Annotated in this window: 55 protein-coding genes and 1 tRNA gene (1 of these 56 running past the window's edge); 20 read left to right on the forward strand and 36 right to left on the reverse strand. The window is 73.3% G+C overall.

Annotation, left to right across the window (positions count from 1 at the left end; all coding sequences use genetic code 11):
- From CLV52_RS17860 to CLV52_RS17870, 3 genes are all read left to right on the forward strand, one after another.
- Nucleotides 1-1,866 (forward strand): DUF4118 domain-containing protein (locus tag CLV52_RS17860; protein WP_133767768.1); only part of this gene is annotated, 1,866 nt, incomplete at its 5' end.
- A complete protein-coding gene (locus CLV52_RS17865; RefSeq protein ID WP_133767769.1) occupies nucleotides 1,863-2,540 on the forward strand; it encodes a response regulator in 678 nt (225 codons plus the stop codon). The genes CLV52_RS17860 and CLV52_RS17865, both read left to right, overlap by 4 nt.
- A gap of 128 nt (nucleotides 2,541-2,668) precedes the next feature.
- The gene (locus CLV52_RS17870) at nucleotides 2,669-3,427 is read left to right on the forward strand and encodes an IclR family transcriptional regulator (RefSeq protein WP_133767770.1); all 759 of its coding nucleotides are present in this window, start codon (nucleotides 2,669-2,671) and stop codon (nucleotides 3,425-3,427) included.
- Between the two features lie 14 nt (nucleotides 3,428-3,441).
- Here CLV52_RS17870 and CLV52_RS17875 read toward each other — a convergent pair whose 3' ends face one another.
- The 18 genes from CLV52_RS17875 to CLV52_RS17960 form a co-directional block, all read right to left on the reverse strand.
- Nucleotides 3,442-4,656 (reverse strand): acetyl-CoA C-acetyltransferase, encoded by a 1,215-nt coding sequence (locus tag CLV52_RS17875; protein ID WP_246018215.1) that lies wholly within the window; start codon nucleotides 4,654-4,656, stop codon nucleotides 3,442-3,444.
- Complete coding sequence (locus tag CLV52_RS17880; RefSeq protein ID WP_133767771.1) at nucleotides 4,653-5,306, reverse strand: CoA transferase subunit B; 654 nt, start codon at nucleotides 5,304-5,306, stop codon at nucleotides 4,653-4,655. The genes CLV52_RS17875 and CLV52_RS17880 overlap by 4 nt, the downstream gene beginning before the upstream one ends.
- 3 nt (nucleotides 5,307-5,309) lie before the next feature.
- A complete protein-coding gene (locus CLV52_RS17885; RefSeq protein WP_133767772.1) occupies nucleotides 5,310-6,089 on the reverse strand; it encodes a CoA transferase subunit A in 780 nt (259 codons plus the stop codon).
- Between the two features lie 15 nt (nucleotides 6,090-6,104).
- Nucleotides 6,105-7,286, reverse strand: coding sequence for a bifunctional 3-oxoadipate enol-lactonase/4-carboxymuconolactone decarboxylase PcaDC (pcaDC, locus tag CLV52_RS17890; RefSeq protein WP_246018216.1), 1,182 nt, complete (start codon nucleotides 7,284-7,286; stop codon nucleotides 6,105-6,107).
- Entirely contained in the window at nucleotides 7,283-8,608 is a 1,326-nt protein-coding gene (locus CLV52_RS17895; protein ID WP_133767773.1) for a lyase family protein, read from the reverse strand. The genes pcaDC and CLV52_RS17895 overlap by 4 nt, the downstream gene beginning before the upstream one ends.
- The gene (pcaG, locus tag CLV52_RS17900) at nucleotides 8,605-9,171 is read right to left on the reverse strand and encodes a protocatechuate 3,4-dioxygenase subunit alpha (RefSeq protein WP_133767774.1); all 567 of its coding nucleotides are present in this window, start codon (nucleotides 9,169-9,171) and stop codon (nucleotides 8,605-8,607) included. The genes CLV52_RS17895 and pcaG overlap by 4 nt, the downstream gene beginning before the upstream one ends.
- Entirely contained in the window at nucleotides 9,161-9,958 is a 798-nt protein-coding gene (gene pcaH / locus CLV52_RS17905; protein ID WP_133767775.1) for a protocatechuate 3,4-dioxygenase subunit beta, read from the reverse strand. Before pcaH ends, pcaG begins: the two co-directional genes overlap by 11 nt.
- Entirely contained in the window at nucleotides 9,955-11,133 is a 1,179-nt protein-coding gene (locus CLV52_RS17910; protein ID WP_133767776.1) for a 4-hydroxybenzoate 3-monooxygenase, read from the reverse strand. The genes pcaH and CLV52_RS17910 overlap by 4 nt, the downstream gene beginning before the upstream one ends.
- A gap of 206 nt (nucleotides 11,134-11,339) precedes the next feature.
- Nucleotides 11,340-11,816 (reverse strand): MarR family winged helix-turn-helix transcriptional regulator, encoded by a 477-nt coding sequence (locus tag CLV52_RS17915; protein WP_133767859.1) that lies wholly within the window; start codon nucleotides 11,814-11,816, stop codon nucleotides 11,340-11,342.
- Between the two features lie 2 nt (nucleotides 11,817-11,818).
- Entirely contained in the window at nucleotides 11,819-13,081 is a 1,263-nt protein-coding gene (locus CLV52_RS17920) for a 2-hydroxyacyl-CoA dehydratase family protein (RefSeq protein ID WP_133767777.1), read from the reverse strand.
- Complete coding sequence (locus CLV52_RS17925; RefSeq protein WP_133767778.1) at nucleotides 13,078-14,157, reverse strand: 2-hydroxyacyl-CoA dehydratase family protein; 1,080 nt, start codon at nucleotides 14,155-14,157, stop codon at nucleotides 13,078-13,080. The genes CLV52_RS17920 and CLV52_RS17925 overlap by 4 nt, the downstream gene beginning before the upstream one ends.
- Nucleotides 14,154-15,401 carry a CaiB/BaiF CoA transferase family protein gene (locus CLV52_RS17930; protein ID WP_133767779.1) on the reverse strand — a complete coding sequence of 416 codons (1,248 nt, stop codon included), beginning with the start codon at nucleotides 15,399-15,401 and terminating at the stop codon, nucleotides 14,154-14,156. The genes CLV52_RS17925 and CLV52_RS17930 overlap by 4 nt, the downstream gene beginning before the upstream one ends.
- Nucleotides 15,398-16,552, reverse strand: a complete 1,155-nt coding sequence (locus CLV52_RS17935) for a CapA family protein (protein ID WP_133767780.1) — start codon at nucleotides 16,550-16,552, stop codon at nucleotides 15,398-15,400. The genes CLV52_RS17930 and CLV52_RS17935 overlap by 4 nt, the downstream gene beginning before the upstream one ends.
- On the reverse strand, nucleotides 16,549-17,400 hold the full coding sequence (locus CLV52_RS17940) for an alpha/beta fold hydrolase (protein WP_133767781.1): 852 nt from the start codon (nucleotides 17,398-17,400) through the stop codon (nucleotides 16,549-16,551). Before CLV52_RS17940 ends, CLV52_RS17935 begins: the two co-directional genes overlap by 4 nt.
- 3 nt (nucleotides 17,401-17,403) lie before the next feature.
- Entirely contained in the window at nucleotides 17,404-18,252 is an 849-nt protein-coding gene (locus CLV52_RS17945) for an ATP-binding cassette domain-containing protein (RefSeq protein ID WP_133767782.1), read from the reverse strand.
- A complete protein-coding gene (locus tag CLV52_RS17950) occupies nucleotides 18,249-20,168 on the reverse strand; it encodes a dipeptide/oligopeptide/nickel ABC transporter permease/ATP-binding protein (protein ID WP_133767783.1) in 1,920 nt (639 codons plus the stop codon). Before CLV52_RS17950 ends, CLV52_RS17945 begins: the two co-directional genes overlap by 4 nt.
- Complete coding sequence (locus CLV52_RS17955) at nucleotides 20,165-21,106, reverse strand: ABC transporter permease (RefSeq protein WP_133767784.1); 942 nt, start codon at nucleotides 21,104-21,106, stop codon at nucleotides 20,165-20,167. Before CLV52_RS17955 ends, CLV52_RS17950 begins: the two co-directional genes overlap by 4 nt.
- A gap of 61 nt (nucleotides 21,107-21,167) precedes the next feature.
- Nucleotides 21,168-22,748, reverse strand: coding sequence for an ABC transporter substrate-binding protein (locus tag CLV52_RS17960; protein WP_133767785.1), 1,581 nt, complete (start codon nucleotides 22,746-22,748; stop codon nucleotides 21,168-21,170).
- 110 nt (nucleotides 22,749-22,858) lie between these two features.
- Between CLV52_RS17960 and CLV52_RS17965 the strand changes: the two genes are divergently transcribed.
- The 5 genes from CLV52_RS17965 to CLV52_RS17985 all read left to right on the forward strand — a co-directional run bounded on the left by CLV52_RS17965 (nucleotide 22,859) and on the right by CLV52_RS17985 (nucleotide 28,184).
- Complete coding sequence (locus tag CLV52_RS17965; protein ID WP_133767786.1) at nucleotides 22,859-24,259, forward strand: alpha/beta hydrolase domain-containing protein; 1,401 nt, start codon at nucleotides 22,859-22,861, stop codon at nucleotides 24,257-24,259.
- A 75-nt stretch (nucleotides 24,260-24,334) separates the two neighbouring features.
- Nucleotides 24,335-25,267 (forward strand): SDR family NAD(P)-dependent oxidoreductase, encoded by a 933-nt coding sequence (locus tag CLV52_RS17970; protein ID WP_133767787.1) that lies wholly within the window; start codon nucleotides 24,335-24,337, stop codon nucleotides 25,265-25,267.
- Nucleotides 25,264-26,166: an amidohydrolase family protein gene (locus tag CLV52_RS17975; RefSeq protein ID WP_425455730.1), complete on the forward strand. Its 903-nt coding sequence runs from the start codon at nucleotides 25,264-25,266 to the stop codon at nucleotides 26,164-26,166. The genes CLV52_RS17970 and CLV52_RS17975 overlap by 4 nt, the downstream gene beginning before the upstream one ends.
- The gene (locus CLV52_RS17980) at nucleotides 26,163-26,618 is read left to right on the forward strand and encodes a MaoC family dehydratase (protein WP_133767789.1); all 456 of its coding nucleotides are present in this window, start codon (nucleotides 26,163-26,165) and stop codon (nucleotides 26,616-26,618) included. Before CLV52_RS17975 ends, CLV52_RS17980 begins: the two co-directional genes overlap by 4 nt.
- A gap of 27 nt (nucleotides 26,619-26,645) precedes the next feature.
- On the forward strand, nucleotides 26,646-28,184 hold the full coding sequence (locus tag CLV52_RS17985) for an acyl-CoA synthetase (protein WP_133767790.1): 1,539 nt from the start codon (nucleotides 26,646-26,648) through the stop codon (nucleotides 28,182-28,184).
- 201 nt (nucleotides 28,185-28,385) lie between these two features.
- On the opposite strand, the gene CLV52_RS17990 is transcribed toward CLV52_RS17985, so the two are convergent.
- The 4 genes from CLV52_RS17990 to CLV52_RS18005 form a co-directional block, all read right to left on the reverse strand.
- Nucleotides 28,386-28,967, reverse strand: a complete 582-nt coding sequence (locus CLV52_RS17990) for a PadR family transcriptional regulator (RefSeq protein ID WP_133767791.1) — start codon at nucleotides 28,965-28,967, stop codon at nucleotides 28,386-28,388.
- 61 nt (nucleotides 28,968-29,028) lie between these two features.
- Nucleotides 29,029-30,444, reverse strand: coding sequence for a vanillate/3-O-methylgallate O-demethylase (gene ligM / locus CLV52_RS17995; RefSeq protein ID WP_133767792.1), 1,416 nt, complete (start codon nucleotides 30,442-30,444; stop codon nucleotides 29,029-29,031).
- Between the two features lie 25 nt (nucleotides 30,445-30,469).
- On the reverse strand, nucleotides 30,470-31,330 hold the full coding sequence (purU, locus tag CLV52_RS18000; RefSeq protein WP_133767793.1) for a formyltetrahydrofolate deformylase: 861 nt from the start codon (nucleotides 31,328-31,330) through the stop codon (nucleotides 30,470-30,472).
- Nucleotides 31,327-32,208, reverse strand: coding sequence for a methylenetetrahydrofolate reductase (locus CLV52_RS18005; protein ID WP_246018217.1), 882 nt, complete (start codon nucleotides 32,206-32,208; stop codon nucleotides 31,327-31,329). The genes purU and CLV52_RS18005 overlap by 4 nt, the downstream gene beginning before the upstream one ends.
- A 120-nt stretch (nucleotides 32,209-32,328) precedes the next feature.
- On the opposite strand from CLV52_RS18005, the gene CLV52_RS18010 reads away from it, so the two are divergent.
- Together CLV52_RS18010 and CLV52_RS18015 are read left to right on the forward strand one after the other, a co-directional pair.
- Nucleotides 32,329-32,910, forward strand: a complete 582-nt coding sequence (locus CLV52_RS18010) for a MarR family winged helix-turn-helix transcriptional regulator (RefSeq protein WP_133767794.1) — start codon at nucleotides 32,329-32,331, stop codon at nucleotides 32,908-32,910.
- A gap of 117 nt (nucleotides 32,911-33,027) precedes the next feature.
- Nucleotides 33,028-34,557 (forward strand): CoA-acylating methylmalonate-semialdehyde dehydrogenase, encoded by a 1,530-nt coding sequence (locus CLV52_RS18015; protein WP_133767795.1) that lies wholly within the window; start codon nucleotides 33,028-33,030, stop codon nucleotides 34,555-34,557.
- Between the two features lie 9 nt (nucleotides 34,558-34,566).
- Here the strand turns inward: CLV52_RS18015 and CLV52_RS18020 are convergent, their stop codons facing one another.
- On the reverse strand, nucleotides 34,567-36,057 hold the full coding sequence (locus CLV52_RS18020) for a PucR family transcriptional regulator ligand-binding domain-containing protein (RefSeq protein WP_133767796.1): 1,491 nt from the start codon (nucleotides 36,055-36,057) through the stop codon (nucleotides 34,567-34,569).
- Between the two features lie 98 nt (nucleotides 36,058-36,155).
- Here CLV52_RS18020 and CLV52_RS18025 point away from each other — a divergent pair, with 98 nt between their 5' ends.
- A complete protein-coding gene (locus CLV52_RS18025; protein ID WP_425455729.1) occupies nucleotides 36,156-37,484 on the forward strand; it encodes an aspartate aminotransferase family protein in 1,329 nt (442 codons plus the stop codon).
- An 18-nt stretch (nucleotides 37,485-37,502) separates the two neighbouring features.
- Here the strand turns inward: CLV52_RS18025 and CLV52_RS18030 are convergent, their stop codons facing one another.
- The 6 genes from CLV52_RS18030 to CLV52_RS18055 form a co-directional block, all read right to left on the reverse strand.
- Complete coding sequence (locus CLV52_RS18030) at nucleotides 37,503-38,579, reverse strand: magnesium transporter CorA family protein (RefSeq protein ID WP_133767798.1); 1,077 nt, start codon at nucleotides 38,577-38,579, stop codon at nucleotides 37,503-37,505.
- A gap of 154 nt (nucleotides 38,580-38,733) precedes the next feature.
- Complete coding sequence (locus CLV52_RS18035) at nucleotides 38,734-39,735, reverse strand: helix-turn-helix domain-containing protein (RefSeq protein WP_133767800.1); 1,002 nt, start codon at nucleotides 39,733-39,735, stop codon at nucleotides 38,734-38,736.
- Nucleotides 39,736-39,822: 87 nt separating this feature from the next.
- Nucleotides 39,823-40,737: a dioxygenase family protein gene (locus CLV52_RS18040; protein ID WP_133767802.1), complete on the reverse strand. Its 915-nt coding sequence runs from the start codon at nucleotides 40,735-40,737 to the stop codon at nucleotides 39,823-39,825.
- Between the two features lie 5 nt (nucleotides 40,738-40,742).
- Complete coding sequence (locus CLV52_RS18045; RefSeq protein ID WP_133767804.1) at nucleotides 40,743-41,813, reverse strand: maleylacetate reductase; 1,071 nt, start codon at nucleotides 41,811-41,813, stop codon at nucleotides 40,743-40,745.
- Nucleotides 41,814-43,604, reverse strand: a complete 1,791-nt coding sequence (locus CLV52_RS18050; RefSeq protein ID WP_133767806.1) for an FAD-dependent oxidoreductase — start codon at nucleotides 43,602-43,604, stop codon at nucleotides 41,814-41,816. It abuts the gene before it with no gap.
- Between the two features lie 182 nt (nucleotides 43,605-43,786).
- Nucleotides 43,787-43,859, reverse strand: a tRNA-Lys gene (locus CLV52_RS18055).
- Nucleotides 43,860-43,915: 56 nt separating this feature from the next.
- On the opposite strand from CLV52_RS18055, the gene bcp reads away from it, so the two are divergent.
- Complete coding sequence (gene bcp / locus CLV52_RS18060; RefSeq protein WP_133767808.1) at nucleotides 43,916-44,395, forward strand: thioredoxin-dependent thiol peroxidase; 480 nt, start codon at nucleotides 43,916-43,918, stop codon at nucleotides 44,393-44,395.
- Nucleotides 44,396-44,398: 3 nt separating this feature from the next.
- On the opposite strand, the gene CLV52_RS18065 is transcribed toward bcp, so the two are convergent.
- Nucleotides 44,399-44,752: a hypothetical protein gene (locus CLV52_RS18065; RefSeq protein WP_133767810.1), complete on the reverse strand. Its 354-nt coding sequence runs from the start codon at nucleotides 44,750-44,752 to the stop codon at nucleotides 44,399-44,401.
- A gap of 302 nt (nucleotides 44,753-45,054) precedes the next feature.
- Here CLV52_RS18065 and CLV52_RS18070 point away from each other — a divergent pair, with 302 nt between their 5' ends.
- Nucleotides 45,055-45,303, forward strand: coding sequence for a WhiB family transcriptional regulator (locus CLV52_RS18070; RefSeq protein WP_119483048.1), 249 nt, complete (start codon nucleotides 45,055-45,057; stop codon nucleotides 45,301-45,303).
- 117 nt (nucleotides 45,304-45,420) lie between these two features.
- Here the strand turns inward: CLV52_RS18070 and CLV52_RS18075 are convergent, their stop codons facing one another.
- Genes CLV52_RS18075 through CLV52_RS18085 form a run of 3 tightly spaced genes read right to left on the reverse strand, consistent with a single transcriptional unit; the run spans nucleotide 45,421 to nucleotide 48,046 of the window.
- On the reverse strand, nucleotides 45,421-46,917 hold the full coding sequence (locus CLV52_RS18075) for a sensor histidine kinase (RefSeq protein ID WP_133767812.1): 1,497 nt from the start codon (nucleotides 46,915-46,917) through the stop codon (nucleotides 45,421-45,423).
- A 38-nt stretch (nucleotides 46,918-46,955) separates the two neighbouring features.
- Nucleotides 46,956-47,165, reverse strand: coding sequence for a hypothetical protein (locus CLV52_RS18080; protein ID WP_133767814.1), 210 nt, complete (start codon nucleotides 47,163-47,165; stop codon nucleotides 46,956-46,958).
- 2 nt (nucleotides 47,166-47,167) lie between these two features.
- Nucleotides 47,168-48,046, reverse strand: a complete 879-nt coding sequence (locus CLV52_RS18085) for an aminodeoxychorismate lyase (RefSeq protein WP_133767816.1) — start codon at nucleotides 48,044-48,046, stop codon at nucleotides 47,168-47,170.
- A 382-nt stretch (nucleotides 48,047-48,428) separates the two neighbouring features.
- On the opposite strand from CLV52_RS18085, the gene CLV52_RS18090 reads away from it, so the two are divergent.
- On the forward strand, nucleotides 48,429-48,986 hold the full coding sequence (locus CLV52_RS18090; RefSeq protein WP_133767818.1) for a hypothetical protein: 558 nt from the start codon (nucleotides 48,429-48,431) through the stop codon (nucleotides 48,984-48,986).
- 12 nt (nucleotides 48,987-48,998) lie between these two features.
- Here CLV52_RS18090 and CLV52_RS18095 read toward each other — a convergent pair whose 3' ends face one another.
- Together CLV52_RS18095 and CLV52_RS18100 are read right to left on the reverse strand one after the other, a co-directional pair.
- Nucleotides 48,999-50,252 (reverse strand): nucleotide-binding protein, encoded by a 1,254-nt coding sequence (locus CLV52_RS18095; protein WP_133767820.1) that lies wholly within the window; start codon nucleotides 50,250-50,252, stop codon nucleotides 48,999-49,001.
- A complete protein-coding gene (locus CLV52_RS18100; RefSeq protein WP_133767822.1) occupies nucleotides 50,249-50,881 on the reverse strand; it encodes a hypothetical protein in 633 nt (210 codons plus the stop codon). The genes CLV52_RS18095 and CLV52_RS18100 overlap by 4 nt, the downstream gene beginning before the upstream one ends.
- 123 nt (nucleotides 50,882-51,004) lie before the next feature.
- Between CLV52_RS18100 and CLV52_RS18105 the strand changes: the two genes are divergently transcribed.
- The gene (locus CLV52_RS18105; RefSeq protein WP_133767824.1) at nucleotides 51,005-51,277 is read left to right on the forward strand and encodes a helix-turn-helix domain-containing protein; all 273 of its coding nucleotides are present in this window, start codon (nucleotides 51,005-51,007) and stop codon (nucleotides 51,275-51,277) included.
- Nucleotides 51,278-51,331: 54 nt separating this feature from the next.
- Here CLV52_RS18105 and CLV52_RS18110 read toward each other — a convergent pair whose 3' ends face one another.
- Nucleotides 51,332-51,775: a hypothetical protein gene (locus CLV52_RS18110; RefSeq protein ID WP_133767826.1), complete on the reverse strand. Its 444-nt coding sequence runs from the start codon at nucleotides 51,773-51,775 to the stop codon at nucleotides 51,332-51,334.
- 176 nt (nucleotides 51,776-51,951) lie between these two features.
- Between CLV52_RS18110 and CLV52_RS18115 the strand changes: the two genes are divergently transcribed.
- From CLV52_RS18115 to CLV52_RS18590, 5 genes are all read left to right on the forward strand, one after another.
- Nucleotides 51,952-53,496, forward strand: coding sequence for a recombinase family protein (locus CLV52_RS18115; RefSeq protein ID WP_133767828.1), 1,545 nt, complete (start codon nucleotides 51,952-51,954; stop codon nucleotides 53,494-53,496).
- Nucleotides 53,497-53,749: 253 nt separating this feature from the next.
- Complete coding sequence (locus CLV52_RS18120; protein ID WP_162850938.1) at nucleotides 53,750-54,727, forward strand: recombinase family protein; 978 nt, start codon at nucleotides 53,750-53,752, stop codon at nucleotides 54,725-54,727.
- Nucleotides 54,724-55,245: a hypothetical protein gene (locus CLV52_RS18125; protein ID WP_133767832.1), complete on the forward strand. Its 522-nt coding sequence runs from the start codon at nucleotides 54,724-54,726 to the stop codon at nucleotides 55,243-55,245. The genes CLV52_RS18120 and CLV52_RS18125 overlap by 4 nt, the downstream gene beginning before the upstream one ends.
- On the forward strand, nucleotides 55,202-55,846 hold the full coding sequence (locus tag CLV52_RS18130) for a hypothetical protein (RefSeq protein WP_133767835.1): 645 nt from the start codon (nucleotides 55,202-55,204) through the stop codon (nucleotides 55,844-55,846). Before CLV52_RS18125 ends, CLV52_RS18130 begins: the two co-directional genes overlap by 44 nt.
- Nucleotides 55,843-55,904: the beginning of a hypothetical protein gene (locus CLV52_RS18590; RefSeq protein ID WP_162850939.1), read on the forward strand. The gene runs 112 nt beyond the window's last position; the window shows 62 of its 174 coding nt (coding positions 1-62); it begins with the start codon at nucleotides 55,843-55,845; its stop codon lies off the right edge, out of view. The genes CLV52_RS18130 and CLV52_RS18590 overlap by 4 nt, the downstream gene beginning before the upstream one ends.

Here is a 55,904-nt window from a genome sequence, read left to right on the forward strand (position 1 = left end):
GAGGTCGACTCCGCGCTGCAGCGGTACCGCACCGAGCACGGCATCGACACCGCCTGGGAGGCCCGCGAACGCGTCGTCGTCGCCCTCACCGGCGGCCCCGAGGGCGAGACCCTCCTCCGCCGCGGCGCCCGCATCGCCGCCCGCTCCGGCGGCGGGGAGCTGCTCGCAGTGCACGTGGCGAGCGACGACGGCCTCGCGGCCGCGGACCCGGCGGCGCTCGCGGCGCAACGCGTGCTCGTCGAGCAGCTCGGCGGCACCTTCCATCAGATCGTCGGCGACCGGATCGCCACCGCCCTCATCGGCTTCGCCCGTGCGGTGCACGCGACCCAGCTCGTCATCGGCGTCTCGCGGCGCTCGCGGGTCGTCGCGCTCCTGACCGGCCCCGGCACCTCGTCCCGCGTGATCCGCGCGGCCGGCGACATCGACGTGCACATGGTCACCCACGGCGCGGTCGGGCGTCGGTCGCGCCTCCTCCCCGCGGGCCGGGGGAACCTCTCCCGCCGACGCCGGATCGCCGGCTTCGCGCTCGCGCTGATCGGCGGCCCGCTGCTCACCCTCCTGCTGAGCGCGACGCGCACGGCGGACGGGCTGACCGCCGAGGCGCTCGCCTACCAGCTGCTCGTGATCCTCGTCGCCCTCGTCGGCGGCGCCTGGCCCGCCGCGTTCGCGGCGGTGCTCTCGGGGCTCACCCTCGACTTCCTCTTCGCCGAGCCCTTCTACACGTTCACGATCGACCGCCCGGAGCACTGGATCGCGGTGCTCCTCTACCTCGCGAGCGCGCTCCTCGTCAGCGTCGTCGTGGACCGGGCCGCGCGCCTCACGCGCGTCGCCCGGCGGTCGGCCAGCGAGTCGGAGGTTCTCACGACGATCGCCGGCGGGGTCCTCCGCGGCGCGGACGCGGTCGACGCGCTGCTCGAGCGGACGCGGGAGACGTTCGGCATGGCCGCCGTCCGGCTCTTCGTCGACGGGGAGGCCGTCGAGGTCCACGGCGAGCCCGGCCCCGAGGCGGCGATCACGCGGGTCGACGTCGACGACCGCACCGTGCTCGAGCTGCTCGGCCGGCCGCTCGACGCCTCGGACCGGAGCATCCTCGACGTCGTGGCGACGCAGCTCGGCGTCGCGCTCGAGCAGCGCGCGCTCACCGCGACGGCCCGCCGCCTGCAGCCGCTCGCGGAGGTCGACCGGGTGCGGTCCGCGCTGCTCGCCGCGGTCGGGCACGACCTCCGGCGTCCGCTCGCGGTCGCGACGGCGGCGGTGACGAGCCTCCGCTCGTCCGGCACCCGGCTCTCCCCCGCCGACCGCGAGCAGCTGCTCGAGGGCGCCGAGCGCAGCCTCGAAAACCTGGCCGCGATCGTCACGGACCTGCTCGACGTCAGCCGGGTGCAGGCGGGCGCGCTCGCGGTCGCGCTCGAGTCGATCGACGTCGCGGACGTGCTGCCGGCCGTGCTCGACGACCTCGCCGCCGATCCGGACGCGGTGGAACTGCACCTGCCGGAGTCGCTGCCGCCGGTGCGGGCGGACCCGGTGCTGCTGCAGCGCGTCCTCGTCAACCTGCTGTCGAACGCGGTGCGGCACTCGCCTGCGGGTGTCCCCGCCGAGCTCGCCGTGTCCGCGTTCGGCGACGCGGTGCAGGTGCGGGTCGTCGACCACGGCCCGGGCCTGGACCCCGCGCGACGGGCGAGGATGTTCGAGCCGTTTCAGCACGACTCCGACACCTCGGACTCGGGCGGGATCGGGCTCGGCCTCGCGCTCTCGCGGGGCTTCGCGGAAGGGATGGGAGCGACGTTGGAGGCGGAGGACACCCCGGGCGGCGGGCTGACCATGGTCGTGGGCCTGCCGGCCGACACGACGGTGCGCGAGCCGTGAAGGTCCTCGTCGCGGACGACGACCCGCAGATCCTCAAGGCGCTCCGGATCATCCTGACGGCGCACGGCTACGACGTCGTGCTCGCGAAGGACGGTCGGGAGGCGATCGACCTCGCCGCGCACGACCGGCCCGACGTGATCGTGCTCGACCTCGGCATGCCGGGCGTCGGCGGCGTCGCGGTCATCGAGGCCGTGCGGGGCTGGTCGACCACGCCGATCCTCGTCGTCTCCGGCCGCTCCGACACCTCCGGCAAGGTCGACGCGCTCGACGCGGGCGCCGACGACTACGTGACGAAGCCGTTCGCGACGGAGGAGCTGCTCGCCCGAATCCGCGCGCTGTCCCGCCGCTCCGCGGAGGTCGCGGAGGCGCCGACGGTGGCGTTCGGCGACGTCGTCGTCGACCTGGCGGCGCGACGGGTCACCCGGGCCGGCGCCGACGTGCGGCTGACGCCGACGGAGTGGGCCGTGCTCGAGCAGCTCGTCCGCAACCCGCGCCGGCTCGTGACCCAGCAGACGCTGCTGACGAGCGTGTGGGGGCCGAACCACACGCGCGACTCCGGGTACCTCCGGATCTACCTCGGCACGCTGCGGAAGAAGCTGGAACCGGAGCCCTCCCGCCCCCGCCACCTGCTCACGGAGCCGGGCATCGGGTACCGCTTCACCCCTGAGGGCTGAGCTCCGCGATCACCGTTCTGCGTTCTGTAGGAGACGGCGTCCTCCGAAACGGAGAGTGCGGGTGGGCGGGGAGTCCGGGCGCGGCGCTCGACGCGGGTCGCCGGGCGGCCGGATGTTACGGTCGCGGCGTGGCAGGGACGGACGCGCCGGCGGACGCCGACCGGACCGTCTTCGGCCGGGTGCTCGACGTCATCGGCGCCTTCGCGGACAGCCCGGAGGGCGGCCTCACCGCCTCGGCCGTCGCCGCGGCGACCGGCCTGCCGATGTCGACCGCGCACCGGCTCTGCCGGACGCTCGCGGAGGAGCGCGTGCTCGAGCGCGCTCCCGACGGCCGCTACCGCGTGGGCATCCGCCTGTGGGAGCTCGGGCTGCTCGCCCCGCGCTCGCAGGGCCTGCGTCAGCGCGCCCTGCCGTTCCTCGAGGACCTCCACGAGGTCACGCGGCAGCACGTGCAGCTGCTCGTGCTCGACGGACCGGAGGTCGTCGTCGTCGAACGGCTGAGCACTCGCGATGCGGTCGTGCTCGCCGGCCGGCCGGGCGGACGCCTGCCCGTGCACGCGACGAGCGGCGGCGTCGTGCTGCTCGCGCTCGCCGACGAGGCGACGGTCGCCGCAGTCCTCGCGCGGCCCATGGAGCGGTTCACTCCGGCGACGATCACGTCGGAGCCGATGCTCCGGGCGACGCTCTCCCTCGCGCGGCGGCAGGGCTGGATCGTGCTGCAGGACCACCTGACGCCCGGATCCGTGTCCGTCGCCGCGCCGATCCTCGGACCGCGGCGGCAGGCGGTCGCGGCCGTCTCCGTGATCGTCGACGGGGGCGACGGCGACCGGCTCGTGCCCGCCGTCCTCACGACGGCGAAGGCGATCGGCCGGGCGCTCGCCACCTGATCGACCGCCGGGCGTCAGGCGCGCTCGAAGACCGCCGCGAGGCCCTGGCCGCCGCCGATGCACATCGTCTCGAGCGCGTAGCGGCCGCCGAGGTCGGCGAGCTCGTGGCTCAGCGTGGCGAGCATGCGGACGCCGGTCGCCGCGAGCGGGTGGCCGATGGAGATGCCGCTCCCGCGCGGGTTGAGCCGCGGGTCGTCGTCGTCGACGCCCCACTCGGCGAGGCACGCGAGCACCTGCACGGCGAAGGCCTCGTTCAGCTCGATCACGTCGAGGTCGTCGAACGTCAGCCCGGCGCGGGCGAGCGCGCGGTTCGACGCCGGGACCGGTCCGATCCCGAAGCGTTCCGGCTCCACGCCCGCGACCGCCCAGGACACGAGGCGGAGGACGGGCGTGAGCCCCAGCTCCGCCGCGCGCTCCGGCGTCGTCACGACGCACGCCGCAGCCGCGTCGTTCTGCCCGCTCGCGTTGCCGGCGGTCACGGTGGCGTCCGGGTCGCTGCGGCCGAGCGCGGGGCGCAGCTTCGCGAGCACCTCGAGGGAGGTGTCCGCCCTCGGGTGCTCGTCGGCCGCGACCGTGACGGCGCCCTTCCTGCCGGGCACCTCGACGGGCACGATCTCGCGGTCGAACGCGCCGCTCGTCTGCGCCGCGACCGCCCGCTGGTGCGACTGCAGGGCGTAGCGGTCCTGCCGCTCGCGGTCGATCCCGTACTCGCGGCGGAGGGTCTCCGCGGTGCCGATGTTGCCGTCGGGCGTCGGGTGGAACCGGCCGCCCGCGCGCTCGCGGCCGCGGCTCAGCGCGTCGTGGAGCACGAGCGCGCCCGGCGGCAGGCCGCGGCGCCCCTCCTCCGTGTAGTACGGCGCGTTGCTCATCGACTCGACGCCGAACGCGACGACGACGTCGGAGACGCCGGTCTGCACCTGCATCGCGCCGTTCAGCACGGCCTGCAGGCCGGAGCCGCAGCGGCGGTCGAGCTGGTACCCGGTCGCCGTCACGGGGAAGCCCGCGTCGAGCGCGGCGACCCGGCCGATCGGGGCGGCCTCCATCGTCGGATAGCACTGCGCGCCGATCACGTCGTCGACGGCGTCGACCGGCAGCCCGGACCGCTCGACGAGCGCGGTGAGCACCCGGGTCGCGAGGTCGAGCGCGGTGAGCGGCGCGAGCGCGCCGCCGAACCGCCCGACCGGGGTCCGCACCGGGGCGCAGACGACCGCCTCCCGCAGCTCGGTCATGCGGACGCCTCCACCCCGTCCGCGACGGCGAAGGCGGCACCGGTCAGGCCACGGATCGACTCCACGGTCTCGCCCGGCGCCAGCTCGATGAGCAGGAGCCCGTCGTCGGTGACGTCGAACACCGCTCGATCGGTGATGATGCGGTCGACGCACGCGCGGCCGGTGAGCGGCAGCACGCACTCGGGCAGGATCTTGTGCTCGCCCGTCTTCGTCACGTGCTCCATGACGACGATGACGCGCCGGGCGCCCGCGACGAGGTCCATCGCCCCGCCCATGCCCTTGATCAGCTTGCCGGGCACCGCCCAGTTCGCGATGTCGCCGTGCTCGGAGACCTGCATCGCGCCGAGCACCGCGTCCTGGATGCGGCCGCCCCGGACCATCCCGAAGCTCGCGGCGGAGTCGAAGAACGCGGCGCCCGGGAGCACGGTGACCGTCTCCTTGCCCGCGTTGATGAGCTTCGGGTCCTCCTCGCCCGCCCACGGATACGGGCCGACGCCGAGGATGCCGTTCTCGGAGTGCAGCACGATCGTGCGGTCCTCGGGCACGAAGTTCGGGATGAGCGTCGGCAGGCCGATCCCGAGGTTCACGTAGGAGCCGTCCTCGAGCTCCTCCGCCGCCCGCGCGGCCATCTGGTCCCTGGTCAGCGGCACGGCTCAGGCCTCCTTGCGCTCGCGCACGGTGCGCTTCTCGATGGGCAGGTCGCTCGCGTCCTCGCGGCTCAGCTGCACGACGCGGTCGACGTGGATGCCGGGCAGGTGCACGGCGTCGGGGTCGATCTCGCCGGCGGGCACGAGCTCGTCGACCTCCGCGATCGTGATCCGCCCAGCCATCGCGGCGAGCGGGTTGAAGTTCCGGGCCGACTTCTCGAACACGAGGTTGCCGTGGGTGTCGCCCTTCGCCGCCCGGACGAGCGCGAAGTCCGTGCGGATCGCGGTCTCGAGGACGTAGGCGGTCTCCGTGCCGAAGACGTCGAACACGGCGGTGGGCTTCGGCGGGCTCGAGACGGCGACGGACCCGTCGGCGGCGTACCGCCACGGCATGCCGCCCTCGGAGACCATCGTGCCGACGCCGGTGGGCGTGTAGAACGCGGGGATCCCGACGCCGCCGGCGCGGAGCCGCTCGGCGAGGGTGCCCTGCGGGGTCAGCTCCACCTCGACGTCGCCGCCGAGGTACTGCCGCGCGAACTCCTTGTTCTCGCCGATGTAGGAGCCGACGACCCGGCGGATGCGCCCGGCGGCGAGAAGGAGGCCGAGGCCCCAGCCGTCGACGCCGCAGTTGTTCGACACCACCTCGAGCTCGGTCGCCGTCGCCTCGAGCAGGGCGCGGATCAGGACGATCGGCACCCCGTTCAGCCCGAACCCGCCGACGGCGATGGAGGCGCCGTCGGGGATGTCGGCGACCGCTTCCGCCGCGGATGCGACGCGCTTGTCCATGTCCTGCTCCTCCTCCTACTCGCCCGCGGACTGCTCGTCCGCGGACCGCTCGTCCGCCTCGGCGAACACCTGCTTCGCGACCCGGAACGCGCTGTTCGCGGCGGGTACGCCCGCGTAGACGGCCATCTGCAGCAGGATCTCGACGAGCTCCTCCCGCGTCACGCCGTCGGCCAGTGCGGCCCGGAGGTGCATCACGAGCTCCTCCCAGTGGTGCGCCGTGACCATGCTCGCGATCGTGATCGCGCGCCGCGTGCGGCGGTCGAGCCCCGGGCGCGACCAGATCGAGCCCCACGCGGTCTCGGTGATGAAGCGCTGGAAGTCCGCGGTCTCGGGCGTGATGCCGGCGGTCGCGCGGTCGACCCACTCGGCGCCGAGCACCGCTCGGCGCACCGTCATGCCGGTCGCGTACCGGTCGCGGGGCGCGAACCGCTCGATCAGCAGCGCCGCGACCTCCGCCGGCCGCTCGAGGTGCGCCTGGTGCCCGGTGTCCGTCAGGACGACCGGCTCCTGGCCGCCCGGCAGGGCGGCCGCGGTCGCGGTCGCGTCCTCGACGGTCACGACGGGATCGCGGTCCCCGACGACGACGAGCGTCGGCACGGCGATCGTGCCGAGGTCCGAACGGCGGTCGAAGGCGCCGAGCGCCTCCGCGAGCAGGGCGTAGGACTCGTCGTCCGCGTCCATCAGCTCGGAGAGGGTGCGGCCGACCAGGTCCGGCTCCCGGGACGGGAAGGAGGGCGCGAACCACCGCTCGCTCGAGGCGGCGACCTGCGCGGGGGTGCCCTGCGCGCGGACCTGGGCCGCGCGTGCGGTCCAGCCCTCCGGGCTCCCGATGCGCGCGCCGGAGCAGATCACGGCGAGGCCCGCGAGGCGGTCGCGGTGCCTCCCGGTGGCCAGCTCGACGCCGATCGCGCCGCCGATGGAGACGCCCGCGTAGACGAAGCGACCGCCGCCGAGCCCGTCGACCACGGCGACCACCGCGTCGGCGAGGTCCGCGAAGGTGAACGGCTCGCGGGCGGCCGGCGACAGGCCGTGGCCGGGGAGGTCGACCCGCACGACGCGGAACGTGCCGGTGAGGCGCGCCGCCGCCTCGCCCCAGGCGGCGACGCCGGTGCCGAGCGACGGCCCGAGCACGAGCAGCGGCGCGCCGGGGTCGGCGGAGGAGGTCGGGTCGACGACTCCGCGCAGCACGACGCTCACCGGTCGACCCCGCGGGCCGCGGCGACGCTCGCGTCGATGAGCCGGTCGGAGAGACCGACGGTCCCGCCGGTGGTCGTGGCGGCCGCCAGCCGGTCGCGGGTCGCCTCGTCGACGTCCGGGTCGTCGACCGCGGCGCGCCGGATCGCTGCCACGAAGTCGCCCTCGGCCAGCGCCGTCCGGGTCAGCTCGGCGGCGCGCGAGCGCCCGACGCGCTGCGCGAGCACCTGCTGCGCGCGCTCCGCGTGGATCGACCCGTCGCCCGCCTCGAGGTTCGCGCGGCTGCGCGGCGCATCGACGTCGAGCGCGGCGACGAGGCGCTCGGCGAGCACCGCGGACTCGAGCAGCAGGCGGAGGAGCTCCCGGAGGGGCTGCCACTCCGCGTGCCAGTCGCCCGCGGGGCGCTCGTCGAGTGCGAGCTGCGAGCCGAGGAGCGTCGCCGCGAGGCCGGGCGCCCGGCGCGCGTTCGCGACGAGGAGCACCGCGGCGACCGGGTTCTGCTTCTGCGGCATGGCGGACGAGCCGCCCTCGCCCGCGCCGACCGCGAGCTCGAGCTCGCCGAGCTCGGGCCGGCTGCCCTGCACGGCCTCGAGGCCGAGGCGCCCGAGCGCGCCGAGGTGCGCGGCGACCGCCGCGCCGAGCAGCGAGACCGCCGAGCGCTCGACGTGCCAGACGCCGGGTCGCGCGGCGAGACCGAGCGCGGCCGCCACTCGCGTGCGGAGGGCCTCCGCGCCGTCCGCGCCGAGGCGGTCCGTCAGCACCGCGAGCGTGCCGACGGAGCCGCCGAGCTGCAGCGGGGTCTCAGCCGCCCCGAGCGCGCGCCGGGTGCGGGCGACGCCGTCGAGCAGCACGGCGAGGCGGAGCCCGGCGGTGGTCGGCGCGGCCTGCCGGCCGAGCGTGCGGCCGGCGACCGGCGTCGTCCGGTGTGCCTCCGCGAGCCCGGCGAGGCCCTCGAGCACGCGACCGACCGGGGCGGCGGCGCGGCGGATCGACCGGGCCGCGACGAGCATGAGCGCGGAGTCGAGCACGTCCTGGCTCGTGAGCCCGAGGTGCACGGCGTCCGCGAGCGGCGCAGGGGTGCGGCGGCGGAGCTCCGCGACGAGCGGGATCACCGGGTTGCCGCCGGACGCGGATGCCGCGGCGAGCGCGGGCAGGTCGATCTCGTCGGCCGCCCAGCGGACGCTCCCCGACGCGACGCCCGCGGCGACGAGCGCCTCGAGATGGGCGGCCTCCACGTCGACCAAGGCCCGGAGGACGGCGCGGTCGTCCGCCTCCGCCGCCGCGCCGGTCGTCGGGTCGAGCAGCCCGCTGTCGAACCCCGTCACGCGCGGTCCGCGTACTCGAGGAACACGGTCTCGCCCTCGCCCTGCAGCCGGATGTCGAAGCGGTAGCTGCCCGGACCGTCGGCGCGGGCGATCAGGGTCTCGCGCCGCGCGGGGTCGACGCGGTCGAGCAGCGGGTCGGCCGGCAGCGCCGCGTCCGCATCGAGGAAGTAGGCCCTCGTGAAGAGGTGGTGGAGGAGGCCGCGCGCGAAGACCGTGATCAGCGCCCAGCCCGTCGTCGACGGCGCGACGGCACCCGGGAGGACGGTCGCGAACTCGTAGTGCCCGTCGACGTCCACCGCGGAGCGGCCGAAGCCGGTGAACCGGCCGAGCTCCCGCGCGCGGCTGCCCGCCCGCTGCACGAGCGCGCCGTCCGCGTCCGCCTGCCACAGCTCGAGGAGCGCGTCCGGCACCGGCAGCCCGTCGCCGTCGAGCACCACACCGTGGAGGACGACCGCATCGGCGCGCGATGGGGCGACGAGCTGTGGGCCGCCCGCGAACGGCAGCGCGTAGCCGAAGAAGGGGCCGACCGTCTGCGAGGGCGTCTGCCCGAGGTCACTCGTCATCGTGCTCGTCCTCCATCCAGGTCGCCGTCGACCCGGTGAGCACGATGTCCCACCGGTAGCCCATCGAGAACTCCGGGACGGTCTCATCGTGGTCGTAGGCGGCGACCAGCCGCTCGCGGGCGCGCGGGTCGGTGATCGACTGGTAGATCGGGTCGAGGGCGAACAGCGGGTCGCCGGGGAAGTACATCTGCGTCACGAGCCGCTGCGTGAACGCCTGCCCGAACAGCGAGAAGTGGATGTGCGCGGGGCGCCAGGCGTTCCGGTGGTTCTTCCACGGGTACGGCCCCGGCTTGACCGTCGTGAACCGGTACGAGCCGTCGTCGCCCGTCAGCGCCCGGCCGACGCCCGTGAAGTTCGGATCGAGCGGCGCGGGGTGCTGGTCGCGCTTGTGGATGTAGCGGCCGCCCGCGTTCGCCTGCCATATCTCGATGAGCTGGTTCCGGACCGGCCGACCGTCGCCGTCGAGGACGCGGCCGGTCACCGTCATCCGCTCGCCGAGCGGCTCGCCGGTGTGCTGGATGGTGAGGTCGCTCTCGTACGGGTCGACGTCGACGTGGCCGAAGGCGGGCGAGGTGCGCTCGATCTCCTCCGGGAACAGCGTCACCAGCTCGTGCGTCGGGTGCCGCAGCGCGCTCGAGCGGTACGGCGCGAAGTCACGCGGCGGATGGTTCGCGCGGCGCCCCGCGTACCGCTCGTGGATGCTCGCGACCTCGGCGTCGATCGTCGCCTGCGACTCGAGCGCCGGGCCGGCGACGGCCCCGTGGTCCTGACCGGTGGATGTGCTCATCGGATCGCCAATCCCGTGTACTGCTCGGCGATGGACTGCTGCGCGGGCCGCGACCCGCTGACGTACCGCAGCCTGCCGAGCCGGCTGCGGTAGCGGAACTCGCGCTCGTCCGCCGGGACGGCGGGGCCGGGCACGTGGAGGAGGTCGGTCATGTACTCCGAGAACTGCTGCACCTTCCACTGCCGGTCGAGCGCGCGGTCGCTGTAGGAGCGGAGCGGCGCCTCGTCGCCCGCGGCCTGCGCGGCGAGCGCGTCGCCGAGCAGCGTCACGTCGGCGATCGCCGAGTTGAGCCCCTTCGCTCCGGTCGGCGGCACGATGTGGCCGGCGTCGCCCGCGAGGAACGCGCGGCCGCGGCCGAGCGAGGACACGACGGAGGACCGCATCTGCGTGATCGACTTCTCGGTGATCGCGCCGTGCTCGAGCGTCCAGCCGGGCGCGCCGAGGCGGGTGTCGAGCGCGTCCCAGATGCGGTCGTCGCTCCACTCCTCGATCCGCTCGTCCGGCGCGACCTGGACGTACAGGCGCGACACGGAGGGGCTGCGCATCGAGTGCATCGCGAAGCCGTCCGGGTGGAGGGCGTAGATGAGCTCGTCCGTGCTCGGGGCGACGTCGGCGAGGATGCCGAGCCACGCGGCGTCGTACCCGCGCTCGGCGACCGTCGGCGCGAGGAGGCTCCGCGTGACGCCGTGGAAGCCGTCCGCGCCGACGACGAAGTCGGCGTGCAGCTCCTGGGGCTCGCCGCCGAGGCCGAAGCGGACGACGGCCTCGCCGCCCTCGTCCGCCGGGGCGACGTCGGCCGCGTCGTAGAACACGGTGCTGCCGAGCGCGTCGTGCGCGGCCATCAGGTCCGCCTGGACGCGCTGCTGGCCGTAGACGGTCACGGTGCGACCGACGAGCTCCTCGAAGTCGATGTGGAACCGCTCGCCCTCGTGCTGCAGGTGCACGCCGCCGTGGACGAGGCCGTTCGCGTGGACCCCGTCCGCGAGGCCGAGCCGCTCGAGCACCTCCACGCTCGACTGCTCGAGCACGCCTGCGCGCACCCGGCCGAGCACGTGCTCGCGCGAGCGGTGCTCGACGACGGCGAACGGGACGCCGCGGTCGGCGAGCAGGGCCCCGAGGAGCAGGCCGGCCGGTCCGGCGCCGATGATCGCCACCCGTGTGCGGTGCTGCTGCATGGAGTCGTCCCCTTCGTCGACCTGCACACCCTCCCGGACGCGTGGGTCGATCCGCGCGCCTCTTCCCACCCAGTGGGAAGAGACCTCCCTCTCCTTCTCGCTGGCGGAGGTGCGAGCGCGGTGCGCCCGGCTCGACCACCGTGTTCACGGATACGGAGATCCGATCCGCATCCGTGAACCCTCACGATCACCGCACCCTGAGCAGGTCAGTGCGGGAGGCCTCCGCCGAGGGCGGAGCGGCAGGCCTGCAGCGCCTCGCGCAGCCCGACGACCTGGGCGCCGCTCATCCCGGACACCATCTGCTCCTCGATGCGCCGCACGTCAGGCAGAACGCGCTCGAGCGCGGCGAGGCCCTCCGGCGTCACGGAGAGCAGCTGGCGGCGCTGGTGCGTCGGGTCCTGCTCGCGGAAGACGAGCCCGCGCTCCTCGAGCTCCGCGGTCACGGCCGACATGGTCTGGGCGCGGACGAAGGAGTTCTTCGCGAGCTGCGCGGAGGTGAGGCGCGGCCGCCGCTCGAGCACGGTGAGCGCGGTGTACTGCGCGACCGTGAGCCCGTCCTCCCGCAGCACCGCGTCGAGGCGCACGCGGACCGCGAGCTCCACCTGCTTGATCAGGTAGAGCAGGGTGGCGCCGTCGCCGCGCGCCGAGCGCGGCGGGACGGCGTCCTCGAGCGACGTGGACATGGTCACCTCCGGCCCCCATCCTCCCCCCGCCCGTCGCCGAGCGTCGCGACGAACCGGGCGATCGAGCCGCCGACGTCCGCCCGCTCGAGCGCGCGCGGGTCGGCGTTGCTCGCGCGGATCTCGAGCACCGGCACCCCGGCCTCCTCGAGCGCGAGGGTGATGAACCGGGCGCCGGCGACGTCGTCCGCGACGAGGTGGACGACGCCGTCGACCCCGTGCGTCGCCGCCTCCTTGACGTACCACTGCGGCGCGAGGGGCGGCGCGTAGAGGAGGTCGGTGACGCCGACGAAGCGGGCCGCGAGGGTCTCGATGGGGTCGTCGCCGTAGCGGATGTAGCCGTCGGCGGCGATCGCCAGGTACATCGACCACACGAAGACCGCGCCGAGCTCCTCCTCGAACCGACGGTAGAGCGCGGTGTCGCCCCAGAGTCCGCGGCCGACCCACATCAGGCGCACCCGCTCCTCCGGCACGACCGCCGCGCCGGCGTCGACGAGGGCGGCCACCTCATCGTGCAGCGCCTGCGCGGCCGCCCTCCCCCACTCGCTGCCGCGGTGCCACTGCGGGATCATCACGGCCGGGATCGTGTCGGTGACGCGCACGGGCGTCGGTCGTGCGGCGGCGACGAGATCGCGGGTGCGGCGGTTCAGCTCCTCCTGCTCGTTGATGAGGTCCATGACCGTCCGGAGGCGCTCGAGCTCGAACGTCCGTCCGGTGCGCTCCTCGAGGAACGCGATGAGCTCGCGGTTCTCCTCGGCCATCAGCGCGATCCGATCGGCCCCGAAGATGCTCGACCAGTCGTGCGCGACCTCATCCCACCACCGCTCCGGCGCCGGGAGAGCGGCGGTCCGCTCATAGGGGAAGAACGCGACGTCGGGGTCGTCGGTCCAGGCCTCGAAGACCTTGCCGGTGGCATCCCCGCTCAGCTCGGCGATGACGATGCCGGGCTTCGGCAGGCCGCCCCAGAGCGCCTCCTGATCGGCGACGCCGCGCGAGCCGAGGGCGAGCACGTCGTACTGCCGGCTGTCGTCGGGGTGGCCGAGCCCCGCGACCACGGCGAGGCTCTCCCCCGCGAGCTGCTTCGCCGTGACGACCGACGCCCACCACTGGTTCACGACGTACGGGACGTCCATCGCGCGGAGGATCTCCTGCGGCGCGTCCGCGTTGACGAGCGCGATCACCTCGCCCGCGGCGGCGCGTGCCCGGAGCGTCCCGAACCACTCCCGCTGGTGCGCCAGCGCCGCGGTCGTCGCGGCGAGCCGGCTCACGCGGACCGCCGGAGGGTCTCGAGGCCGTCGAGCACCGCGGCCGGGTCGTCGCCGCGGACGAGCACCGCGGGCACCCCGGCGGCGGCGCGCTGCCGCGACCAGTCCCAGAGCGGACCGTCGTCGTGGTCGCGGACGACGGCGAGCAGCGCCCGCGCGCCTGTGCGGCCCACTCCCGCTGCGGTCGCGGCGGCGCGGGCGGCCATCGACGAGGTCGCGGAGGCGGGGTCGCCGTGCAGCCGGGCGCTCGCCGCGGCGAGCGCCGCCTCCTCCCGGGTGCGTGGCACCACGTCGCCCGGGTCGTCGCTCGCCACCGGGTCGCCCCAGTCGTGGTCCTCGCCGACGATCACGGCACCGGCGGACTCGACCAGCCGGTACAGCCGGTCGCTGATCGGTGCGCTGCCGGTGAGCCACACGGGCAGCGCCGCGGCCTCCCGGGCGTCGAGCGCCCCGTCGGCGTCGACGCCGGCGTCCTCCCCCGCTGCGGTGACGCCGTAGGCGTGCAGCGCGGCGGTGCCGGTCGGGCCGTCCGGCGCGGACCGCGCGTCGCGGATGCGGCGCAGCGCTGCGACGGTCGCCGACCGGCCGTCCCACGCCGCGGCGAGCGAGGCGGCGGTGATGGAGGACCCGGTCCAGCCCTCGACCGTCTCGACCATCCCGAGCAGCCGGCCCGTGTTGAAGCGGAGGGTGCTCTCCCGCGGCAGGTGCACCTGGTCGACCAGCAGCACCGGCACCCGGATGCGGCCGCGGCGGTGCAGTTCGTGGAGGGCGGCGGCGAGCCGCACCGACGCCTCCGAGTCGTGCGCGACGAGTACGCCGCGGAGCGCGTCGTACCGTCCCGCGAGCATCGCTGCGGCGACGAGGAGCGCCGCCCGGTCGACCGCGCCGCCCAGGTACTCGGCCGCCTCCGCCGTGTCCGCCTCCTCGGCGGGGATGCGGAACGGGACGCCGCCGGCAGCGGCGACGAGCACCGCCGGCACGTCACGGCCGACGATCCCGACGACCGCGTCGCCGGCCTCCGCCCGCCGGAGCGCCGCCGGGACGCGAGCCGCGTATCGCTCGGCCAGGACGGCGCTCACAGGGCGCCGGCCGCGCGCAGCGTCTCGATGCGCGCCTCGTCGTACCCGAGCAGCTCGCCGAGCACCGCCTCCGTGTGCTCGCCGAGCCACGGCGCGGGTCGGTCGAGCGACGTGCTGCTGCCGGACAGGACGATCGGGACGCCTGAGCCGTACAGCTCCTCCGCGACGCCGAACACGGGGTGCTGCAACGGCTCGACCTCACCGCGCCGCAGGACGAGCGGGTCGCGCACGGCTTCGCCGGTGTCGCGGACGGGCGCCGCGGGCACGCCCTCCGCTTCGAGTCGTCCGACGGCCTCCGCGATCGGCAGGTCGCTCGCCCAGTCACGGATCATCGCGTGCAGCTCGTCCGCGTGCCGGACGCGCGCGTCGCGCTTCGCGAACCGCGGGTCGGTCGCGAGGTCGGGCCGGCCGATCGCGGCGAGGAGGTGCGACGCGAACACGTCCGTCGGCCCGCACAGCGCGAACCAGCCGTCGCTGCCCTCGAAGACGCCGAACGGGGCGAGGCGCGGAACGTAGGACCCCGTCCGCAGCGGCATCCCGATCTTCTCGAACGCGTCGAACGGCTCGCAGGCGACGAGGGACGTGAGCGCGCCGAGCATCGAGACGTCGACGTGCTGCCCCTCCCCGGTCCGGTCCACCTCGAGCAGCGCCGACAGCACCCCGATGACGCTGTAGAGCGGCGCGACCAGATCGGCGATCGGCAGCCCGAAGCGGATCGGGGGCTGGCCGGGCTCGCCGGCGGTGAGCATGGTGCCGCTGAGCGCCTGGATGATCGTGTCCATCGCCTTGCCGCTGCCCGAGGCGCCCTGCGCGCCGAAGCCGCTGATGGAGGCGTAGACGAGCCTCGGATTCAGCTCGTGCACCGCAGCGAAGTCGATGCCGAGGCGGCGGGTGACGCCGGCGCTGAAGTTCTCGACGAGCACGTCGGCCTCGGCGACGAGCTCGCGGAAGACCGCGGCGCCCGCCGGGGCCTTCAGGTTGAGCGTGATGCTCTCCTTGTTCCGCCCGCGCAGCATCATCGAGACCGACATGTCCTCATCGCTCGTGCGGTGCGGCTGCAGCCCGGTCGCCGAGTAGTAGGGCGCGTTGTTGCGGGAGGTGTCACCGCCGAGTGCGGGGTTCTCCACCTTGATGACGCGCGCGCCGAGGCCGGCGAGGAGCAGCGTCGCGTACGGCCCGGACAGCGCGGTGGTGAGGTCGAGGACGGTCCGTCCGGCGAGCGGGTGGTCGAGACGATCGGTCATGCGCTGACTCCTTGCTGCTGCTGCGGTTCGACCCGGACGACGTCGCCGTCCTGGACGAACCCGGTCGCGAACCCCTCGGCCCGCGTGATCCGCCGGATGTACTCGACGACGGCGTTCCCGCCGTCGTCCCCGCCCCACGGGACCGGCCGTGCTCCCTCGTCGAGGAAGCACGGCACGAGACCGACGAGGGCGTCCCCGTCCGGCTCGACGTCGAGGACAGCGACCATCGTGTTCCGGCTCTCCGGGTGGAACGGGTACCAGGAAGGCAGCGCGGGGTCCGGTTCGAACCCGAACAGGCGCCGCCGCCGCTCCGCCCACCGCCGCTGCTCGGCCACGTCCGCGGTCGTCGGCGTCAGCGCGTCGGTCACCGTGACGAGGTTCCCGAGCCCGTGGAAGATCGGCTGCCCGCGGTACATCTCGACGCCGCGGAGGATGTGAGCGTGATGGCCGACGACGATCGCGGCGCCGGCGTCGATCGCGGCATGGGCGACCTCGGTCTCGTAGGCGGCGAGCTCGGCGGGGGCGTGCACGAGGCCCTTGTGCAGGGCGACGACCAGCAGGTCGACCCGGTCGGCGGCGCGCGCGACCACCGCGCGCATCCGCTCGAGGCTCGCCGGATCCGCCCAGGTGTGGACGCTGGGCGGCCCGCCCGGGTTCGCACCGATCGGCTCGTAGTGGGAGAGGACCTTCACGTAGGCGGCGCCGGGCCTGCGGCTCGTGGCCCAGCTGTCGGTCGGCCCGACGCAGTTGAAGGAGAGCACGCCGACGGTCCGCTCGCCGACGCGGACGACGACGGGGGCCTCCGCCGCGGTCAGGTCCTCCCCGGCGCCCGCGGTGCGGAGGCCGAACCGGGTCGCCGCGGCGATCGTCTCCTGGATCCCCTCGGCGCCCGCGTCCGCGATGTGGTTGCCCGCGAGCGTCAGCACGTCGAACCCGGCACGGCGGACGGCGCCGAGGTGCTCGGGATCGGCCGGCGGGGCGGGCACGTCGACGGTCGCGACGGTGGTCGTCCTCGCGTGCGGCACCTCCAGCTGCCCGATCGTCAGCGCCGCGGACGTCAGCAGGTCCCGCACCGGATCGAAGAAGCCGTCGGGGTCCGGGCGGTCGACGATCAGGTCGCCGGTGAGGGCGATGCGGAAGCCGGCCGTCATGCGCGCATCGGCGGCTCGGCGACGCCGTTCAGCTCGTCGACGAACACGCGCACCTCGCGCACGAGGCGCTCCGCGGACTCCTCGCCCACCATGTGGCCCTCGTCCTCGAAGAGCACCGCCTTCGCGCCGCGGACGTTGACGGCCGCACGGAGGGCGGACTGCGGCGAGATCACGCCGTCCCGCATCCCGGCGAGGATCAGCACCGGCAGGCGGATGCCGCGATAGACCTCCGCGAGCTCCTCGTCCGTCGTCGCCTCCGGGAACGGCTTGCCCTGATTGAGCTCCGCCTCGTCGTCGGGGCGGAGGCCCGCCTCCTCGGCCTGCTTCGCGAATCGCACGCGTCGGGACTCGATCCGGGCCGGGTCGTCGGTCCAGCCGGCCATGTGCTCGAGGTTGGCGACGACCGCCGCGGGGTCCTTGCGCTGCGCGATGAAGCGCCGGCGGCCCTCCGACGACCCGGTGCCGCCCGCGCGGTCGTGCGGGGTGCCGACCACCGAGATCAGGGCCTTCAGCCGCGCCGGGTTCCGCCGCGCGATGTGCCACCCGATGCCGCCGCCGTGGGAGATGCCCGTGTAGAGGAAGCGGTCGACGCCGATGCGGTCCGCGAACGCGCAGACGTCGTCCGCCCACTGGTCGAGCCACCCGATCTCGGGCGGCGCCGCCGGGTGGGTCGAGCGCCCGAAGCCGCGGGCCTGGATCGTGAAGACGCGGTACCCGGTCGGCGGGTCGCCGAGGACCTCAGGGTAGCCGCCTCGGGCGAACCCCATCGCGGAGGAGAGCACCACCTCGTCGCCGGAGCCGAACTCCTCGTACCAGAGCGTTCCGGTGCCGATGTCCATCGTGGGCATGCGTCATCCCTCCTGTTCGGCGAGCGCCCTGCGGGCGTCGCGACGCAGCTGCTGCTCGTCCGGATCGGGGACGGGCGCGGACGCGAGCAGCGACTGCGTGTACGGGTCCTCGGGGTACTCGTAGACCCGTTCCGCCGGTCCGCGCTCGACGACCCGGCCGCCCCGGAGCACGACGATCTCGTGCGAGATGTGCCGCACGACGGTGAGGTCGTGCGAGATGAAGAGCAGGCTGAGCCCGAGGTCGCGCTGGACCTCGGCGAGGAGGTTCAGCACCTCCGCCTGCACCGAGAGGTCGAGCGCGCTCACCGGCTCGTCGCAGACCACGAGCCGCGGCGAGAGCATCAGCGACCGCGCGATGGCGATGCGCTGCCGCTGGCCGCCGGAGAACTGCGCCGGATAGCGGTGCGCGGCGTCCGGACCGAGGCCGACGCGGCCGAGCAGCGAGCCCATCCGGTCCGCGATCTGCTGCCGCGTCATCCGCTCGCCCGCCGGGCGGTTCACGCACGGCTCGGCGAGCGTGTACCCGATCGTCTTCGTGGGGTCGAGCGAGCTGTACGGGTCCTGGAACACGACCTGCCGCCGGGCGCCGAGCGCCCGCCGCTCGCGGCCGGAGAGCCGCGCGACGTCCCGCCCCTCGAACACGACCGAGCCCGCCGCGATCGGCACGAGGCCGAGGACGGCCTTCCCGATCGTCGACTTGCCGGAGCCGGACTCGCCGACGAGCCCGAGCGTGCGGCCCGGCGGGATCGCGAGGTCGACGCCCTCCACCACGCGGGCGCGCCTTCGGCCCGTGCCGTAGTCGACGGCGAGGCCGGTCACCGAGAGCAGCGGCTCCTGCGGCTGCTCGGTCATGCGACCGCCTCCCGCAGAGCGTCGACGCGGATGCAGCGGCTCATGCGGCCGTCGCCGACGTCGACCATCGGGATCGGCGCCTGGCGGCACGCGTCGGTCGCGAAGGCGCAGCGCGCGGCGAAGCGGCAGCCGACCGGCCACTGCGCGGGCGACGGCACGACCCCGCCGATGGTCGGCAGCGGCTCCCCCGGCACGGCGTCGTGCGGGTTGGAGCGCAGCAGCGCGAGCGTGTACGGGTGGCGCGGCTCGGCGAACGTCGCCCGGACCGGCGCCGACTCGACGACCTGCCCGGCGTACATCACGACGGCGCGGCTGCAGAGGTCGGCGATGACGCCCCAGTCGTGGCTGACGAGCACGATCGCCATCCCCGTCCGCTGCTGGATGCCGCGCAGGAGGTCGAGGATCTCGGCCTGCACCGTGACGTCGAGCGCGGTCGTCGGCTCGTCCGCGATGAGCAGCCGCGGCTCCCCCGCGAGCGCGATCGCGATCGCGACGCGCTGCGCCATGCCGCCGGAGATCTCGTGCGGGTACTTCCGCGCGACGGACGGGTCGAGCCGGACGGCGCGCAGCAGCTCGTCGACGCGCTCCCGGGCGCTGCGCCGCCCGAGCCGGCGGTGCGCGCTCGCGGCCTCGGCGATCTGCGAGCCCACGCGGAAGGACGGGTCGAGCGACACCATCGGCTCCTGCGAGATCATCGCGATGCCGGCACCGCGGACCTCGCGCAGCTTCGCGTTCGAGAGTCCGACCAGCTCCTGCCCGTCGAAGCGGATCGAGCCGTCGACGATCCGGCCGTTCGCGCCGAGCAGGCCGAGCAGCGAGAGCGCGGTCACCGTCTTGCCGCTGCCGGACTCGCCGACGAGGCCGACGACCTCGCCCGGCTCGACCTCGAGGTCGACGCCGTCCACCACGACCGTCTCGGCGCCGCGCTCGCCGAACCCGACCCGCAGCCCGCGCACGGCGAGCAGCGCGCCCGCGGCGGAGCGGCCGGACGGCTCGGGGGCGGCGGGCCGCTCGACGGCACGCGCCGCGGCGGGCGAGCGGCGGGCCGCGGAGCCGGCGAACGTGAAGCGCTCCTGGTTCGCGTCGCGGACCGCGTCCCCGAGGAGGCAGAGCGCGAGCGTGGTGACGGCGATGATCCCGCCGGTCGGCACGAGCAGCCAGGGGTCGATCTGGATGAGCGACGCGGCCTCCGCCACCATCCCGCCCCAGGTCGGTGCGGGCGGCGGCGGGCCGAAGGCGAGGAACGCGAGGCCGGTCTGGATGCCGAGCGTCGCCGCGGCGAAGAGCGTGATCTGCACGAGCAGCACGCCGCGCAGCTGCGGGAGCACGTGCCGGAGGACGATGCGCGGCTCGTCCACGCCGGACACCCGCGCGGCGCCGATGTAGAGCTCCTGCCGGACGCCGAGCACGACGCTCCGGAAGACGCGGATGAAGGCGCCGCTGGCGAGGACGCCGACGCTGATCATCGCGACGAGCATGCTGTTGTTGAAGATCGCGAGGACGGCGAGCGTGATGATCGTGCCCGGGATCGACAGCAGCACGTCCACGACGCGGAGCACGATCCGGTCGACGATCCCGCCGAGGTAGCCGGCGACGACGCCGAGCGGCACGGCGATGACGAGCATCGCCAGGACCGCCTCCACGACGCCGGCGAGGGACTCCTGGCCCCCGTACAGCAAGCGGCTCAGCACGTCACGCCCGAGGCTGTCCGTGCCGAGCAGGTGCGCGGCGCTCGGCCCCTGCCGCACGTCGCGGAGGCTCTGCGCGAGCGGATCGGCGGGCGCGATGAGCGGCGCCGCGATCACCGCGAGCACGATGACCAGCAGGACGACCCCGGACACGACGCCGAGCGGCTTGCGCAGCACGCGCGGCAGGATCCCCGTCGAGAGCGCGCGGGAGCGGCCGATCGCGGTCATCGGACGCGCACCTTCGGGTTGAGCACGCCGTAGAGCACGTCGACGACGAGGTTCACGACGATCACGACGAGCGTGAAGACGACGCCGACGCCGAGCACGACGGGCAGGTCGTGGGAGGTCGTCGCCTGCGTCACGAGCGACCCCAGCCCGGGCAGGACGAACACGTTCTCGACGAACACGGCGCCGGTGAGCGCCCCGACGACGGTGATGCCGAGCACCGTCAACGAGGGCAGGGCAGCGTTCCGGAGCACGTGCTTGAACACGATCGATCGCTCGCGGATCCCGGAGGCCCGGAGCACGCGGATGTAGTCGCGGCCGAGCACGTCGAGCGCGGAGTCGCGCATCTGCTTCGCCACGATCGTGATGCCGCCGAGGCTCAGCGCCGCGACCGGGAGGACGAGCGACAGGAACCACGGGACGGGGCCGTCGACGAACGGCTGGTAGCCCGTGGCCGGGAAGACCCGGATCGCCACCGCGAACAGGGCGACGAGCACGATCGCCACCCAGTAGCTCGGCAGCGCGAGGCCGACGAGCGAGACGGTGTCGAGGAGCCGGCCCAGCGGGCCGCCCCGGACCGCGCTGCCGAGGCCGACGACGGTGCCGATCACGCTGATGGCGAGCGTCGAGAGCAGCAGCAGGGACAGGGTGACGGGGAGCCGCACGGCGATGAGCTGGGCGACCGGGTCGCCCGAGAGGACGGACTGGCCGAGGTCGCCGTGCAGGACCCCGGCGAGCCACTCGCCGTACTGGACGGGCAGCGGCTGGTCGAGGCCGAGCTGCTCCCGGAGGCGGGCGACGAGGTCCGGCGTCGCGTTGGCGCCGAGGATCGTGCGCGCCGGATCGCCGGGGACGAACGACATGAGGACGAAGATCGCGAGCGAGGCGATCACGACGAGGACGGCGGACAGCACGAGCCTGGTGACGATGAGGCGGATCACGCCTGGACTCCCTTCGGAGCGCCCGGGCCGCGGCCCGGGCACTCCGATCGACGGACGACGACTACTTGGCGGCCTTCCACGCGTATGCGGGGTCGGGCGCGATCGGCAGCGGGTTCGGGTTCAGCGCCGACGCGGTGACGCCGGTCAGGTCCTTGCCCACGGCGAAAATGTTGTCCGTGGAGACGACGGGCACGAACCACGCCGCGTCGTTCGACGCCTTCGTGATCTGCTCGAAGACCGCGGTCCGGGCCGAGGCGTCAGCCGCCGACTGCGCGTCGGCGTAGAGCTTCGTCAACGTCGGGTCGGCGTTGCCGAACGGGTTCGTGACGCCCGGCTGGATGAAGTTCGCGAGGACCTGCGCGCTCGTCGCCCCGATCACCGGCCAGATCACCGCGGCGTACTTCTTGGAGAGCGACGCCTGGATGAAGTCCGGGACCGTGTTCTTGACGTCGAGCTTGACCGTGATGCCGACCTTGCCGAGGTCGCTCGCGATCGCCTGCGAGATCGTCGTCTGGTTGTCGAGCACGTTCTCGGTCAGCACCGTGAGGGTGAACCCGTTCGGGTACCCGGCACCGGCGAGGAGCGACTTCGCCTTCTGGACGTCCTGCTCGTAGCCGTAGCCGTCGACGTAGCCGTCGGTGCCCTTCGCGCCGAGCTGGCCGTTGCCCTGGTTGTAGTCGGCGCCGAGGGCGGACGCGAGCGCACCGCGGTCGATCGCGAGCGCCATCGCCTGGCGCACGTCCTTGTTCTTCAGCGCCGGCGCGATGGTGCCCTGGTAGTCGACGTTCGTGAGGCCCCACGTGAAGAACGGCGCCGTGACGAGCTTCAGCCCGCTCGACTTCGCGTTCGCCGCGGTCGTCGGGTTCAGCCCGGCGAAGGAGGCCTGCCCGGTCGTGACGGCGGAGAGCGTCGCGCTCGGGTCGCCGATGACCTTCACGACGACCTTGTCGTACTGCTGCGCGTCCGGGTTGAAGTACTTCTCGTTCTTCACGTAGGTGTACGAGGAGTTCGTCACGGACTGGGACGCGGCGTAGGCGTACTGGCCCGTCCCGTCGCTCTTCGTGAGCAGGCTCTTCGGGTCGGCGATCCCCTTCGGGCCGATGATCTGCCCGACGCCCCAGTACTGCGTGAGGAAGAACGGGCCGTCCGGGTACGGCGACTTGTACGTGATCGTCACCGTATCGGCGGACGGTGCGGTGACCGAGTCGACCGGCCCGGCGTAGCGCACGTCGCCGCCGCCGGCCTTGAGGAAGTACTCGATCGACGCCTTCACGGCGGCCGCGTCGAGCTTCTCCCCGTCGGTGAAGGTGACGCCGTCGCGGATCGTCAGGGTCAGCTCGGTGTTCGTGCTGTTGAACGACCACTTCGTGGCGAGGTCCGGGATCAGCTTCCCGTCGCCCGTCTGGTACACGAGCGAGTCGTAGGGCAGGGCGGTGAAGATCGCGCTCCCGCCGGAGCCGCCGAGCGCGGGGTTCAGGCTGATCGGGATTCCGGCGAACTGCGTGGTGAGGGTGCCGCCCTTCGTGGAGCCGGACGCGCCCCCCTTCGAGGCGGCGTCGCTGCACGCGCTCGCCGTGAGCGCGATCGCGACGGCGGTGACGCCGGCGAGCAGGGCTCGCACGGGCAGACGGGATGCAGGCATCGGTGCTCCTTTGCATGGGGGTGCTGCATGGCGCGAACGGATTCGCTGCGAGGGAAAGTATCAGTCAGCCTGATATTCTGCCAGCACCCCCGACGAGGAGTTTGATCACGATGTCGTACCGCTCCGTCGCCCGCGTCGACGACGCGCGCTCCGCCCCGTTCGGCACGGCGTCCCTTCCGGATCTCGCGATGGGCATCGACCTCACCGCCCACGGCTGGATCGAGGAGGAGCTGCTCCTCGACGGCGCCGCGACGGTGTGGCACCGGCCCGAGCCGGGCGGCGACGCAGTCCCCCTGCGCGACCACGTGCCGTTCCTGACGCGCGTGCTCGTGCGCCGCCCGATCGACCCGGCGCACGCCTCCGGCGTCGTCCAGGTGGAGCCGCTGCACCCCGACCTCGACTCCGGGCTCGTCTGGAACACGGCGCACCCGTGGCTGCTCCGCGGCGGTCACGCCTGGGTCGGCGTCACCGCCTTCCCGGTGTCGGCGACCCTGCTCGCGGAGACGATCGACGCCGACCGGTACGGCCGACTGTCGATCCCCGAGGAGGGGCAGCAGTACGAGATCGTCGCCGCCGCGGTCCGCGCGCTCGTCGACGGCCGGCTCGGGCCCGTCCGGGCGGAACGGATCCTGCTCGGCGGCATGTCGGCCACGGGCAGCTTCTGCCGCGTGTTCCTCCAGGACGGCTTCCACGAGCGCTGCGCCGCGGACGACGGCCGGCCGCTCGTGGACGGCTACCTGATCGGGATCTCCTCCGGGGGCGCCGGCGCGGCCGGGTACCCGCCGCTGTCCGACGGCGACGCGGTGCTCGACGCCGCCGACCCGCGGCGGACCGTGTCCGGGCACGGCGCCGTCGTCGTCGAGCTGCTCAGCGAGACGGAGTCGGAGACGCACGGCCCGGTCCTCCGCGACGACTCGGACGAGGACGACGACCGGTACCGCCTGCTCCAGGTCGCAGGCACGGCGCACATCGAGGCGCACCCGAGCGTGCTCACGAACCTGCAGCAGTTCGAGGACGCGGGCGGGCGCCGCCCGGCGTTCGGGGTGCGCGAGCCGCGCAGCTCCGCCCGGTGGGACCTCTACGCGTCCGCCGCCCTCGAGGCGATGCGGCACTGGATCGTCGACGGCGCGCCCGCACCGCACGGCGATCGGCTCCGGCTGGTCGAAGGCGCGGAGGAGCTCGAGCGCGACGCCGACGGCATCGCGCTCGGCGGCGTCCGACCGCCGTGGGTGCAGGTCCCCGTGGCCGCCCACCTGCCGCACGGCACGGTGTCCGACGAGGCCGAGCCGCCGCCCGAGTGGATGCCCTTCAGTCGGCCGGACCTGCTCGCGCGGCTCGTGGGCACGATGCGGCCGTTCGGGCTGACGGAGGTGCACCGGCGCTACGGGACCCGGGCCGCGTGGCTGCGCCGGTTCGCCGCGGCGACCCGCGAGCACGTCGCCGCGGGCCTCCTGCTCGAGGAGGACGCGGCCGAGCTACTGCGCGGCGCGCCCGAGCGCTGGCCGGGCTGACCACCTGCCCGAATCACAGGAAACCTGATACCGTCCACACCGCCCGGCCGCCGGGCAGGGAGCAAGGGAGCCACCATGAGCGTTCGCCTCGACGGCCGGACCGTCGTCGTCACCGGCAGCGGGAGCGGCCTCGGCGCCGCCTACGCGAAGGCGCTCGCCGCCGCGGGGGCCGCGGTCGTCGTGAACGACGTGTCGGCCGACGCCGCGGCCGCGACGGCGGAGGCGATCACGGCCGCCGGCGGCCGCGCCGCGACGGTCGTCGCACCGGTCGGGTCGGCGGAGACCGCCGACCGCCTCGTCGCCACGGCGCTCGACGAGCTCGGCGGCTTCGACGCGATCGTGACGAACGCGGGCATCCTCCGCGACCGCTCGATCCTCAAGATGACCGACGAGGACTTCGACCAGGTGATCCAGGTGCACCTCCGCGGCACCTTCACCTGCGCCCGCGCCGCGTACGCGTCGTTCAAGGAGCGGGGCGTCCCGGGCCGCATCATCGCGATCGGCTCGCCGACCGGGCAGCGCGGCAACTTCGGGCAGACGAACTACGCGGCGGCGAAGGCCGGCATCGTCGGGATGGTCCGCACCTGGGCGCTCGAGATGCGCCGGGCCGGCGTGACCGTGAACGCGGTCGTCCCGGTCGCGGCCACGGCGATGACGCGCACCGTGCCGTACTTCGCGGCTGCGATCGAGGCGGAGGACGCGGGCCGGCCGATGCCGGACTTCTTCCGCAAGGACCTCGGCTTCGGCACCGCCGACGACGTCGCCGGCCTCATCGTCTACCTCGCGTCGGCCGAGTCCGAGGGCATCACCGGCCAGGCGATCGGGGTCGGGGGCGACCGCCTCCAGCTCTGGTCCCACCCGGAGCCGGTGCTCACCGAGCTCCACGACGGCGGCTGGTCCGCGGACGACGTCGCGGAGGACCTCGGCGCCGTGCTGCGGGAGCGGCTGCGGTCGGTCGGCGAGGAGTTCCCGCCGCTGCCGGCCGACCTCGAGCGCTCGGCGGGCTGACGGCCGTGTACGTCCCGGCCGTCGACGTCGACGCCCTCGAGGCGCTCGACACCCACGTGCACGTCGAGGCCGACGCGCACGGGCACGCCTCCCTGCCGCAGCAGCTCGCGGAGGCGGCGCAGCGCTACTTCCGTGCGGACGGCGTCACGCCGGACGTCGAGGGCATCGCCGCCTACTACCGCGAGCGCCGGATGGCGGCGGTCGTGTTCACGGTCGACGCCCGCACCCAGCTCGGCCACGACCCGATCCCGAGCGAGGACGTGATCGACCGCGCGGCCGACCAGGCCGACGTCCTGATCCCCTTCGCCTCGGTCGACCCGCGGCGCGGCGAAGCCGCCGTGGAGGACCTGCACCGGCTCGTCGCCGACCACGGCGCGCAGGGCGTGAAGCTGCACCCGACCGTGCAGGGCTTCGACCCGAGCGCCGACGAGTTCCGGCCGCTCTGGGAGGCGATCGCCGCGCTCGGCCTCCCGGCCGTGGTCCACACGGGGCAGACCGGCATCGGTGCCGGGATGCCGGGCGGCGGCGGGCTGCGCCTCCGCTACTCGAACCCGATGCTGCTCGACGACGTGGCCGCGGACCTGCCCGACCTCCGGCTGATCCTCGCCCACCCCTCCGTCCCGTGGCAGGACGAGGCGATCTCGATCGCCACTCACAAGGCGAACGTCGCGATCGACCTGTCGGGCTGGAGCCCGAAGTACTTCCCGCCGCAGCTCGTCCGCGCCGCGGGCGGCCTGCTGCAGGACAGGGTGCTGTTCGGCTCCGACTTCCCGCTCATCACCCCGGACCGCTGGCTGCGCGACTTCGCCGCGCTCGACCTGCCGGACGCCGTCCGCCCCAAGATCCTCGTCCGCAACGCCGCCCGTGTGCTCGGGCTCTCGTCGAAGGAGACCGCATGACCGTCCGCACCACCACCCTCGCCGAGCTGCCCGGCCTCGCCGGCACGGAGATCGGCACCTCCGACTGGCTCGAGATCGACCAGGCGCGGATCGACCGGTTCGCCGACGCGACCGACGACCACCAGTGGATCCACGTCGACCCCGCCCGCGCCGCGGACGGGCCCTTCGGCGGCACGATCGCGCACGGCTTCCTCACGCTGTCCCTCTTCATCCCGCTGTGGTCCGGGCTGCTCGAGGTGACCGACGCGACGACGCTCGTGAACTACGGGCTCGACCGCGTGCGGTTCACCTCCCCCGTCCCCGCCGGGTCGCGCGTGCGGCTCACCGCCGCGCTCGACACGGTCGAGCCCGTCGCCCGCGGCGGGTACCAGCTCGGCGTCTCCGGCGTCATCTCGATCGAGGGCCAGGAGCGCCCCGCGGTCGTGCTCGCGTTCCTCTCGCGCGTCTCCTGACGCGCGGGCCCACGAGGAGGATCGACGATGATCCCTGAGGGCATCGGCGGCTGGCTGCGACGCCGGGCCGCGACCTCGCCCGACCATCCCGCGATCGTGTTCCAGCGCGAGGCGATCCCCTACCGGGCGCTAGCCGACCGGGTCGACCGGCTGGCCGCAGCGCTGCAGGGGCTCGGCGTCGGGCCCGGCGACCGCGTCGCGTACCTCGGGGCGAACCACCCGTCGTTCGTCGAGACACTGTTCGCCGCGGCCCGGCTCGGCGCCGTCCTCGTGCCGCTGAACACGCGCCTCGCGCCCGCGGAGCTCGCCTACATGCTCGACGACGCCGACCCCGTCGTCCTCGTGAACGGAGCGGGGCTCGAGAGCACCGCGGTCGCGGCCGTCGCCGGGCGGGAGCTCGTCCGCGTCGTCGTCGGGACGCCGGAGTCCGCGGCCGACCCGGCGGCGCTCGACTGGGACCGCGTGCTGGCCGGCGGCGACCCCGCCGCGCTCGTGCCCGCGACGACGACGCTCGACGACCCGGCGCTGATCATCTACACCTCCGGCACGACCGGACGCCCGAAGGGCGCGGTCCTGACGCACGGCGCGATCACCTGGAACGCGATCAACGTCCTCGCCGATTACGACCTCACGTCGACCGACCGCGCGCTGATGATCTCGCCGCTCTTCCACGTCGCCTCGCTCGGCATGGGCTGCCTCCCCGTCCTCCTGAAGGGCGCGACGGTGCTGCTCGAGGAGCGGTTCGTCCCGGGCGACGCCCTCCGGAGCATCGAGGCGCTGCGGGCGACGGCGATCAGCGGGGTGCCGACGACGTACCAGCTGATGACCGAGGATCCCGCCTGGCCGACGACCGACATCTCGTCACTCCGCCTGCTGACCTGCGGCGGATCCGCGGTGCCGGACCGGGTGCGGGAGGCGTACGAGGCGCGGGGTCTCGCCTTCTCCGGCGGCTACGGCATGACGGAGACGAGCCCCGGCGTGACCATGCTGCCCGCGCCGCAGTCGCTGGCGCACGGCGGCTCCGCGGGGCTCGCGCACTTCTTCACGCGGTACCGGATCCGAGCGGTGGACGGCGCGCTCGCTCCGGCCGGGGTGCCGGGCGAGATCGAGGCGGCCGGACCGAACGTGTTCGCCGGCTACTGGCGGAACCCCGCGGCGACCGCGGCCGCCTTCACCGACGACGGCTGGCTGCGGACCGGCGACGTCGGCGTCGCCGACCAGGACGGCTTCCTGACCATCGCCGACCGGGTGAAGGACATGATCATCTCCGGCGGGGAGAACGTCTACTCGGCCGAGGTCGAGCAGGCGATCATGACCATCGAGGGCGTGACCGGCGTCGCCGTGCTCGGGATGCCCCACGAGCGCTGGGGCGAGGTGCCGCACGCGGTCGTCACGCTGGCACCCGGCAGGACGCTCGACCCGGAGGAGCTGGTCGCCCGCCTCTCGGTGCTGCTCGCCCGGTACAAGGTGCCGCGGACGCTCGAGGTGGTCGACGACCTCCCCCGCACCGCGAGCGGCAAGGTCCGCAAGGAGGAGCTCCGCCGGAGGGCCGCCGCCCGCGCCTGACCATGTTCACGGATAAGGGCGCCGGCGCAGGGCCCTTATCCGTGAACGCCCCGTCCCGCCTCGCTGGTCGAGGTGCGAGCGCCAGCGAGCCTCGAGACCACTCCGCATCCGCAGTGGTTTCGACACGGGCGCGGAGCGCCCGGCTCGACCAGCGTGGGGTCGGTTCACGGATAAGGGCGGGTCGGGGCGGGCCCGTGCGGCTCAGCGCTCGAGGCGGTCGACCAGGGCGAGGCCGCGCTGCGCCCAGGCGATCTCCGTGCGGGCGCGCTCCACGAGGCCCTCGTAGGTGAACCGCTTGTACGCGGTCGTCGCGGCGCGTTCCTCGTCGGCGGTGACGGCGAGGCGGCGCTGCAGCATGGGGCTCTCCCCCGCGTCGATGCGGCGGATCTCCGACTCCCACTGCGCGAGCTCGGCCCGCCACTGCTCCTCGTGCGCTCGCAGGAACGCGCGCGCCTCCGCCGGCTCGACCGATTCGAGGTACGCCGCACGGAGGTGCGCCGGGTCGCGCACCCGCAGGTAGCCGAGGGGGCTGCGCATCCAGTCGAGGAACGCCGCGTCGCCCGCGGGCGTCACGTGGTACAGCCGCCGGGCGCCGCGCTCACCGCGGGTCTGGTCCTCGCCGACGACGAGGCCCTCCTCCTCCATGCGCCGCAGCTCGGGGTAGATCTGCGACCCGGGCGCGTGCCAGACGTGCCCGACCGACACCGAGAACTGCTTCTGCAGCTCGTAGCCGGACATCGGGCCGACGCGCAGCAGGGCGAGGAGGGCGGATCGAAGGCTCATCGGTCATCCCGGAGGTGTGGCGGGGACCACACGCTAGTGGACCCCGCCACGCCGCCCGAGGTCAGGCGTCCGCCGGCTCGCGGTAGCCGGTGCGCCAGCCGCCGTGGTAGGTCGAGCGGGCGACCGCCGAGTACGGGACGGGGCTGACCACGGCGCGGATCTCGGTCTGCACGTGCGGCTCGACGGTGGCCTTCCGGCTGCCGCCGTCCGGCTCGCCCCAGACGACGCGGAGCTCCGCGCCCTCCGGGACGCCGGGGTCGACGGTCGCGAGGGAGAGGCCGCGCTTCTCGTTCGCGCTGTACCCGGTGAACATCGAGAACCCGACGACCCGGCCGTCGGCGTCGATCACCGAGTCGTAGTTCGCCGACCCGTAGTTCGCGAGCGGCAGGTCGTAGTACTTGTACTGCGGCCCGTCGACGTCGAGCAGGGAGCCCCAGACCCGCGCGAGGTCCTCCGCGTCCCAGGCGAGCGTCACCTTGCGGCGCTGCGTCGCCGGATCGACCTGCTCGAGCGCGTCGCGACCGATGAAGTCGTGGTCGAACTTGACGAAGGAGCCGTAGCCGAGCTCCCACGGCGTCAGGTAGTAGTCCTCGATGTCCTCCGAGACGAACGAGCCGGCGAGGGTGCCGGTCGCCTCGTAGCTGTCCGCGCCGAGCCACTCGCGGTAGCCCCGCTCCGCCTCGCCCGTGTAGATCGCCGGCAGCGGCGACGGGATCCAGCCGGACTCGAGCGTGTTCGACGGGTACGCGCGCGAGCCGACGGGCACGAGTCCGAACTCGGCGCCCGCCTCGACGATCAGGTCGCGGACGCGGTCGTGGTGCTCGTACGGGCCCCAGACCTCGAGGCCGGGCGCCCCGGCCATCCCGTGCCGGAGGGTGCGGACGCGCTCGCCGCCGATCGTCATCGTCGACATCGAGAAGAACTTCAGCTGCTCGAGCGGGCCGCCGTTCAGCCGCTCGATGACCTGCCACGCGGCCGGCCCCTGGATCTGGAACCGGAAGTAGTCGCGGGAGACGGCGTGCCCGTACGGGCGCGAGGGCGAGCGCCGGTCGACCTCGATGTCGAGGTTCGCGTAGCCGCCGGTCTCGCCGTGGTAGGTCAGCCAGTTCGCCGCCGGGGCGCGGCCGACGTAGACGTAGCGGTCCTCCTCCTCGTGGAAGAGGATGCCGTCGCCGATGACGTGGCCCGAGGCGGTGGTGGGCACGTACTGCTTCGCCCGGTTCACCGGGAACGTCGCCACCGAGTTGACGGCCGTGTCGGAGATGAGACGGATCGCGTCGGAGCCGGACAGGAACAGGTTGTCCATGTGGTGCGACTGGTCGTAGAGCACGGCCGTGTCGCGCCACGCCCGCTGCTCTCGGATCCAGCTCTGGAAGTCCGACGGGACGACGGGGTAGATGTACGAGCCGATCTGCGAGTTCCGCAGCAGCTCGACCGCGTTCGTCGCGTCGAGCAGCTGCTGCAGCGTCTGCGCCATTGGGGGTTCCTCCTCGTTGAGTGGTTCAGAAGACGACGGTCTGGTTGCCGTGCCGCACGACGCGGTCCTCCGCGTGCCAGAGCACGGCGCGGGAGAGGACCGCGCGCTCGACGTCCGCGCCGCGGCGCTGGAGGTCGGCGGCGGAGTCGGCGTGGGTCACGCGCACCACGTCCTGCTCGATGATCGGCCCGGCGTCGAGGTCCGGCGTGACGTAGTGGGAGGTCGCGCCGATGAGCTTCACGCCGCGCTCCTTCGCCTTCCGGTACGGGCCGGCCCCGACGAACGCGGGCAGGAAGGAGTGGTGGATGTTGATGACGGGCACGCCGACGCGCTCGAGGAAGTCGGCGGAGAGTACCTGCATGTAGCGGGCGAGCACGACGAAGTCGACGTTGCCGACGAGCAGCTCGAGCAGCCGCTCCTCCGCGGCCTCCCGCTCCCCCGGCGCGGACGGGACGTGCAGGAACGGGACGCCGAGGCCGCGGACGTCGCCCGCGACGGCGGTGTGGTTCGAGATCACCATCGGCACCGTCACGGGCAGGTCGCCGCGGCGGACGCGCCAGAGCAGGTCGAGGACGCAGTGGTCGGACAGCGAGACGAGCACACCCATGCGCAGCGGGACGCCGAGGTCGCGCAGCCGCCACTGGAGGCCGACCGGCTCGAGGACCTCGCCGAGCTCCCGACGGAGGTCCGGCATCGCGGCGGCGAGACCCGGCAGGTCGAAGACGACGCGCTGGAAGAACTCGCCGCCGTCGGGGTCGTCCGTGTACTGGTCGAGCGCCACGATGTTGCCGCCGAGCGCCGCGATCGCCGCGGTGACGACCGACACGAGGCCGGGCCGGTCCGGACCCGTGACGACGAGGCAGGCGCGATCGACGACCGCGCTCACCGGGCGTCGCCGCCCGTCGCGCCGCGGCGCTCCGCCACCCAGCGCGCGGAGGTCGCGACCCCGCCGAACGTGTAGAGGTGCAGCCCGACCTCGCCGAGGCCCGGCTCGGCCTCCAGCCGCGCGGCCAGGTCGTCGACGAACGCGTCCGGTCCAGCGGAGCCCATGAGGTTGGTGAGGGAGAAGCCGTACTTGCGGACGATCGTCGCGTTCGACCGCACGCCGAAGCGGCGCGCGAAGCCGAGCAGCCGCTTCACGCCCGCGGGACCCGGCACGCCGACGCGCACGGGAGCGTTGACGCCCTCGGTCCGCGCCCGGCGGATCCACGAGACGACCGCGTCCGCGTCGAAGGCGAACTGGGTGATGACGGAGGCCTGCAGGCCCTGCGCGCCGATCTCCGACACCTTGTCGCGGAGCGCCGCCCACAGCACGTCCTCCGCGATGTCGGGGTGGCCCTCGGGGTAGCCGGTGACGCCCACCTCGCGGACGCCGTGCGCCCCGAGCGCACCGCTGCGGACGACGTCGAGCGCGCTGTCGAAGGGGCCCTCGGCCGCCGCGGGGTCGCCGCCGACGACGAAGACGCGCTCGGCACCGCCGACCTCCGCCAGCCGGCCGAGGTACTCGTCGAGCTCCGCGGCGGAGCGCAGCCGTCGCGCGGAGAGGTGCGGAACGGGGAGCAGCGAGCGCTCGAGCACAGCCCGCACCGCGGCGACGCGCGTCTCGAGGTCCTCGTTGCCGAGGAACGTGACGTTCACGCGCGTCCCGGCGGGGATCAGCCCCTCCGCCTCGACGAGCGCGGGCACGTCCTTGCCCGTCATCTCCAGGGAGCAGCCGGCCAGCAGTCGCGCGGCTGACTCGTTCGTCGTCCCGATCGTGGCCACGGCCGCTCCTCCCGTGCTGCACTGCACGTCCCGGGAGGAATTTACCTATCTCGATACCTATCTGTCGAGAGGTGAATGAGCGCTCGTGCCCGTCCCGGCGCGCGGCTCTAGGTTGGAGCCGTGAACGCGGAAGCGGAGGACGCGGCGACGCCGACGCGGCCGGCGACGACCCGCCACCGCGCCGTGGCGCCGGACGACGCCCTCGCTCGCCTCGAATGGGTCACGCAGCGCGTCTCGCGCGCGCTGCAGCGCGCGGTCGACCTCGTCGCCGCGGACCACGGGATCACCGCGGCGGAGTACCACCTGCTGCTCGCGATCAGCGACGACGTCGGCCGGTCGAACGCGGAGATCGCGCGCCTCACCTTCGTGACGCCGCAGTCCGCGAACCACGTGCTGGCCGAGCTCGAGCGCCAGGGCTACCTCGAGCGCACGAACGACCCCAATCACGGCCGCATCCGGCAGACCACCCTCACCGCGGCCGGTCGGCAGGTGCTCGACGGGTGCGTCGAGCGGATCGCCGCGATCGAGGCGCGGGCGGTGGCGGGGCTGAGCCCCGAGGAGACGCGCACGCTGCTGCCCGCGCTGCGACAGGTCGCGGAGACGCTGGCCGGCGGCTACTTCGGGGACGACGAGGAGGAGGCGCGCGCGGAGGCCCTCCGCCGCGACCGGCACGCGGCGAACCGGCAGGACCGCTCGGCGTAGCGGTCGCAGGCCGCCGGAACGGCGTGCGGGACGGCGTCGGACGCCGATCCGGCAGGGCGACGGCGGGGCCCGCCCGGCCTATCCTCCGAGACGTCCGTCTGCTGTGAGGAGTCCCCCGTGACCACGACCGCCACCGCTCCGCGTCCCGCCGAGTCCGAGGGGGTCGCGCTGATCCCGCACTGGATCGGCGGCGCGGCCGTCCCCGGCTCGGGACGGACGGGCGACGTGTACGACCCGGCGCTCGGCGTCGTGACGAAGCGCGTCGGCTTCGCGGACCGTGCGGACGTCGACACCGCGGTCGCGGCGGCGAAGGCGGCGTACCCGGCCTGGCGCGACCTGTCGCTCACCCGGCGGCAGCAGGTGATGTTCAAGTTCCGCGAGCTGCTCGACGCGCGCAAGGGCGAGCTGGCCGAGATCATCACGGCCGAGCACGGCAAGGTGCTCTCCGACGCGCTCGGCGAGATCAGCCGGGGCCAGGAGGTCGTCGAGTTCGCCACGGGCCTCGCGCACCACCTGAAGGGCGAGTTCTCCGAGCAGGTCTCCTCCGGCGTCGACGTCTACTCGATCCGCCAGCCGCTCGGCGTGGTCGGGATCATCAGCCCCTTCAACTTCCCCGCGATGGTGCCGATGTGGTTCTTCCCGATCGCGATCGCGGCCGGGAACACCGTCGTGGTGAAGCCGAGCGAGAAGGACCCGTCCGCGGCGGTCTGGATCGGACGGCTGTTCCAGGAGGCCGGCCTCCCCGACGGCGTCTTCAACGTCCTCCACGGCGACAAGGTCGCGGTCGACGGCCTGCTCGAGCATCCGGACGTGCGCTCGATCTCCTTCGTCGGGTCCACCCCGATCGCGCAGTACATCTACGAGACCGGCGCCCGCCACGGCAAGCGGGTGCAGGCGCTCGGCGGCGCGAAGAACCACATGCTCGTGCTGCCGGACGCCGACCTCGACCTCGTCGCCGACTCCGCCGTCAACGCGGGCTTCGGCTCCGCCGGCGAGCGCTGCATGGCGATCTCGGTCGTCGTCGCGGTGGAACCCGTCGCGGACGCCCTGATCGCGAAGGTGAAGGAGCGGATGGCGGGCCTGCGGGTCGGCGACGGCCGCCGCTCGTGCGACATGGGCCCGCTCGTGACGCAGCAGCACCGCGACAAGGTCGCCTCCTACATCGCGGTCGCGGAGGAGGACGGCGCGGACGTCGTCGTCGACGGCCGCGGGATCGACGTCGACGGCGACCCGAACGGCTTCTGGCTCGGCCCGACCTTGATCGACCGCGTCCCGACCACCTCCCGCGTCTACACCGAGGAGATCTTCGGCCCGGTGCTGTCGGTCGTCCGGGTCGCCTCATACGAGGACGGCGTCGCGCTGATCAACTCGGGCGCGTTCGGGAACGGCACCGCGATCTTCACGAACGACGGCGGGGCGGCCCGCCGCTTCCAGCACGAGGTCGAGGTCGGGATGATCGGTATCAACGTGCCGATCCCGGTGCCCGTCGCGACGTTCTCCTTCGGCGGCTGGCGGCAGTCGCTGTTCGGCGACACGAAGGCGCACGGCGCCGAGGGCGTGAAGTTCTTCACACAGCTGAAGGCCGTGACGGCACGCTGGCTCGACCCGAGCCACGGCGGCGTCGACCTCGGCTTCCCCCGCACCTGATCGGCCGGGTCAGACGGGCGGCAGCAGCCGCATCGCGCTGAACAGCTCGGCCCGGTCCGCGAAGCGGTCGAGGTCCAGGCCGAGCAGGCGGCCGAGCTGCGCCATCCGGGCGCGGAGGGTGTGCCGGTGCACGCCGAGCTCGCGGGCGGCCGGCTCGAACGCACCGTTGTGCTGCAGCCAGACCCGCGCGCTCTCGAGGAGCTGCCGGCCCTCCTCGTCCCGGGTCGCCGGGGCGAGGAGCGCGGCGGCGACGAGGGCGCCGTCGCCGCGGACGAGGAGGCCGTGCAGGCCGCGGTCCGCTTCGTCGCCGAACGAGCGCGCCGTGCCCGCCGGGACGCCCTGCCGCAGCAGCCACTCGGCCTGACGGAGGGCCTCGGCGAGCGCCGACCACGGCACCGCCTCGGAGACCGCCGCGCTGAGTCCGGCGTCGGTCAGCACGCGCACCGCCGCGTCCGACCGGCGTTCCTCGACGAGGAGCACGACGCGGTCGTCGCGGCGGACCGCGAGCCCGCCCGCCCGAGCGATCACCGCGCCACCCCCGGGCTCCGCCGGCACCGCGAGCACCCGGACGGCGCTCCCCCGCGGCACCGGGATGGCGAGCTGGGCCGCCGTCCGCCGCGCGACCTCCACCTCGCCGGAGAGCAGCAGCTCGAGGAGCGCCCGCCGCAGCGCCTCCCGCGCGCCGTCGAGCTCCGAGGTCTGCTCGAGCGCGATCGACGCGAGGGCGATCACACTCGTGATCAGGTCCGTCTCCGCCCGGTCGAGCGGGGCGTCGCCACCGACGGCGAGCGCGGCCCGGAGCGCGCCGCGTCGGCCGATCGTCTGCACGGTGAAGGCACCCGCCGGGGAGTCGACCCGGATCGCCGCCCGGAGCCCGCGCCCCATCGCCTGCCGCACCGCGGCGACGACGTCGTCGCGCACCGCGTCCGGCATCGCCGTCCGCGGGGCGTCGAGCGGGAGGCCTGCGGGGTCGAGCAGCACGACCCAGGCGTCGAGCCGGCGCTCGAGCTCGTCGAGGATCGCCCGGAGCCCGTCCGGCCGCAGCGCCGCCCGCGCGACGGCCCGATGCGCTTCGAGGGACCGCTCGAGGCGCTGCCGGCGCTCGAGCTCCCGGGCGTCGGCGATGTGCCGGATGATCGCCATGAAGGGCGTGCGATCCGCCACCTCGAGCAGGGGCAGACCGGCCGCGCGGCATGCGGCGACGAGCTCGGCCGGGACGGCGGCGTGGAGGATCTCCGTCGCGAACCCGAGCGCGAGCACGTCCGCCTCGACGAGCCGCCGCACGTACTCGACCGCGAACGCGTCGTCGGTCCGGTCGGCGAAGTGCGCGCCGTCCGTGAGCAGCAGCTGTCCCGGCTCGAGCCACGGGGTCGGGTCGGGCAGGTCGGAGCTGTGCGCCCAGGCGATCGGCCGGGCGAGCGTCCGCCGGTCGGGCGGCTCGACGAGCAGCCGGAGGTGGAAGGCGGGCTCGCGCAGCAGCTCCTCGAGCGCGACCGGCACCTCCGGACTGTAGCGCCACGGCGTCACCGAGCGCCGGTCCGGCAGTTGCCGGACACCCTGCCCTCCGGCGACGATCGACCGGACCGGAAGGGGATCGAGTGTCGATCGACGTCGTCGGAGCAGCCCTGTCGAACGCCGCGGTGATCGCCGCGGACCACGAGCACGTCTTCCACTCGTGGTCGGCGCAGGGCTCGCCCGTGCCCCTCGCCTTCGCGGGCGGCGAGGGCGTGGAGCTCTGGGACCACGACGGGAAGCGCTACCTCGACTTCTCGAGCCAGCTCGTCAACGTGACGATCGGCTACCAGCACCCGAAGGTCGTCGAGGCGATCCAGCGGCAGGCCGCGACGCTGACCACGATCGCGCCGGCCCACGCGAACGCGACGCGGTCGCTCGCGGCGGAGCGGATCGCCGGCGTCGCCCCCGACGGCTTCGAGAAGGTGTTCTTCACGAACGGCGGCGCGGACGCCAACGAGAACGCGATGCGGATGGCTCGGCTCGTGACCGGCCGGGACAAGATCGTGTCGCACTACCGCTCGTACCACGGCAACACCGGCGCCGCCGTGGTCGCGACGGGCGACTGGCGGCGGGTGCCGAACGAGTTCGCCCGCGGCCACGTCCACGCGTTCGGGCCCTACCTCTACCGCTCCGAGTTCTGGGCGACGACGCCGGAGCAGGAGACGGAGCGCGCGCTGCACCACCTCGAGCGCGTGGTGCAGGCGGAGGGACCCGCGTCGATCGCGGCGATCCTCCTCGAGAGCGTCCCCGGCACCGCGGGCGTGCTCGTGCCGCCGCCCGGCTACCTCGCGGGCGTCCGCGCCATCGCGGACCGCTACGGGCTACTGCTGATCCTCGACGAGGTGATGGCGGGCTTCGGTCGCACCGGCGCCTGGTTCGCGTTCGAGCACTTCGCCGTCCGCCCGGACCTCATCACCTTCGCGAAGGGCGTCAACTCCGGGTACGTCCCGGTCGGCGGCGTCATCATCTCCGATCCCGTCGCCGCGGCCTTCGACGACCGGATCTTCCCGGGCGGCCTCACCTACTCCGGGCATCCCCTCGCGGCGGCGAGCATCGTCGCGACGATCGACGCGATGCGCGACGAGGGGATCGTCGAGCACGCCGCCTCGATCGGCGAGGACCACCTCGGGCCGGCGCTGCGGGACCTCGCGGCGCGGCACGCCCTCGTCGGCGAGGTCCGCGGACTCGGCGTCTTCTGGGCGGTCGAGCTCGTCGAGGACCCGGCGACCCGGTCGCCGCTGCCGCCAGCGGCCATGGTGCGCATCAAGGCCGGGCTGCTCGAGCGGGGCCTGCTGCCGTTCGTCCAGGACAACCGGATCCACGTCGTGCCGCCCGCGGTCATCGGCGCGGAGGACGTCGCCCGAGGCGTGGCGATCATCGACGAGGTGCTGACGGAGGCCGAGCGGAGCTGAGGTGCCGCCGACGGACGGTCAGAGCCACCCGCGGCGGCGGAGGATCGTCCAGATCCCGCCGCCGAGGCCGACGATCACGGCGCAGCTGGTGACGAAGCCCCACTCCTTGGAGAACCCGGGGTACGGCACGTTCTGCCCGTAGAAGCCGGTGACGGCGGTGGGCACGGCGATGATCGCCGCCCAGGACGCGAGCTTCTTCGTGATCTCGTTGAGGTCGTTGCCCTGCTCGTTCTGGTTCGTATCGAGGATGCTCGAGACGAGCTCGTGCTGCGCCTCGATCGCGTCGGTGGTCTGCACCACGTGGTCCTGCACGTCCTGGAAGTACGGGCCGAGCCGGTCCCCCGCCACGTGGTGGTCCTCGTCGGTGCGGGCGAGCCGCGCGACGACCTCCCGCATCGGCGCGACGACGCGGCGCAGCTTGCCGAGGCTCTTGCGCAGCTCGAAGCCGCGCCGCCGGATCTCCTGGCGGCGACGCGCGTCGAACATGGCGTCCTCGAGCTCCTCGGACGCATCGCTGATCTGCTCGACGGCCTGGTACTGCCCGTCGACGACCGCGTCGATGAAGCCGTGCACGAGGAAGCCGACCCCGCTGCCGACGAGGTCCCGCTCCGCGTCCCAGCGCGCGACGAGCGCATCGACGTCCCACTCGGCCTTCCGCACCGTGATCAGCGCGCGATCGGTGATGAAGGCGCTCAGCTCGCTCGTGCGGAGCTCGTCGGACGCGGCGTCGAACCGCACCGCGTACACGTTCGCGAACAGGTGCGTCCGGTAGCGGTCGAGCTTGGACCGCTGGTGGTCCTGGACGGCGTCCTCCACCGCGAGCGGATGGAGGCCGAACTCGTCCGTCACGATCTGCAGGTCCGCCGCGTCGGGGTCGAACAGGTCGAGCCAGACGAACGAGCCGTCGTCCGCGGCGAGATGGTCGCTGATCGCCTCGGCGGGGAAGCCCTCGGCAGCGAGCGCACCGCCGCGGTAGAGCCGGGTCCGCGTCGGGCACTTCGGCGGCACGGCCTCGGAGACGCTGGCGGCGGCCGGCCCCGGCTGCTGGGGATCGCCGGACGCGGGCCGGACAGCGGGCGGGGCGGGGTCGGACATGCGGGCGCTCCATCCTGCCGACGCGACCGCCGACGTCGAAGGATGCCAGCCGGACGCTGAAGCCGGGGTGGTCGCGGCCGGACCTCGGCGGCGCGCGCACCGGGTGCTGCTGCCCCGCCTCGCGGCGGACGACGGCGACCCGGTCTCCGGCCCCTCAGCCCGACGCGCTCGCGCGCACCTCGGCGGGCGTCCGATCGAACCGCTCGCGGAACACCCGGGCGAAGTGCGCCGCCGACGCGAATCCGCACCGCTCAGCGACCGCCGACACGGCGGGGCGCGACGACGAGCACAGGAGGCGGTGCGCGAGGTCGAGCCGCCGCTCGAGGATCGTGCGGGCGACGCCGGGTCCGTTCTCGGCGAACACCCGCGCGAGGTGACGCTCGCTCACTCCGACGGCCCGCGCCACCGTCCGGACCGAGAGCGAGCGATCGGCGAGATGACGGTCGATGTGATCGAGCGCGGCGCGGCGATGCGCCGTCGAGGGCGCCTCACCGGTCAGCATCGCCTCGACGAGACCGAGCGCACTCCGCTCGGCGACGGCCAGGGCGTCGGCGCTCGGTCGCTCGAGGGTGCCGCGCACCAGTCGGGCGAGGGCGCCGGCGTACTCGTTGCCGTCCGGCGCGTCGTCGAACCGCATGACGACAGGGGACCGAGGGAGCGCGCCGCCCGCGATGCGCTCGTAGACCTGCCGCGGGATGCGGACGACGAGCTCCTCGAGCCCGTTCGCGAAGCCCCGCATGAACGGCCGGCTCACGTCGCAGAGCAGCACCGTCCCCGGCCGCTGGGTGTGGACGCCGCCGTCGTGGTAGAAGAACGACTCCCCGAAGAGGGAGAAGTACAGCGCGACGCCGTCGACCCGGCTCCGCGCGATCTGGGCGGACGAGCGCTCGACGACGTGCGGGTTCGCGACGACGTCGGCGAGCTGCAGATCGCCGACGCGCAGGACCACCTCCCGCGCCTCGAGCACCGATTCGTCGATGGTGCGGGCGCGGAGGTCGATCAGCGCCGTCGCGTTGTGGCGCTCCCACAGGTCGACGCGCTCGTCGACGCCGAGGCCGCGCGTGGAGAAGGTGCGGTACCCCTCGACCGGCTCCCGGGCAGGTCGGACACGCGTGCCGAAGTCGGTCTGCTGCCACAGCCCGGTGCGCGTCCCCATCGTGCCGCTCCATCGCGTCGAACCCGTCGACCCCGTCGCCGCGGTGGGACGAACGGTACACCGCAGGCGAAGGCCGCCTGCCAGCGGTCAGGCCACCGCGCCGCCGTCGCCGGCCACCCGGGCCGGCGCGAGCACGATGTCGAACCGGGTGCTCGCCCATCCCCCGTCCACCTCGCGCCCGTCGGGGGTCGGTGCGCCCGCCGGATGGTGCACCCAGTCGTGCACGAGCGACTCCTTGACGCCGAAGACGGAGTCGCGCTCGAGCAGCTCGTCGCCCCGCACGAAGATGTGCGTCACGAGGGTCCGGTACCCCTCGGCGGAGACCATGAAGTGGAGGTGCGACGCCCGCCACGGCGAGCGCCCCGCGGCCCGCAGCAGGTCGCCGACCGGTCCGTCGAAAGGGATCGGGTACGGCGTCGGGAAGAGCCCCCAGAAGCGGTAGCCGCCGTCCGCGTCCGAGGAGAGCTGCGCGCGGCCGTACACGCGGCCGTCGTCGTGCTGCACGTCGTACATGCCCTCCTCGTCCGCCTCCCACACCTCGATCCGCGCGTTCTGGACGGGCCGGCCGTCGACGTCGCGGACGGTCCCCTCGACCCAGGCGGGCTCCCCCGCCGCGCCGCCGCCGATGTCGCCGCCGTTCTCGATCCGCGGGGCGTCGCCGACGAAGAACGGCCCGAACACGGTCGCCTCGGTGGCGTCGCGGTAGGCCTCGTTGTTCACGGCGACGGTCTGCATCGAGATCCCCAGGACGTCGCTCAGCAGCACGAACTCCTGCCGGACCGGCGTCGTGATGTCGCCGACGCGGGTGAGGAAGGCGATCGCGGCGTTCCACTCCGCCTCGGTCAGGCGGACGTCCCGCACGAAGCCGTGCAGGTGCTCGACGAGTCGCTCGAGGACGAACCGCAGCCGCGCGTCCTCCGTCCCCGAGAAGGAGGCGACCACCTGCGCCGTGAGCGCCTCCTCGCGGGCCGTCTGCTCCGAGGCGATGCCGTCTGCTGCCACCGTGCTCACTCCTCGTCGAGGTCGTCGCCGGCCCAGGCGGACCGGAGGATGGAGCCGAGCGACGCGGCGTCGACCGGCCTGGGGTTGGTGGGGGGCACCGCGGGCAGGATGAGCGCGACGGCTCGGGAGAGGTCCTGCTCGCGGAGGCCGATGGCGGCGAGCGACGGCGGGCCGCCGAGCTCCGCCTTCAGCCCGAGCAGCGCGGCCCCGGCGGGCCCGCCGCCGAGGACGTCGGTGATGCGTGCGACGGCGGCGGGCGCCGCCGGCGCGTTGAACGCGGCGACGTACGGCAGCACGACGGCGTGCAGCTCGGCGTGCGGCAGGTCGAAGGCCCCGCCGAGCACGTGGCAGATCTTGTGGTGCAGGCCGGAGCCCGCGGACGCGAACGCGACCGCGGCGAGGTAGGCGCCGTAGAGGGTCCGCTCCCGGCCCTCGATCCCGCCCGGGTCGGCGGCGAGCGCACGGAGGCCGGGCACGAGGGCGCGGAGGCCCTCGGTGCCGAGGGCCCTGTTGATGGGGTCGGCGCGCGGCGCCCAGAACCCGTCGACGGCGTGCGCGACCGCGTTGAGCCCGGACGCCACGGCGAGCTGCACCGGCAGGCCGAGGGTGAGGGTCGCGTCGTAGACGACCGCCTTCGGCAGCACCCGCGAATCGCTACCGGTGGTCTTCACCCCGTCGGAAGTGGACCCCCACACGTCCGTCGCCTCGGATCCGGCGAACGTCGTCGGCACCGCCACGATCGGCAGGCCGGTCGCGAGCGCGACCGCCTTGCCGAGGCCGGTCGCCGATCCTCCGCCGACGGTGAGCACGAGGTCGGCGCCCGTCGAACGAGCGTCCTCCACAGCCCGCGCAGCCCGCGCAGCGGGGACGTGCCGGACGACGTCCGTGATCCGATGCACCACGGGGACCGCCGCGGCGAGCTCGTCGGCGGTCGCCCGGGCGGACGCACCGGCGACGAGGAGCACGCGGGCACCACCGAGCTCCTCGACCGCCGTGCGGACGTTCGCGGCGGCCGCGCCGGACCCGAAGAGGACGCGCTGGCCGAGCGTGACGTGGTCGAACGCGGTCGAGGGCATTCAGCCGCGCCCGAGGATCCGCAGGAGGGCCCGCCGCAGTGCGACGGCCGGGTCGTCGACGGCGCGGAGGCTCCGCCACGCGACGATCTTGTCCGGGCGGACGAGCAGCACCCCGTCCTCGTCGACCTCCCGCACCTTGGCCCAGTCGAAGTAGAGGTCCGTCGTCGCCCGACCCGGACCGATGACGACCGCGCCGACGTCGACGCCGAGGTCCGCGGACACGGTGGCGGCCGCCCCCGCCCAGGCCTCGCCCCCGATCCCCGTGAAGACGGTGAATCGGGTGCTGGGCGCCAGGTCGAGCGTCGACCACTTCCGCGCCGCGTTCCCGACCCACGCGTGCGGCAGCGGCGAGCCCGGCACGGTGGACGGCGTGTAGTAGAGCTCCGGGTCCCGCGCCGGTTCCGGCCGCGTGGACCCGTCGGGCACGACGGCGGCGGACTCGTAGAACTGGCCGAGCTCCACGCCGTGCGCGTTGAACTCGTAGTGCTTCAGGTCCATCGCCCGCTGCAGCGCCTCCCGCTTCGCCCGGCCCGCGGCGGAGGCCGCCTTCCGCTCCTCGATCGCGGCGACCATCGCGGACTCGTCGGCCGCGGCCGTCACGCCGAGCGCGTCGAAGAACCCGCCGAACTCACGGCTGGACCGGTTCGCCCGCAGCACGATCTGCTTCGCGACGGGGGCGCGCTCCTCGCTGTACGTCTCGAGCAGCGACGGGCCGGCCTGCCCCCGCAGCACGGCGGCGAGCTTCCAGGCGAGGTTGTACGAGTCCTGGATCGACGTGTTCGAGCCGAGCCCGTTCGACGGCGGATGGCGGTGCACCGCGTCGCCGACGCAGAAGACCCTGCCGTGCTGGAGGTGCGTCGCGTAGGTCTCGTTGTTGCCCCACAGCGAGCGGCCCGTGATCTCGATGTCGATGTCGGACGTGCCGAGCAGCGACTGCACGATGTCGAGCGTCGCGGCGTCGTCGAGCTCCGGTGGCGGCTGCGCGATGTCGTAGCCCCAGACGATCAGCCACTCGTTCCAGGGCCGCACCATCCGGACGAGGCCGGCCCCGATCCCCCCGACGTTCGCGCCCGGCTGCACGACCCAGTAGAGGACGGAGGGCCGGTGGCCCACGAGGCGGGTGAGATCGGCCTTGAACGTGATGTTCATCGAGCCCGCGATGTCCATCCGCCCCTCGAGGGGCAGCTCGATGTCCGCGGCGACCTTCGACCGCGCGCCGTCGGCACCGACGAGGTACTTCGAGCGGATCTCGTGCTCGACGCCGGTGAGCCGGTCGCGCACCGTCGTCACGACGCCGTCCGCGTCCTGTCGGTGGGAGACGTACTCCGTCGAGAAGCGGGTCTGCGTGCCGCGCTTCGTCGCGGCGCTGACGAGGATCGGTTCGAGGAAGTTCTGCGGCACGTCGCAGTTCAGCATCGGCGATGCCTTGACGTAGTCGCCCTCCCGCTCGGGGCTGGTCCCCCAGGCGAGGATGCGACCGAACTCCTCCCCGGCGATCGAGGAGCAGAACACGGTGTCGCCGATGAGGTGGTGCGGCGTCGACACGGCCTGAACCTCCGCCTCGATGCCCATGTCGCGGAAGAACTCCATCGCGCGCTGGTTCGTGATGTGCGCGCGGGGCGTATTCGCCGTCCAGCGGTACTTCGTGATCAGGATGGTCGGGACGCCGTACGTGGCGAGCGCCAGGGCGGCGGACGAACCGGCCGGCCCCGAGCCGATGACGAGCACGTCGGTCTCCACGACCCGCCCCTCGGGCGGTGCGGTCGTCGCGATGCCGTCGTCGAATCGCATCTCAGGTGCCCTCCGTCGCGCAGCCTCGGTCGCCCCAGTGTCGCGCGGCGGCGGCGCGGAACCGCGTCATGGCCGGAACGGGCAGGGCGATGGCGGATCCAGGCAACACGTTCGACCAGGGCGGCGCGTCCGGAGACGCACGAAGGGCCGGTCCGTCCGGACCGGCCCTTCGTGGAATGCCGTACACCCCCCGGGACTTGAACCCGGAACCCACTGATTAAGAGTCAGTTGCTCTGCCAATTGAGCTAGAGGTGCTCGCGACCGCTCAGCAGCCGACAAGCAAGATTAGCAGACACGAGAGGATTCACTTCATGACGGACACGGCAACGCGCCTGCTCCCCGGTGACCGGGCACCCGAGTTCACCCTCCCCGACTCGACGGGCCACCCCACGTCGCTGCACGACTACCAGGGGAAGAAGGTCGTCCTGTACTTCTACCCGGCGGCCATGACGCCCGGCTGCACCACGGAGGCCTGCGACTTCCGGGACAGCCTGAACTCCCTCGAGTCGGCGGGCTACCAGGTGATCGGGGTCTCGAAGGACAAGCCGGAGGACAACGCGAAGTTCGCGGAGCAGGAGTCGCTGAACTTCCCGCTGCTCTCCGACCCGACCCTCGAGGTGCACCGCGCGTACGGCGCGTTCGGGGAGAAGTCGCTCTACGGGAAGACCGTCGAGGGCACGATCCGCTCCACGTTCGTCGTCGACGAGCACGGTCGGGTCAGCCTGCCCCTCTACAACGTGAAGGCGAGCGGGCACGTCGCGAGCCTCCGGAAGAAGCTCGGCGTCGACTGAGCGCTACGCCCGTCCGGTGCTGCGAGCCGTCGCCTCGCGCACCGGACGGGTGAACAGCAGCACGATCGCGACGATCGCGGGCAGGATCGCGGCGACGGCGAAGAGCTGCCCGCCCTGGCCCTGCAGGGCGTAGATCCCCACGAACGCCTGCACGACCTGCCAGACGATCCCGGGCGTGCGGGACCAGGAGCGCGCGCGGAGCGTGCCGACCGCGACGAGCGCGAGCAGCGCAGCAGCGACCACGAAGGTGCCGGCGACACCGACCGTCTGCAGCGGGTACCGCCCGGTCGCGCCGACGACCGTGCTGATGGCGAAGCCGAGGAGGCCGAGCGCCTCCAGCACCTCGATCACGCTCACGGCGACGAGGGCGACGGGACGGGCTGCACGGTTCGGCGGAGGGCTCACAGGCACATCAGACCTTCGCACCCTTGATCGCGGTTCGGTGCTGTGTCACCATGTTTCCGGTTCGTTTCGATGCCCCCGAAGTCGTGGGCATACGGTGACGCGGACGAGAGGGACGGGTGACCGTTCCTCTTCGGCTGTCCGGGGCCCTTTCCACCCTAGGACCCGTCACCCGGAGAACATCGAGCGAACGCTGACCGCCCTGCGCCGCCTGCTGCCGTCGGGACGACTGTTGATAACTGAAGGAGCGCCCACGCATGGACTGGCGTGACCGAGCTGCCTGCCTGACCGCCGACCCGGAGCTGTTCTTCCCCGTCGGCAACACCGGACCCGCCGTCGATCAGATCGAGCGGGCCAAGTCCGTCTGCGGCCGCTGCACCGTCACCGAGTCCTGCCTGCAGTACGCCCTCGAGACGAGCCAGGACTCGGGCGTCTGGGGCGGCCTGTCCGAGGACGAGCGCCGCGCGCTCAAGCGCCGCGCCGCCCGCGCCCGCCGCTCCGCCTGACCCGACACCTCCATCGATCCGGGGGACGTGGGCCGCTCGGCCCGTTCCCCGGATCCATGAGAGCCGAACCGTGTGCACGCCCAGGGTCGGCCGACTGAACGGCGTGCGACCGCCGGGTTACACCGCGTCCGTGAAGTTGAACGGCACCGCGATCGTGACCTCGGTCCCCCGGCCGGACATCGTGTGCCAGTCGATGAGCCCGCCCAGCTCGCCCTCGATGAGCGTCCGCACGATCTGCGTGCCGAGCCCCGTGCCGACCTTGCCCTCCGGCAGCCCGACACCGTTGTCGCGCACGGAGACGGTCAGCCCCTCGTCCGCCCGGTGCGCGGTGATGACGACGTTGCCCTCGCGGCCCGCGAGGCCGTGCTCCACGGCGTTCGTCACCAGCTCCGTGAGCGCCAGCGCGAGCGGGGTCGCGTAATCGCTCGGCAGCACCCCGAACGCGCCCCGCTTGATCGGGTGCACGCGGGTGTGGTGCGAGGAGGCGACCTCCGCGATGAGCATCAGGACGCGGTCGAAGACCTCGTCGAAGTCGACGCTCTGCGCGAGCCCCTGCGCCAGGGTGTCGTGCACGACCGCGATCGCGGACACGCGCCGGGTCGCCTGCGCGAGCGACTCCCGCGCCTCCTCGGAGTTCGAGCGCCGTGCCTGGATGCGCAGCAGCGACGCCACGGTCTGCAGGTTGTTCTTCACCCGGTGGTGGATCTCGCGGATCGTCGCGTCCTTGGTGATGAGCTCCTGCTCCTGGTGCCGCAGCTCGGTCACCTCGCGGCAGAGCACGATCGCTCCGACGCGCTCCTCGTCGTGCCGGACCGGGATCGCGCGCAGCGACAGCGTCGACCCGCGGGCCTCCACCTCCGTGCGCCACGGCGCCTTGCCCGTCACGACGACGGGCAGCGTCTCGTCGACGAGGAAGCGCTGCGGCAGCAGCTCGGTGACGACCTGCGAGAGCGTCTGCCCCTCGAGCTCGCCGGAGAAGCCGATGCGGTTGAACGCCGAGAGCGCGTTCGGGCTGGCGAAGAGCACGGTGCCGTCGACGTCGAGCCGGATCAGGCCGTCGGAGGCGCGCGGCGCGCCCCGTCGCGGCGCGGTCGGTGCCGCGAGGGTCGGGAAGTCGCCGCTCGCGATCATGCGGAACAGGTCGTTCGCGCAGTCGTTGAACGTGAGCTCCTGCCGGCTCGGCATCCGGGCCTCGGAGAGGTTCGTGTGCCGTGTGAGCACGGCGATCGGGCCGATCGTCTGCTGCGGGCCCGCCGACGGGGACGTCCTGCGCAGCACCGGGACCGCGCGGACGCGGGTCGGCGTCTCCTCGAACCAGTCCGGCGCCGAGGAGTCGAGGATCGCGCCGCGCTCGAAGGCGTCGGTGACGAGGCGCTTCCAGTCCGGCTTGATGACCTGCCCGACGAAGTCCCGGTAGAACAGCGTCGCCGCGGAGGACGGGCGGGCGTGCGCGACGGCCACGAACTCCCCCTCCGACGACGGAGTCCAGAGCACGATGTCCGCGAAGGCGAGGTCGGCGAGCAGCTGCAGGTCCCCGAGCAGCGCGTGGAGCCAGTTGAGGTCGTCCTCGCTGGACCTGCCGTGCGCGCTGACGAGCTCGCTCATGGTCGGCATCCGGCGAGTCTAGAGAGCCGCCGGACCGCGCCCGTCCCTCACTTCGTCGCCGACCGGTACACGCCGTCGTCGTCCACGACGCGGCCGGAGTTCACGAGGCCGGCGAGGACGAGGCCGAAGGGGTCCTCCTCCCCCATCGACGGCAGCGCCTTCCGGTCGAGGTCGCCGTCCGGCAGCGCGGCGCGGAGCTGCGCGAGCGTCGCCGGGCCGCTCGCCAGCCGCGCCAGGATGCGGTCCTCGGTGGACACGGTCAGTCCCGGCGGGCGAGCAGGTGCGCGTTCAGCCGCGACGTGAACTCGGCGTCGATCGAGCGCGCGACCCCGTCGATCGCCTTGATCGGCGCCGCGTTCCGCACGCTCGACAGCAGCCAGAGCGCGTCCGCGTCGGCGAGCGCATCGGGCGTCAGCACCTCGTAGGAGGTCGTGAGCCCCTGCGCCCGCCCGAACCGGAACGCCTCCGCTTGCGTCGTGCCCGCGAGGATGCCGAGGCTGGTCGACGGGGTGAGGAGGCGGTCGCCGCGCTGCAGCAGCAGGCTCGACGTCGGCCCCTCGAGCAGGAACCCGTCCGAGCTGACGAAGAGGGCGTCGTCGGCGCCGCGGCGCTTCGCCTCACGGATCGCCGCCATGTTGACCGCGTAGGAGAGCGTCTTGGCGCCCTGCAGCAGCCACGGCAGCTCCCCCGCGCTGTCGTGCGGGAGCCCGCGGTCGAGCACGACCACGTCGATGCCGGCGGTGCGGGCCGCCGTGTGGTCCGGCGACGGGCTGCCGAGCACCCAGCCGGTCGGCCGCCCGGTGCCCTCCACGCCGCGCGTGTAGACGAGCTTCACGAAGCCCTCCGCGTGGTGCGCGAGCCGCTCGGCGACCGCGATGGTCGCGGCGCGCCAGGCGGCCTCGTCGGGCTCGGGCAGCTCGAGCATCGCGGCGGAGCGGGCGAGCCGGGCGAGGTGCGCATCGACCGCCTGCGCGCGCCCCGAGCCCACGCCCATCGTCTCGAACACGCCGTCGCCGCGGGTCGCCCCGAGGTCGCGCACCTGCAGCACCGCGGTGTCCGGGTCGACGAACCGGAAGGGCTCGGGCGCCTCCCGTCCGGCGTCGGGGGCGGTCAGGACGGCGAGGACGGTCTCGGGCACGGACCCATTCTGCTCACGACGCGGCGGGACGGAGCCCGCGCAGCCTCGGCACGCGCCGTCGCTGCGCGCGGACGGGCCGATCGATCAGCCGGTCATCTGTCGATGGGCTGCGCACGATACTTGGCCGGGCATGTGCGGTGAGAACCCGCATCGGTCACGATGCCGCCGCCGCAACTCGCACGAACGAGATAGTCAACATCGAGTACCCGGAACGCGGCTAGACGACATCAAGCGCTGCGCATGCATGCAACCCGTCACGCGAATCACTCGAGCCCACTTCCGCAGGCGCATCGGTCCCTCTACTCTCATCGCCGATCTTGGAATACGGCGACACCCGTAGGCGGGCTGGCCGCGGATCACGGAATCTCGAAACACTCATGACATGACCACGGTGGCCAATAGCGCAACGCATTCGGCCGCAGGTGCGACCAAAGGTCCGCCGATGCCGGACCCGAATGCGCTTTCCCTTGGCCTGCGCGCGCACCGGTTCTTGTTCCTCGGCTTCACTGCGCTCTCGGCTCTCGGGATGACCAGCACCAGCTTGTGGCCGGGCTTCCATTGGCAGCCAGTGGGGGTGGACGCCACCACGACCGCCGCTCTCGTCACGGCGTCGACCTTCACCACGGTCCGCAAGATCCCGGCCGCTGACGAGCGAAAAGTGGCGATGATCAATTTCGCTCCCGTCGCGGCGCTGATCGTCGTCGGATTGTGGGCGCAGGAAGCGACGTTCGCGTTTCATCTCATCGCCACATTGGCCGCGGCGGTCATCTTCACGATTGGAGCGACGCGGAGCATATGGCGGAGCGCCCTCTTCATGAGTCTGGCGTCAGCCGCGGTTCTGGCGATCGCCCTCATGAGTCTGATCGCCGTCTACCGGCCGCATGTGCACATACCGCTGATTCTGATCAATCCGATCTTCATGATCCGAACCCTCTTCTGAAACGAGCCCTGCTCACGACGCGGCGGGACGGAGCCCGCGCAGCCTCGGCACGCGCCGTCGCTGCGCGCGGACGGGCCGATCGATCAGCCGGTCCGCGGCGAAGCGGCGGAGCGCGGCCGTCGCCGCCGACCGGGGCGCCGCGTCCGGCAGCGGACGCGCCGTGAGCAGCGCCGCGTCGTACGCCGCCGGGTCCGAGGGCACGAGCGTCACCTCGTCGATGCCGCCGAAACGCTGCAGACTCGCGCGGATCTGTCCGCCCGCGCCGAGCCCCACCGCGCTCTGCCGCACCTTGCCGATCACGGAGTGGACGCGGTGCGGGTCGACCAGCTCGACGAGGTCGCCGAAGGCGCGGACGTACCGCGCGAGCCCGATCGGGTCGCCGGCGCCGACCGCGACCACCGTGTCGGCCGCCTGCACCGCCGCGAGGGTCGCCGCGTTGCGCCGCGGGGCGAAGAGGTCCGACACGATCTCCTCGTCGGCCTCCAGGTTGAAGCCGGTGTCGACGACCGTGTGGTCCGCCCACGATCGGCACTGCTCGAGCACCGCCGTCACGCGGTCGGCCGAGAGCTCCGGCCAACGCGCGGGCCTGCCGATCCCGGTGAGCACGTGCAGCTCGCCCCGGACGCCGGCGTACCGCTGCGCGACGCGGTCCAGCTCGGCGGCGGTGAGCGCACCGGCAGCCGCGAGCCGGCAGGCGGCGGCGAGGCCCGGCGCCTCGTCGAGCAGGCCGAGCGACGGCGCGATCGCGGCGCCGATCGTGTCGGCGTCGACGAGCGCGACGCGGAGGCCCGCGGCCGCCAGCTCGGCGGCGAGCGCGATCGCGGTGGTCGTGCGGCCGGGCGAGCCCGCCGGTCCCCACACCGCGGTCACGCGACCGGGCGGCGCGGCAGCCGGGACGTCCTCCGCCGGCACCGGTACCGGCACGCCCTGCTCGATGCGCGCCGCGACGTCGGCGGCGGTCGCCGCGGCGTCCAGGACCTCCCCGACGCCGAGGGCGGCGGCGTGCGCGCGCCCCCGGTCGCCCTCCGCGAGGACGACGAGGGCGGTCCCCGTCGAGGCGGCGGCCCGGACCAGCGCCGCGTCGAGGTGCCGCGGCTCCGCGCTCGTGACGAGGACGCCGGGACGGAGGCGGACGAGGGCCTCCGCCGCCTCGTCGGCCCCGGCCGGCCGGGCGACGACGAGCAGGCCGGCGGTGGGCAGCTGCGGCAGCAGCCGGTCCTCGAGGTGCGGTGCGAGGCAGAGGACCGCGGGCGTCCCGGTCGTCACGGCGCCCCGCCTCCGACCTCGACCGCGGCGAGGCGGGCGCCGCCGGCCTGCGCCGCGAGCACCGCGGCGACCTCGTCGCGCGGCACCTGCAGCTCGACGGCGTCCTCCGTCGAACCCGAGATGAGGCCGCTCGGCGTCACGACCCGGGACACCACCGCGTCGCCGACGAGCACGACCGGCGCCTCGTACCGGTTCTCGGTGGGGCTCGTCCTCGCCGCCGACCAGAGGTCGACCGTCGAGCCGACGGCGACGCCCGCGGCGAGCGGCGAGGCGAGGTCCACGACCACGGTCGCCGACCGCACCGCGACGTCCGTGCCGACCGCGGATCGGGGCACCATCTCCCCCGCGGCGATCGTGCGGGTGGCGACGAGGCCCTCGGCGGGCAACGGCCCGGACAGGTACAGCGCGGTCGCGTCGCCGAGCCGGACCGTCGCCGATGCGAGCTGCGCCGTGGTCACGCGCTCGCCCGCCACGATCGCGCGATCCGCGCGGTAGACGACCGCGGTGCGCGTGAGCGCGGCGACGAGCGTCGTCGTGCCGACCGCGGAGGCGACGATGAGCGCGACGCCGATGAGGATGCGGGGGTCGAGCAGCCTGCGGCGCCGGACGGCGAGCGGAAGGGCGACCATGCGGGCTCCTCGTCGGGTGGCGGGATGAGCATCGTGCCGCGTTCCCACCGACGCTGCCGGGAGTTATCCACAGCCCGGAGCCGACCCCGCCGGACCGCCGGGCCCGGTGCCATGATTCCCGCCATGACCGCAGCCGAGCCCGCCGACCTCGGGCGCTTCCTCACCGTCGCCGAGACGGCGGAGGTGCTGCGCGTGTCCGTGACCCAGGCGTACGCCCTCGTCCGCTCCGGCGAGCTGCCGGCCATCCGCGTCGGCGCCGCTCGCCATTGGCGGGTCGAGCGCAGCGAGCTGGAGGCCTACATCCAGGCCCGGTACGAGGAGGAGCGCCGCGTCGCCCACTGGCGGCAGAGCGAGTACGCGATCGTCCCGGAGCTCCGCACCGGCCCCCTCCTCTGACCGCGCGTTCTCCGTGCTGTAGGACGCGGCAGCCTACAAGGCGGAGCATGCGGGTCAGTCGACGCGGACGAGCAGGATCTGCGCGAGCGCGAGCACCTCGACCCGGCTGACCGATCCCGCGCGCCGCCAGCCGTCGGCCGGGTGCACCGCGAGGTCGAGATGGTCCCTCCCGACGCGGTCGACCGTCCCGGCGAGCACCCCTTCCGGTGTCGTCAGCTGCACGGTCCGCCGCCGGCGGGCGAGGTCGCGGAGCACGAACGCGAGCCCGATGCGGTCGGTCACCGCGCCGAGCGCGATCGGTTCGAGGCTCCGCTGCAGCTGCGCCGCGGTCGGGAGGAGCGCGGCGACCGCGTGGAGCGGCAGCACCGCCTGCGCGGCCGTGCCGAGCAGGTCCCCGGAGACCCAGTCCCGGCCGACGGTGCGCGGCACGAGCTCTATCACGGAGCCGTCGACGAGGCGGATCCGGACGCCGTCCGGCGTGCGGGCGAGCGCGGCCACCCGATCGCGCAGCGAGGCCCGACCGACGCGGAGGCGCTCCTCCTCGAGCTCCGCCTCGCGCTCCTCCGCGCCGAGCCCGTGCTCGAGCTGGCCCTCGAGGTCGGCGAAGAGCTCGTCCCAGCGCGCTGTACCAAGAGGTGTAACAACCGCTCCGCCGCGTACCTAGGGTGCCTCACATGTCCGCTCCGCTCCGTGCCGCGATCTACGCGCGCATCTCCAAAGAGGCTGTGGACGTGCCCAAGATCGAGAACCAGGAAGCCCTCTGCGCGGCAATGGCGGAGGACTTCAACTACACGGTGATCGGCAACTATGCGGACGACGCGATCAGCGGGTACAAGCCGGTCAAGAACCGGCCCGGCATGGATGCGCTGATCGCGGACGTGCTCGACGGCAAGATCGACGTGATCCTCGCTCGCGAGCAGACACGGTTCGCGCGTAGCGATGAGTACCGGGCCCGGCTCGTCCGCGCCTCGCGGGGCGCGGGTGCCGTGTGGCACACAAAGTTCGAGGGGCTGACCGACCCCGGCACCGCCGACGGCAAGTTGCAGATCGGCATCCGGGGCGAGTTCGCGGAGTTCGAGTCCGCCCGCCTGAGCGAACGAGTGCGGGCTGCGAACGACGCGCGCATCAAGCACGGCAAGCCCATCGTCACCCGCCGTCCATTCGGCTACGAGGCCGACGGCGTGACGCAGAACGAGAAGGAGGCGCGGGCCCTTCGATGGGCTATCGACCACCTGCTCGCGGGAGGCAAGACCTATCGGGTGCTGAAGCAGTTCGAGGCCGACAACATCACGCCTGTGATCAGTCGCCGGGAGTTGACAGCAGCCGCGGAGGAGAACCGTGAGCCGGTAGCCCCCCGGTGGTCCTACGGCACCATCGACGGCATCCTGCTCCGTCCGGGCAACTATGGACTGTTGGTGCATCGGGGCAAGGTCGTCGGGCCTGGCTCCTGGGAGGGCATCGGTACCGCGGACGAGTACAAGCGCATGCTGACGCTCATGCGAGACCCGACGCGGTCGGTCGCACCGAGCCGGGAGCCGAAGCACTTGATGTCGGGGGTTCTGGTCTGCGGCACCTGCGGTGGCCCCATGTTCCGCACCACGCAGGCGAACCGGCACGACAAGACCAAGCGACTGGCGGTCTACCGGTGCATCGCACCGAAGAAGAAGGCCAGCCCGATGACGCACGCCTGCATCATGCAGGCCACCGTAGACACGGCGGTCGTCAACGCGGTCGCGGCGCGGTTCCTGATGGTGCGCGACCGAGAGGAGTTGACCGCCTCCGACACCTCCGAGGTCGGGGTTGTGCAGCAGATGCTGTCCGAGGTCCGCGCCGCCAAGGAGGAGTTGGTCTCGCTGCTCGGCACGCCAGGGTTCAAGGCGCAGTTCGCGAAGAAGTCGAACGAGTTGAACGCGGAGGAGGAACGCCTTCAGGCGCGGCTCGACCAGATCGCGGGCGACGCCGCAAAGCAGGGGTTGGCGGGCGCGTTGAAGGCCGAGTTCTGGGCACGAATGACGGAGCACCGCCCGAAGAACGGCGACGGCTTCGCGGACATGACGAACACGTTCGAGGAGGTCGTGGCGGCGTTCGGCGCCCTGCCTCTCGATCAGCAGAAGGCCATCGTCAAGTCGATGATGACGGTGACAGTCGGACGCGGCCAGGGCATGGGCCGGATCAAGATCGTTGTGCACGCCGAGCAGGGAGTTGTACTCGCAGCGTGAGGACTGGCGGTCGAGGGCGGTCTACTTCCTGAACCTTCTTGAACCCCTTGCGAGGACAACGCCCACCAACGCTTACCGCTCAGGTCGGCCAGCCGTCTGCGACGGTACCGGCTGCGGGCGACCGCACGACAGACAGATCGTCGCGACGACCGCAGGACTGCCCGACAGGTGCACCTCCGCCAGCGCGGTACCAGTGCAGTAGGTGCAGACCATGGCCGTAGGTGTACGTCACGCCTCGGACACCATCGACCGCATGATCATCGGCGTTCCGATGGTAGCCAGCATGACCACATGGCAGTCCGTCCGCGATGGACACCCCGGCGTCGGGCATCGGTGCTTTGGCTGGAAGCGCGACAACACGACGTTGGAGCCGACCGAGGCATCAGCGGTCCGGGAACTATTCGACCTGGTGCTCGACCGCGGCGCCCGACCTCGTGACCTCGCGGAGTACCTGAACGAACTGGGGCTCCTGACGCCGTTCGGCAACGCTTGGCGCCCGGAGACCGCAACTCGCATGTTGCTGCGACCGAGGAACGCGGGCGTGGTGACCGTGCACGGCGTCGAACTCCCCGATGCCGTCGCGTTTTGGGCGCCCATCGTCACCCGCGATGTGCTCGACGCAGCGTCCGACCGGCTGCGTCCTCGCGACGCGTTGACCCACACGTTCGCGAGATGGTTGGGAACGAACATCGCCCGCTGTGCGACCTGCGGTGCCGTGGTGAAGGCGTCGAGCACCGACGAGGCACCCGTGTACCTCTGCGGGCTGCCGGTGCGGGAGCGAGTACCTGTGCTTCGGCACGCTCGGGCAGACGCCGCGACGGTCGACGCGGCGATCCGGACCGAGGTCGTGAACATCATCGGCGCCGAGTCCGCAGAGATTGCGAACAACGAGATTCGGCGGATCGACCTTGACGTGGCGGACCTCATGGAGCAGCGCCGCGAACTCCTTCAGGTGCCCGAGGACGACGCGCTCGGCGTCACCTTCATGGACCTGAAGCCCCGGCTCGCCGCGGTCCAACGCCGCCTGACCGCGCTCCACCGCGAGCGGGCTGACGTGCAGCGTCGAGCGGCGATGCTCGCCGTCCGGACCGGCGACGCGACAACGACCGCGGAGCGGTTCGACGCGCTGTCCATCGACTCGCGTCGAAACCTTGTTGCCGAACTCCTCGACATCCGGGTGTATCCCCGCGGCTCGACCCCGGCGTTCACCATCGAGCGGCGAGTGTCGTGAGCGACGAGTACTTCGTGCTGGAGCCGGACGAGGCGGAGCGGGTGCACCTCGGACGTACGAAGTGGTTCGGTCAGTTCGTCCCCGAGAGCGAAGCGGAGCAGGCACGGTACCTCCTCACGACCGACGAGTCGTTGTGGCAGGAGTTCCGCTCGGTGAGCCTGCTCGCGATCACGCTGATCGAAGCGGGCATCGATCCGGACCCCCGCATCAAGGCGGGGTCGGGCGCCATCGATGACACCCGGCTGACGAGGTGCTCATTCGATGGGGAGCGCCGGAGGACCGGGGCTGAGCAGGGCGCTGTCCATTTCTCCACAGGCCCCGGTGAAAAGCAATTTCTTGTTCTGAGAATTAGCGCCAAAGGAACTTATTGCGACGGGAGTCTCGATGTCCTACCGTGCCTTCATGACCACTACCTCAGGAGAACTACCCGAGCGGCACTAGGCCGCTTGGGGTTCACCCATGAGGAGGGTCGCCATGAGCGACATCAAGTCCACCCCCACCGCCCCGAGCACCTTTGAGGACTGGCGCGCTGACGCCAGGTACTTCCGCGAGATGACCGAGGGATGGGCATTCGCCGCAGCCGTCGCATGCTCGGAGGCGCCCGGCAATGGCAACGGCAACCGTCGCGAACGCGACACTTCCGGGAAAGTCAGCGCACGAGCCTTTGCCCGAGAAGCGGGCACCACTGCTGACCGTGTGATGCGCTACCTGCGCGTATGGGCCAAAGCAGCGGAGATGGGGTTCGTGGAGCCCGCGGACACGCTCACGCCTGGTAGTGCGGAGACAGTTGAGTTACCGCCCGAGGAGGTCGAGTGGCGCGGGATGGTCATTGTCGCGAACGCGGACGCGGCAGCCGATGTCAAGCCCATTCCGGCCAAGCCGAAGCAGTCGCAGATGTCGGCGCCCATCAGCATCATTGAAGAGCGCGGCCACAGGATGGACGAAGCGAAGAAGGACGTGCAGCACATCGCGGATGCCGCACTGAACCTTCCTGAGTTCTCCGACGAAGATCGCGCGCAGGTGCTGAAGTTTGTGAACGAGATGGCAGCACTGCTGTTGAAGATCAAGAAGTCGGTTCTCGATGCGAAGACCTCAGGCCCGAAGAAGACCGCGGCATGAGTCCTCTGACTGCGGAGCAGGCCATCGCAAGGGCACGGATGCAGCAGCCCGGCCTGTT

The organism is Amnibacterium kyonggiense (assembly GCF_004364555.1).
GTDB lineage: Bacteria > Actinomycetota > Actinomycetes > Actinomycetales > Microbacteriaceae > Amnibacterium > Amnibacterium kyonggiense.

Excerpts from the sequence above, each read along its gene's own strand:
- CLV52_RS17940 (WP_133767781.1), bottom strand. The coding sequence starts at position 17,400 with ATGCCCACGATGGACATCGGCACCGGAACGCTCTGGTACGAGGAGTTC.
- CLV52_RS18130 (WP_133767835.1), top strand. The coding sequence starts at position 55,202 with ATGAGCGACATCAAGTCCACCCCCACCGCCCCGAGCACCTTTGAGGAC.
- CLV52_RS18030 (WP_133767798.1), bottom strand. The coding sequence starts at position 38,579 with ATGTCCGACCCCGCCCCGCCCGCTGTCCGGCCCGCGTCCGGCGATCCC.
- CLV52_RS18105 (WP_133767824.1), top strand. The coding sequence starts at position 51,005 with ATGACCGCAGCCGAGCCCGCCGACCTCGGGCGCTTCCTCACCGTCGCC.
- CLV52_RS17915 (WP_133767859.1), bottom strand. The coding sequence starts at position 11,816 with ATGTCCACGTCGCTCGAGGACGCCGTCCCGCCGCGCTCGGCGCGCGGC.
- CLV52_RS17985 (WP_133767790.1), top strand. The coding sequence starts at position 26,646 with ATGATCCCTGAGGGCATCGGCGGCTGGCTGCGACGCCGGGCCGCGACC.
- CLV52_RS17950 (WP_133767783.1), bottom strand. The coding sequence starts at position 20,168 with ATGACCGCGATCGGCCGCTCCCGCGCGCTCTCGACGGGGATCCTGCCG.
- CLV52_RS18090 (WP_133767818.1), top strand. The coding sequence starts at position 48,429 with ATGACCACGGTGGCCAATAGCGCAACGCATTCGGCCGCAGGTGCGACC.
- CLV52_RS18070 (WP_119483048.1), top strand. The coding sequence starts at position 45,055 with ATGGACTGGCGTGACCGAGCTGCCTGCCTGACCGCCGACCCGGAGCTG.
- pcaG (WP_133767774.1), bottom strand. The coding sequence starts at position 9,171 with ATGACGAGTGACCTCGGGCAGACGCCCTCGCAGACGGTCGGCCCCTTC.
- CLV52_RS18050 (WP_133767806.1), bottom strand. The coding sequence starts at position 43,604 with ATGCGATTCGACGACGGCATCGCGACGACCGCACCGCCCGAGGGGCGG.
- CLV52_RS17930 (WP_133767779.1), bottom strand. The coding sequence starts at position 15,401 with ATGACCGATCGTCTCGACCACCCGCTCGCCGGACGGACCGTCCTCGAC.
- CLV52_RS17960 (WP_133767785.1), bottom strand. The coding sequence starts at position 22,748 with ATGCCTGCATCCCGTCTGCCCGTGCGAGCCCTGCTCGCCGGCGTCACC.
- CLV52_RS17885 (WP_133767772.1), bottom strand. The coding sequence starts at position 6,089 with ATGGACAAGCGCGTCGCATCCGCGGCGGAAGCGGTCGCCGACATCCCC.
- CLV52_RS18035 (WP_133767800.1), bottom strand. The coding sequence starts at position 39,735 with ATGGGGACGCGCACCGGGCTGTGGCAGCAGACCGACTTCGGCACGCGT.
- CLV52_RS17945 (WP_133767782.1), bottom strand. The coding sequence starts at position 18,252 with ATGACCGAGCAGCCGCAGGAGCCGCTGCTCTCGGTGACCGGCCTCGCC.
- ligM (WP_133767792.1), bottom strand. The coding sequence starts at position 30,444 with ATGGCGCAGACGCTGCAGCAGCTGCTCGACGCGACGAACGCGGTCGAG.
- CLV52_RS17990 (WP_133767791.1), bottom strand. The coding sequence starts at position 28,967 with ATGAGCCTTCGATCCGCCCTCCTCGCCCTGCTGCGCGTCGGCCCGATG.
- CLV52_RS17970 (WP_133767787.1), top strand. The coding sequence starts at position 24,335 with ATGAGCGTTCGCCTCGACGGCCGGACCGTCGTCGTCACCGGCAGCGGG.
- pcaH (WP_133767775.1), bottom strand. The coding sequence starts at position 9,958 with ATGAGCACATCCACCGGTCAGGACCACGGGGCCGTCGCCGGCCCGGCG.
- CLV52_RS17965 (WP_133767786.1), top strand. The coding sequence starts at position 22,859 with ATGTCGTACCGCTCCGTCGCCCGCGTCGACGACGCGCGCTCCGCCCCG.
- CLV52_RS18115 (WP_133767828.1), top strand. The coding sequence starts at position 51,952 with ATGTCCGCTCCGCTCCGTGCCGCGATCTACGCGCGCATCTCCAAAGAG.
- CLV52_RS18045 (WP_133767804.1), bottom strand. The coding sequence starts at position 41,813 with ATGCCCTCGACCGCGTTCGACCACGTCACGCTCGGCCAGCGCGTCCTC.
- CLV52_RS18075 (WP_133767812.1), bottom strand. The coding sequence starts at position 46,917 with ATGCCGACCATGAGCGAGCTCGTCAGCGCGCACGGCAGGTCCAGCGAG.
- CLV52_RS17935 (WP_133767780.1), bottom strand. The coding sequence starts at position 16,552 with ATGACGGCCGGCTTCCGCATCGCCCTCACCGGCGACCTGATCGTCGAC.
- CLV52_RS18100 (WP_133767822.1), bottom strand. The coding sequence starts at position 50,881 with ATGGTCGCCCTTCCGCTCGCCGTCCGGCGCCGCAGGCTGCTCGACCCC.
- CLV52_RS17875 (WP_246018215.1), bottom strand. The coding sequence starts at position 4,656 with ATGACCGAGCTGCGGGAGGCGGTCGTCTGCGCCCCGGTGCGGACCCCG.
- CLV52_RS17980 (WP_133767789.1), top strand. The coding sequence starts at position 26,163 with ATGACCGTCCGCACCACCACCCTCGCCGAGCTGCCCGGCCTCGCCGGC.
- CLV52_RS17910 (WP_133767776.1), bottom strand. The coding sequence starts at position 11,133 with ATGCAGCAGCACCGCACACGGGTGGCGATCATCGGCGCCGGACCGGCC.
- bcp (WP_133767808.1), top strand. The coding sequence starts at position 43,916 with ATGACGGACACGGCAACGCGCCTGCTCCCCGGTGACCGGGCACCCGAG.
- CLV52_RS18120 (WP_162850938.1), top strand. The coding sequence starts at position 53,750 with ATGATCATCGGCGTTCCGATGGTAGCCAGCATGACCACATGGCAGTCC.